The 57671-nt window shown below is 67.8% G+C and carries 50 protein-coding genes (2 of these 50 running past the window's edge); 26 read left to right on the top strand and 24 right to left on the bottom strand.

Annotation, left to right across the window (positions count from 1 at the left end):
- The 5 genes in view from CJ179_RS12860 to CJ179_RS12840 are tightly spaced (at most 9 nt apart) and all read right to left on the bottom strand, a layout consistent with a single transcriptional unit that may run on beyond the window.
- Positions 1-220: the 5' end (the start) of an acyl-CoA dehydrogenase family protein gene (locus CJ179_RS12860; RefSeq protein WP_095861779.1), read on the bottom strand. The gene continues 941 nt to the left of window position 1, outside the view; only the first 220 of its 1161 coding nucleotides appear in the window; the start codon lies at positions 218-220; its stop codon lies off the left edge, out of view.
- Between the two features lie 9 nt (positions 221-229).
- Positions 230-1018 (bottom strand): enoyl-CoA hydratase/isomerase family protein, encoded by a 789-nt coding sequence (locus CJ179_RS12855; RefSeq protein ID WP_095861778.1) that lies wholly within the window; start codon positions 1016-1018, stop codon positions 230-232.
- A complete protein-coding gene (locus tag CJ179_RS12850) occupies positions 1015-2682 on the bottom strand; it encodes a long-chain-fatty-acid--CoA ligase (protein ID WP_095861777.1) in 1668 nt (555 codons plus the stop codon). Before CJ179_RS12850 ends, CJ179_RS12855 begins: the two co-directional genes overlap by 4 nt.
- A 9-nt stretch (positions 2683-2691) precedes the next feature.
- Positions 2692-3867 (bottom strand): thiolase family protein, encoded by a 1176-nt coding sequence (locus tag CJ179_RS12845; protein WP_095861776.1) that lies wholly within the window; start codon positions 3865-3867, stop codon positions 2692-2694.
- Positions 3864-4718: a CoA transferase gene (locus tag CJ179_RS12840; RefSeq protein WP_095862651.1), complete on the bottom strand. Its 855-nt coding sequence runs from the start codon at positions 4716-4718 to the stop codon at positions 3864-3866. The genes CJ179_RS12845 and CJ179_RS12840 overlap by 4 nt, the downstream gene beginning before the upstream one ends.
- Positions 4719-4952: 234 nt before the next feature.
- Between CJ179_RS12840 and CJ179_RS12835 the strand changes: the two genes are divergently transcribed.
- Genes CJ179_RS12835 through CJ179_RS12825 form a run of 3 tightly spaced genes read left to right on the top strand, consistent with a single transcriptional unit; the run spans position 4953 to position 9201 of the window.
- Entirely contained in the window at positions 4953-5735 is a 783-nt protein-coding gene (locus tag CJ179_RS12835) for an SDR family NAD(P)-dependent oxidoreductase (protein ID WP_095861775.1), read from the top strand.
- On the top strand, positions 5732-6601 hold the full coding sequence (locus CJ179_RS12830; protein WP_095861774.1) for an alpha/beta fold hydrolase: 870 nt from the start codon (positions 5732-5734) through the stop codon (positions 6599-6601). The genes CJ179_RS12835 and CJ179_RS12830 overlap by 4 nt, the downstream gene beginning before the upstream one ends.
- The gene (locus tag CJ179_RS12825; RefSeq protein ID WP_095861773.1) at positions 6601-9201 is read left to right on the top strand and encodes an AMP-binding protein; all 2601 of its coding nucleotides are present in this window, start codon (positions 6601-6603) and stop codon (positions 9199-9201) included. Before CJ179_RS12830 ends, CJ179_RS12825 begins: the two co-directional genes overlap by 1 nt.
- A 127-nt stretch (positions 9202-9328) precedes the next feature.
- Here the strand turns inward: CJ179_RS12825 and CJ179_RS12820 are convergent, their stop codons facing one another.
- Positions 9329-9574 carry a sigma factor-like helix-turn-helix DNA-binding protein gene (locus CJ179_RS12820; RefSeq protein WP_095861772.1) on the bottom strand — a complete coding sequence of 82 codons (246 nt, stop codon included), beginning with the start codon at positions 9572-9574 and terminating at the stop codon, positions 9329-9331.
- A gap of 131 nt (positions 9575-9705) precedes the next feature.
- On the opposite strand from CJ179_RS12820, the gene CJ179_RS12815 reads away from it, so the two are divergent.
- Entirely contained in the window at positions 9706-10473 is a 768-nt protein-coding gene (locus CJ179_RS12815) for a hypothetical protein (RefSeq protein WP_095862650.1), read from the top strand.
- Between the two features lie 117 nt (positions 10474-10590).
- Here the strand turns inward: CJ179_RS12815 and CJ179_RS12810 are convergent, their stop codons facing one another.
- The 3 genes from CJ179_RS12810 to hppD all read right to left on the bottom strand — a co-directional run bounded on the left by CJ179_RS12810 (position 10591) and on the right by hppD (position 15802).
- On the bottom strand, positions 10591-12966 hold the full coding sequence (locus CJ179_RS12810; protein WP_095861771.1) for an FdhF/YdeP family oxidoreductase: 2376 nt from the start codon (positions 12964-12966) through the stop codon (positions 10591-10593).
- Between the two features lie 14 nt (positions 12967-12980).
- The gene (locus CJ179_RS12805; protein WP_095861770.1) at positions 12981-14528 is read right to left on the bottom strand and encodes an FAD-dependent oxidoreductase; all 1548 of its coding nucleotides are present in this window, start codon (positions 14526-14528) and stop codon (positions 12981-12983) included.
- Between the two features lie 68 nt (positions 14529-14596).
- A complete protein-coding gene (gene hppD / locus CJ179_RS12800; RefSeq protein ID WP_095861769.1) occupies positions 14597-15802 on the bottom strand; it encodes a 4-hydroxyphenylpyruvate dioxygenase in 1206 nt (401 codons plus the stop codon).
- Positions 15803-15983: 181 nt separating this feature from the next.
- Between hppD and CJ179_RS12795 the strand changes: the two genes are divergently transcribed.
- The 4 genes from CJ179_RS12795 to CJ179_RS12780 all read left to right on the top strand — a co-directional run bounded on the left by CJ179_RS12795 (position 15984) and on the right by CJ179_RS12780 (position 20688).
- Complete coding sequence (locus CJ179_RS12795) at positions 15984-16511, top strand: Lrp/AsnC family transcriptional regulator (protein WP_072944431.1); 528 nt, start codon at positions 15984-15986, stop codon at positions 16509-16511.
- Between the two features lie 207 nt (positions 16512-16718).
- Positions 16719-17945 carry a Glu/Leu/Phe/Val dehydrogenase dimerization domain-containing protein gene (locus CJ179_RS12790; protein WP_072944429.1) on the top strand — a complete coding sequence of 409 codons (1227 nt, stop codon included), beginning with the start codon at positions 16719-16721 and terminating at the stop codon, positions 17943-17945.
- Positions 17946-17961: 16 nt separating this feature from the next.
- Positions 17962-19383 carry an amino acid permease gene (locus CJ179_RS12785; protein ID WP_095861768.1) on the top strand — a complete coding sequence of 474 codons (1422 nt, stop codon included), beginning with the start codon at positions 17962-17964 and terminating at the stop codon, positions 19381-19383.
- 135 nt (positions 19384-19518) lie between these two features.
- Complete coding sequence (locus CJ179_RS12780) at positions 19519-20688, top strand: NADH:flavin oxidoreductase (RefSeq protein WP_095861767.1); 1170 nt, start codon at positions 19519-19521, stop codon at positions 20686-20688.
- Positions 20689-20709: 21 nt separating this feature from the next.
- Here the strand turns inward: CJ179_RS12780 and CJ179_RS12775 are convergent, their stop codons facing one another.
- The gene (locus CJ179_RS12775) at positions 20710-22251 is read right to left on the bottom strand and encodes a DASS family sodium-coupled anion symporter (RefSeq protein WP_257015462.1); all 1542 of its coding nucleotides are present in this window, start codon (positions 22249-22251) and stop codon (positions 20710-20712) included.
- Between the two features lies 1 nt (position 22252).
- Positions 22253-23653, bottom strand: a complete 1401-nt coding sequence (locus CJ179_RS12770) for an adenylosuccinate lyase family protein (protein ID WP_244163697.1) — start codon at positions 23651-23653, stop codon at positions 22253-22255.
- A 181-nt stretch (positions 23654-23834) separates the two neighbouring features.
- Between CJ179_RS12770 and CJ179_RS12765 the strand changes: the two genes are divergently transcribed.
- The gene (locus CJ179_RS12765) at positions 23835-24857 is read left to right on the top strand and encodes a LacI family DNA-binding transcriptional regulator (protein ID WP_072944421.1); all 1023 of its coding nucleotides are present in this window, start codon (positions 23835-23837) and stop codon (positions 24855-24857) included.
- 10 nt (positions 24858-24867) lie between these two features.
- Here CJ179_RS12765 and CJ179_RS12760 read toward each other — a convergent pair whose 3' ends face one another.
- Both CJ179_RS12760 and CJ179_RS12755 read right to left on the bottom strand, forming a co-directional pair.
- On the bottom strand, positions 24868-25356 hold the full coding sequence (locus CJ179_RS12760; RefSeq protein ID WP_095861766.1) for an SRPBCC family protein: 489 nt from the start codon (positions 25354-25356) through the stop codon (positions 24868-24870).
- On the bottom strand, positions 25353-25685 hold the full coding sequence (locus tag CJ179_RS12755) for a helix-turn-helix transcriptional regulator (RefSeq protein WP_095862648.1): 333 nt from the start codon (positions 25683-25685) through the stop codon (positions 25353-25355). Before CJ179_RS12755 ends, CJ179_RS12760 begins: the two co-directional genes overlap by 4 nt.
- Positions 25686-25785: 100 nt before the next feature.
- On the opposite strand from CJ179_RS12755, the gene CJ179_RS12750 reads away from it, so the two are divergent.
- From CJ179_RS12750 to CJ179_RS12720, 7 genes are all read left to right on the top strand, one after another.
- Positions 25786-26472 (top strand): TetR/AcrR family transcriptional regulator, encoded by a 687-nt coding sequence (locus CJ179_RS12750; RefSeq protein ID WP_072944418.1) that lies wholly within the window; start codon positions 25786-25788, stop codon positions 26470-26472.
- Between the two features lie 214 nt (positions 26473-26686).
- Entirely contained in the window at positions 26687-28018 is a 1332-nt protein-coding gene (locus CJ179_RS12745; protein WP_072944416.1) for an MFS transporter, read from the top strand.
- A 48-nt stretch (positions 28019-28066) separates the two neighbouring features.
- On the top strand, positions 28067-29158 hold the full coding sequence (locus tag CJ179_RS12740) for a Gfo/Idh/MocA family protein (protein ID WP_095861765.1): 1092 nt from the start codon (positions 28067-28069) through the stop codon (positions 29156-29158).
- Between the two features lie 43 nt (positions 29159-29201).
- Positions 29202-29669, top strand: coding sequence for a type II 3-dehydroquinate dehydratase (aroQ, locus tag CJ179_RS12735; protein WP_095861764.1), 468 nt, complete (start codon positions 29202-29204; stop codon positions 29667-29669).
- Positions 29666-30475, top strand: a complete 810-nt coding sequence (locus CJ179_RS12730; RefSeq protein WP_095861763.1) for a sugar phosphate isomerase/epimerase — start codon at positions 29666-29668, stop codon at positions 30473-30475. Before aroQ ends, CJ179_RS12730 begins: the two co-directional genes overlap by 4 nt.
- Positions 30476-30624: 149 nt before the next feature.
- A complete protein-coding gene (locus CJ179_RS12725; protein WP_095861762.1) occupies positions 30625-31899 on the top strand; it encodes a glycosyltransferase 87 family protein in 1275 nt (424 codons plus the stop codon).
- A gap of 102 nt (positions 31900-32001) precedes the next feature.
- Entirely contained in the window at positions 32002-34311 is a 2310-nt protein-coding gene (locus CJ179_RS12720) for a serine/threonine-protein kinase (protein ID WP_095861761.1), read from the top strand.
- A gap of 99 nt (positions 34312-34410) precedes the next feature.
- Here CJ179_RS12720 and CJ179_RS12715 read toward each other — a convergent pair whose 3' ends face one another.
- A complete protein-coding gene (locus tag CJ179_RS12715; protein WP_095861760.1) occupies positions 34411-35037 on the bottom strand; it encodes a TetR/AcrR family transcriptional regulator in 627 nt (208 codons plus the stop codon).
- A gap of 139 nt (positions 35038-35176) precedes the next feature.
- On the opposite strand from CJ179_RS12715, the gene CJ179_RS12710 reads away from it, so the two are divergent.
- Positions 35177-36409, top strand: a complete 1233-nt coding sequence (locus CJ179_RS12710; RefSeq protein WP_095861759.1) for an oxygenase MpaB family protein — start codon at positions 35177-35179, stop codon at positions 36407-36409.
- Here the strand turns inward: CJ179_RS12710 and CJ179_RS12705 are convergent.
- Positions 36394-36900: a DUF664 domain-containing protein gene (locus CJ179_RS12705; protein ID WP_095861758.1), complete on the bottom strand. Its 507-nt coding sequence runs from the start codon at positions 36898-36900 to the stop codon at positions 36394-36396. The genes CJ179_RS12710 and CJ179_RS12705 overlap by 16 nt on opposite strands.
- Positions 36901-36934: 34 nt before the next feature.
- Positions 36935-39076 carry an MMPL family transporter gene (locus CJ179_RS12700; RefSeq protein WP_095861757.1) on the bottom strand — a complete coding sequence of 714 codons (2142 nt, stop codon included), beginning with the start codon at positions 39074-39076 and terminating at the stop codon, positions 36935-36937.
- A 99-nt stretch (positions 39077-39175) separates the two neighbouring features.
- Here CJ179_RS12700 and CJ179_RS12695 point away from each other — a divergent pair, with 99 nt between their 5' ends.
- Positions 39176-39616, top strand: coding sequence for a MarR family winged helix-turn-helix transcriptional regulator (locus CJ179_RS12695; protein WP_095861756.1), 441 nt, complete (start codon positions 39176-39178; stop codon positions 39614-39616).
- Between the two features lie 16 nt (positions 39617-39632).
- On the opposite strand, the gene CJ179_RS12690 is transcribed toward CJ179_RS12695, so the two are convergent.
- Positions 39633-40436 carry a hypothetical protein gene (locus CJ179_RS12690; protein ID WP_095861755.1) on the bottom strand — a complete coding sequence of 268 codons (804 nt, stop codon included), beginning with the start codon at positions 40434-40436 and terminating at the stop codon, positions 39633-39635.
- Between the two features lie 89 nt (positions 40437-40525).
- Positions 40526-41050, bottom strand: a complete 525-nt coding sequence (locus CJ179_RS12685; protein WP_095861754.1) for a lipoprotein LpqH — start codon at positions 41048-41050, stop codon at positions 40526-40528.
- A gap of 207 nt (positions 41051-41257) precedes the next feature.
- Between CJ179_RS12685 and CJ179_RS12680 the strand changes: the two genes are divergently transcribed.
- The 7 genes from CJ179_RS12680 (at position 41258) to CJ179_RS12650 (ending at position 49597) form a co-directional block, all read left to right on the top strand.
- Entirely contained in the window at positions 41258-42583 is a 1326-nt protein-coding gene (locus CJ179_RS12680) for a hypothetical protein (RefSeq protein ID WP_095861753.1), read from the top strand.
- Positions 42580-43614 (top strand): hypothetical protein, encoded by a 1035-nt coding sequence (locus CJ179_RS12675; RefSeq protein ID WP_095861752.1) that lies wholly within the window; start codon positions 42580-42582, stop codon positions 43612-43614. Before CJ179_RS12680 ends, CJ179_RS12675 begins: the two co-directional genes overlap by 4 nt.
- A gap of 1 nt (position 43615) precedes the next feature.
- Positions 43616-45130 carry a tetratricopeptide repeat protein gene (locus CJ179_RS12670; RefSeq protein ID WP_095861751.1) on the top strand — a complete coding sequence of 505 codons (1515 nt, stop codon included), beginning with the start codon at positions 43616-43618 and terminating at the stop codon, positions 45128-45130.
- A gap of 243 nt (positions 45131-45373) precedes the next feature.
- Positions 45374-45937, top strand: coding sequence for an alkyl hydroperoxide reductase subunit C (gene ahpC, locus CJ179_RS12665; RefSeq protein WP_072944388.1), 564 nt, complete (start codon positions 45374-45376; stop codon positions 45935-45937).
- Positions 45938-46111: 174 nt separating this feature from the next.
- Positions 46112-47704: an alkyl hydroperoxide reductase subunit F gene (ahpF, locus tag CJ179_RS12660; protein ID WP_072944386.1), complete on the top strand. Its 1593-nt coding sequence runs from the start codon at positions 46112-46114 to the stop codon at positions 47702-47704.
- Positions 47705-47789: 85 nt separating this feature from the next.
- On the top strand, positions 47790-49082 hold the full coding sequence (locus CJ179_RS12655) for a hypothetical protein (protein ID WP_373560140.1): 1293 nt from the start codon (positions 47790-47792) through the stop codon (positions 49080-49082).
- Positions 49083-49183: 101 nt separating this feature from the next.
- Positions 49184-49597, top strand: a complete 414-nt coding sequence (locus CJ179_RS12650; RefSeq protein WP_072944383.1) for a VOC family protein — start codon at positions 49184-49186, stop codon at positions 49595-49597.
- Here CJ179_RS12650 and CJ179_RS12645 read toward each other — a convergent pair.
- Complete coding sequence (locus tag CJ179_RS12645) at positions 49562-50773, bottom strand: FAD-dependent monooxygenase (protein ID WP_095861750.1); 1212 nt, start codon at positions 50771-50773, stop codon at positions 49562-49564. The two genes, CJ179_RS12650 and CJ179_RS12645, sit on opposite strands and share 36 nt — an antisense overlap.
- Before the next feature lie 93 nt (positions 50774-50866).
- Between CJ179_RS12645 and CJ179_RS12640 the strand changes: the two genes are divergently transcribed.
- Positions 50867-51583 (top strand): TetR/AcrR family transcriptional regulator, encoded by a 717-nt coding sequence (locus CJ179_RS12640; protein WP_095861749.1) that lies wholly within the window; start codon positions 50867-50869, stop codon positions 51581-51583.
- A 15-nt stretch (positions 51584-51598) separates the two neighbouring features.
- On the opposite strand, the gene CJ179_RS12635 is transcribed toward CJ179_RS12640, so the two are convergent.
- The 5 genes from CJ179_RS12635 to CJ179_RS12615 form a co-directional block, all read right to left on the bottom strand.
- Entirely contained in the window at positions 51599-51871 is a 273-nt protein-coding gene (locus tag CJ179_RS12635; RefSeq protein ID WP_095861748.1) for a hypothetical protein, read from the bottom strand.
- Between the two features lie 200 nt (positions 51872-52071).
- Positions 52072-53766 carry a PucR family transcriptional regulator gene (locus CJ179_RS12630; RefSeq protein ID WP_095861747.1) on the bottom strand — a complete coding sequence of 565 codons (1695 nt, stop codon included), beginning with the start codon at positions 53764-53766 and terminating at the stop codon, positions 52072-52074.
- A 9-nt stretch (positions 53767-53775) separates the two neighbouring features.
- Entirely contained in the window at positions 53776-55281 is a 1506-nt protein-coding gene (locus tag CJ179_RS12625) for an amidase (protein ID WP_072944376.1), read from the bottom strand.
- Between the two features lie 100 nt (positions 55282-55381).
- A complete protein-coding gene (locus CJ179_RS12620) occupies positions 55382-56491 on the bottom strand; it encodes a ring-opening amidohydrolase (RefSeq protein ID WP_095861746.1) in 1110 nt (369 codons plus the stop codon).
- A 166-nt stretch (positions 56492-56657) separates the two neighbouring features.
- Positions 56658-57671 carry the 3' portion of a GTP-binding protein gene (locus CJ179_RS12615; RefSeq protein WP_095861745.1) on the bottom strand. Its footprint extends 213 nt past the window's final position, so 1014 of the gene's 1227 nt are visible here — the last part of the coding sequence; its start codon lies beyond the right edge, outside the window; it ends in the stop codon at positions 56658-56660.

Here is a 57671-nt window from a genome sequence, read left to right as displayed (position 1 = left end):
AGTTGCCGCCGCCACCACCGAATTCCTCCGGAAGGTCGAGGCACAGCAGTCCCGCGGCACCGGCCTTGTTCCAGAAGTCACGGTCGACCTGGTGTTGCGCGGCCCACCGTTCCTGATGGGGTGTGCATTCCTTGTGGAAGAACTCGGCGGCGTGCTTCCGCAGCACCTGCTGGTCGTCGTTCTCCCACGGGGAGCGGTAATCGGGAAATAGTTCAGACATGACGGGCTTCTACTTTCCGGTGAAGGCGGGGGCGCGTTTGGCGAGGAACGCGGACTGCCCCTCGTGACAATCCGCAGACCGTACGGCGATGTGGAAGTTGCGTTTTTCGTGTTCGAGGCCCTGGCTCAGTGACGTCTCGAGTGCGCGCAGAGCGGCGTCCTTGGCCAGCGCCACCGCCAGCGGGGAATTCTTCGCGATCCGCTGTGCGAGAGCAACGGCGTGCGCCCGTGCCTCACCGTCCGGGACCGTCTCGGCGATCAGGCCCGCGGCGCAGGCTTGGTCGGCGGTGCGGAAGTCACCGGACAGCAACATCGCCATGGCCTTTGACTTTCCGACCGCACCGACCAGACGCTGGGTGCCCCCGGCGCCGGGGATCACTCCCAGCTTGACTTCGGGCACTGCGAATTTCGCAGATTCACCCGCGATGGCGATGTCGCAGGCGAGGGCCAGTTCGCACCCGCCGCCCAGCGCCAACCCCTCGATGGCGGCGATGACGGGTTTGGGGAAGGTCGCCAGGTCGGACCAGAACGTGCCCCCGAACTCCTCCCGCGCGCCGAGCAGCGCGGCGTCACGAAGAGTGTCGAAGCCGGTGATGTCGGCTCCGGCGCAGAACGTTCCGCCTGCCCCGGTGATGATCACCGCGCGAATGTCGTCGTCGTGCCGGAGGGCGCGCAATTCTGCGGCCATCGCGGCGAGCAGATCGTTGCTCATGCTGTTCTTCGAGGCGGGGCGGTTGATCTCGAGGATGGCGATGCCGCCCTGCCGGGTGGTGACGAGAATTGCCGGTGTTTCAGTCACAGGGTGTCCTTGTAGATGTCGGCGTGCGCGGCGCGCATCACCTTCTTGTCGAGCTTGCCGACGCTGGTTCGGGGCAGTCGGTCGCAGAAGACGACCGTGTCCGGCAGCTGCCACTTGGCGAACGACCCGGCGAGGAGGGCGTGGATCTCCTCGATCGGCAGGTCGTCGCCGTCCGTGGTGACGACCAGCGCCACGGGGCGTTCCTGCCAGCGCGGGTGGTGGACGCCGACCACGGCGGCTTCGGCGACTTTCGGGTGGGCGGTGATCGCGTTCTCCATGTCGATGGACGAGATCCATTCGCCGCCGCTCTTGATGACGTCTTTGATGCGGTCGGTCAGTTTCAGGTAGCCGTGCGCGTCGATCTTGCCGACGTCTCCGCTGCGCCAGTACCCGTCCTGGAAGCGGTCGCCGTCGTCGTCGAGTTTGTGGTAGCGCTCGATGATCCAGGGTCCGCGGAGCAGGATCTCACCCTGCGCCTGTCCGTCGTGCGGCAGGTCGTTGCCGTCGGCGTCGACGATCCGGATGTCCACACCGTTGACCGGAAGACCCTGCGAGCGTTTGAGATCCCACTTCTGCTCGTCGGTGAGCGTGGTGCGCAGCGACGGCTTGATCGCACCGTTTGCGGTGACGAACGGCGTGGTCTCGGTGGCGCCGTAGCCGTGCAGGATGTCGGCGCCGGTCAGGTCGTGGAAACCGCGCATCATCGACAGTGGCGGCTCGGTGGCACCGGAGAGCAGTTTCGTCCGCCGGAAATCGGGTTTGACGTCCAGGGTCCTGATGTAGTCGAGCATCGGCTCGAAGATCGCCGGCGCGCCGTTGGCGACGGTGACCTCTTCGGCGATCATCTCGTCGACCAGCACCGAGGTGTCCTCGGCCATGTACCGGCCGGGAAGCACGATCTTCGCGGCGCTGTAGGTTCCGGTCTGCGGCAGCCCCCAGGACTGTCCGTGGAACATCGGGGTGATGAGCATGACGGCGTCGTCCGCGCTCATACTCAGCGCTGCCGCCTGACTCATGGTGTGCAGGTAGATTCCTCGGTGCGAGTAGTAGATCCCCTTGGGCCGCCCGGTGGTTCCGGTGGTGTAACACGCACTGTAGGTGGCGTGTTCGTCGATCATGGGCCAGTCGTACACCTCGCTCGCGTCGGCCATGAGGTCCTCGAAGTGGTGGACGTTCTCGAGCGTGGTGCTGATCTGCGACATCGGCTTGTCCGACATCAGCACCCAGCCCTTGACGTTCGGTGCGTGTGGGGCGAGGGCTTCGGCGACAGGGAGCAGGGACTCGTCGACGAAGATGAACCGTGCGTCACTGTGACCCACCACGTAGGCGAGGTCTTCGGGTGACAGCCGCAGGTTCATCTGCAGCATTGCCGCGGCGATACCCGGGATCGCCCAATACAGCTCGTAGTGCCGCTTACTGTTCCAATCCAGGATGCCGACCATGTCGGCCGGCCCGATCCCGAGCCACGTCAGGACGTTCGCCGCCCGCTGGACCCGCCGGTAGGCGTCGGCGTAGGTGTAGCGGTCCCAGCCGCCGTCCGCGGTGCGGAACACGATCTGCTGTTCGGGGTACGTGCGGGCCGAGTGCCGGATCAGGGTGGTGGTGTTCAACTGGTAGTGGTCGCCGTGCGTGGACGGTAGACCTTGGATGATCGCGCTCGTCATCACTGCTCCTCAGATCCGTTCGATGATGGTGGTGTTGGCGGTGCCGTTCGCCTCGCAGATGCTCTGCAGCCCAACCGATGCGCCGGAGCGCTCGAGCTCGCACAGCAGGTCGGTGAGCATCCGGGCGCCGGTCGATCCGAGGGGATGGCCGATGGCGACCGATCCGCCGTTGACGTTGAGCTTGTCGTCGGGGACCCCGAATTCCTGTGCGAACATCATCGGGACTCCGGCGAAGGCCTCGTTGACCTCGAAAAGGTCGATGTCGTCGACCCCGAGACCGGAGAACTCCAGAGCCTTGCGGGTGGCGTCGAGGACCGCGGTGAACTGGATGACCGGATCGGCGCCTGCCACCGACAGCGCGCGGAACCGTGCCCTGGGCGTCAGTCCGTGGCGTTCGGCGAACGCGCGGTCGGCGATCAGCAGGGCGGCGGCACCATCACTGAGCTGCGATGAGTTCGCGGCGGTGGTGCGCCCGTCGGCGGCGAACACCGTCTTCAACGATGCCATCTTGTCGCGGTCGAGGTGCTCGCGGATGCCCTCGTCACTCTCGACGAGCGTGCTGGCCGCATCGTCGGGATTTACCCGCATCGGTACCAACTGCTCGCGGAACTTCCCCGCCCGGGTCGCAGCGAGAGCGCGCCCATGGCTGCGGGCGCTGAAGGCGTCCAGGGCAGCCCGGCTCAGGTCGAATTTTTCGTTCATCAGCTCCGACGACGGGCCCTGCGCCACGAGGGCGCCGCCGTAACGGGCGAGTTCGCGCGGGCTGTAATGCGGTCCGAGCGGTGCCCCGGGCACCATCGCGGCCGGCATCGGCACCTGCGACATCGACTCGACACCGCAGGCGATCGCGAGATCGTAGGAGCCCGCGAGCACGCCCTGCGCGGCGAAGCTGACCGCCTGCTGACCCGAGCCGCACTGCCGGTCGACGGTCACCGCGGGCACCGACTCCGGAAATCCGGCGGCGAGCACGGCGTGCCGGCCGATGTTGCCCGCCTGTTGTTCCTGCTGCAGCACGCAACCGGTGATCACGTCGTCGATCTGGGCGGGATCGATGCCGGTGCGCTCGATCAACTCCCGCAGCGTCTGTCCGAGCAGGTCGACCGGGTGCCAGGCGCTCAGGGCGCCGCCCCGCCGCCCGACCGGGGTGCGGACTGCGCCGACGATGACGGCTTCGCGAACGGTCATGCTGGTACTCCTTGTCCAGGTTTCTGAATTCCGATGAGCGGTATGTCGAGCCGCTCGGCGAGTTCTTCCCAGTCCTTGCTGGTCCGGGTGGCGAAGATGCGCTCGAGTTCGTCGCGTTCCCCCGAGACGCCCAGGGCGCCGAGGGTGCGGGACCAGAAATGCGGTTCGAGCGCCGCAAGGGCGATGTGCCCGTCGGAAGTGGCGTAGATGCCGTATCCGGGAACGGCGCCACCGAGCGGTGTCGACGAATGCCCCATCAGTCCGTGGCGCACCGCGGCACCGGCATCGGCTGCCGCATCCGCGAGGACCACACGGTAGCTCTCCCCCCGACGGGGTTTCGACGATGCACCGAGAGCGAGGAGAGCTGCCGACACGGCACGTTCGGCGCCGAGCAGGTCGGCGACGGGAACGGTGGGCATGAGCGGCGGCTGCAGTGTGCCGTTCACCGCCTGGTAGGTCAGGTCGTGACCGGGCAGGTCCTCGAGTGCGCCGTCGTGGCCGACGATCTCCACGTGCGCGAGGCGTGGGTGCACCGACTGCAGTTCGGTGAGCCCGAGTCGGCGCAGCGCGGAGGGCCGCATGGCGGTCACCAGTAGGTCGGAGGCCGCCAACTCGGTATCCAACCGTTCGCGTCCCGCCGGATCCTTCAGATCCACTGTGAGAACCTGCTGGCCCTGTGTGAGTTCGCGATACCACTGCGGGCACGCGCTGCGGAGCGGATCACCCTCGGGCGGTTCGATCTTGGTGACCGCCGCTCCCATCACCTGCAGGCGGGCGACGGCGAGTGGTCCCGGCAGATTCACGGCAAGTGTGAGGACCCGTACGCCCTCGAGCGATTTGGATTCGAGCATCAACATTCCCTTCGTTGCTATACAACTGTATCGGAAAATATCTGTTTGTAAATAGAACTGGTCAGCGGTATCGCATCGCGCGCTCGTCGCGGGAGCTCGGGGTGCGCCGCGCTTCAGGCTTTACATATGAATGTTTTTCTATACAGTCGTATAGGAGAACGAAGTGCCGCGATCGTCACCGTTCAGCGAACTTCGTTGCGCCAGAACACAATTATCACAACTTAGGAATCAGTCATGAGCTATGCCCGCACAGCAGGTCCTCGGCCCGTCCTGGCCGACAAGTTCGGCCTTCGGGACAAGGTTGTCGTGATCACCGGGGCGTCGTCGGGGCTCGGGGTCGCGTTCGCCGCGGCATGTGCCGAGGCCGGTGCGGACGTGGTGGTCGCCGCACGGCGCGCACCCCTTCTGGAGGACACCCTCGCCACGGTGACCGGCACCGGTCGCAGCGGCCTCGCCGTGGCCGCGGACGTCACGGACGCCGACGACTGTCACAAGGTGGTCGGTGCGGCCGTGGAGCGGTTCGGGCGCGTCGATGTGCTGGTCAACAACGCCGGCATCGAAGACCACGCACCCGCGTCGCGGCTGTCGTTGGCCGAGTTCGAACGGGTCGTCGCGGTGAACCTCACGGCATGCTTCTCGATGGCTCAGGCCGTCGCCCCGGCGATGGCGCCTGGCTCGTCGATCGTGAACGTGGCCAGCGTCATGGCGCACACCACACTCGACGCCCCCACGACGGCGTACTCGGCGTCGAAGGCCGGGCTCCTCGGTCTCACCCGGTCACTCGCGCGACAGTGGTCGGGGCGCAAGGGAATTCGAGTCAACGCACTGCTCCCGGGGTTCTTCCCCTCGGAGATGACCGACGGCATGCCCACCGAACTCATCGGTCCCCGACTCGTCATGGGCCGCCTCGGTGACCCGGCCGAACTCGCCGCGGCGATGGTCTTCCTCGCCTCCGACGCCAGCAGCTACATGACCGGAAGCCAGCTCGTGGTGGACGGCGGGTTACTGCTCTCATGAGTTCCCCGATCAACGAGCGGCCGATCGTCGTCGCCGGCGTATCCACCCGAGTGCTCGAAGTCGACGGAGACGGGCCGCCGATCCTGCTGCTGCACGGCTTCACCGACTCGGCGGACTCGTGGCGCCCGCTCCTCCAGGAGTTCGCGAGCCGGGGCCGCCGCGCAGTGGCGGTCGATCTGCCCGGCAGCGGTCGCGCCGATCGGCTGGCCCACCCGGCGTTGCCCCACCACGACGCGTTCGTCGACGGATTCGTGCGTGCCTACGCCGAACGCGGCGATGGGGTTGTGGTGGGAAACTCGCTCGGCGGCCTGCTCGCGCTGCGCGCGGCCGCCCGCAGCGAGGTGCCCCTCGGCGCCGTGGTCGGCATCGGGCCGGCAGGCCTGGCCTACGGCTGGCGACTGCGGTATCTCACGACGGTCCTGCGTTGCCTGGATCCGATGCTGCAGTTCGTCGACCGAGCACCCGTGCCCGCGGCGCTGATCCGCCGCGGGGCAGCGCGGTTCTATGCGCGCGGCCTCGCCGCAGGCCGCGCCGAGTCCGGGCTCGCGCTGCGGTACGCGGAGCACGTCCACGGCATGCGTGATGTGGGCAGATTGCGCAGCGATCTGCTCGCGCTGAGTCGGGAGAGCGATCACGACCCCCTGCGAACCGACCGGATCCGCCTACCGGTCCTACTGATCTGGGGCCGCGAAGACAAGCTGGCCGATCCGAACAGCGCGCCGGCCTTCCTGGCCACGGTGCCCACGGCAACACTCGAGACTCTCGACAACTGCGGCCACTGCCCGCAACTCGAGGAACCGGGCCGCATCGCCGACCTGATCCTGTCCACCCCCTGCAACCAACCGACACCGAAAGCAGACAGCTAATGGGCTCGACCCCGACCGCGAGCAACATCGATCGCGTCATCGCCACCATCGTCAACGGCATCGAGGTCGCCAGGTACGGCGGCCTCAAGACCGAGGAGGAGCCCGCACCGCACGACGTCGTGGCACACGAACCGGTGTACCGCCTGCGGCACTACTACCCGGACTCGCCTGCCGGGCTTCCGCCGGTCGTCCTCGTGCCACCGCTGTCGCAGGTTGCCGTCGTGTGGGACATTTCGCCGCAGACCAGTGCGGTCGCGATGCTGCGCGAGCAGGGCCTCGACCCGTGGGTGGTCGACTTCGGAGATCCGGCGGTCGAGCCGGGCGGCAACGAGCGCACGTTCGGTGACCACGTACTCGCCGTCGCCGACGCGGTGCAACGGGTCCGGCAGGCCACCGGTCGGGACGTGCATCTCGTCGGGTACTGCCAGGGCGGCATCTTCTGCTACACGGCGACCGCGTATCTCGGCAATGCCGGCGTGGCGAGCGTGATCGCGCTGGGCAGCCCGCTCACGACCCTCGACATCGACCGCGTCGTTCCACAGGACCTGTTCTGGGGCATCGTCGGGCTCGAGAGCAAGATCATCGGCAAGACCGGCCTTCCCCGATGGTTCGTCACACAGCTGTTCAACTGGTCGAGCCCACACCGCAACATCCGCAACGACATCGAGTTCCTGCTCGCCCTGCACGACCGCGAGTCGCTGCTGCCACGCGAACCGCAACGCAAATTCCTCAAAACCGGTGCGTGGATCAGCTGGTCCGGTCCCGCACTCGTCGAACTGCTCGAATTGCTCGCGGACAACCGCCTGGTCGAGGGCGGCGTCGTGATCGGTGACCGCACCGTCGGATTCGCGGACATCACCTGCCCGATCCTCACCTTCGTCGGGGAGGCCGACTTCCTGGCGCCTCCGGCGACGGTGCGCGCGGTCCGGCGGGCGGCACCCAACGCCGACATCCACGAATGCACCCTGCCGGTCGGACACTTCGGGCTGCCGGTCAGCTCACATGCCAAGCAAAAAACCTGGCCCGGCATCGGTGCGTGGGTGCGCTGGACGAACGGCGAGGGTGACCTGCCCGACTTCATACACGAACTCGAGCCGTCCTCCGACATCGAGGCACCGGTCCCACGCGGAAGCATCGCCGGACTGACCTACGGCGCCGGTCTCGTCGCCGGAACCGGGTTCAACCTCCCCGCCGCTCTGTCGCGCGCCGGGAAGCACCTGGCCACCACGGTCGTCGAGCTGTCGAGGGAAGCGGCCGCTGCGGCGCCCCGCCTGGTGCGGCTCGAATCGATGGGTCCGCGCACCACGATCTCCTACGGTGCGCTGCTCGACGACCTGGCCCGCTCGCGCCCGGACAAGGTGGCCTTCCTGTTCGCCGATCGCGTGCACACCCACGCGGAAACCAAACAACGCATCGACAGCGTCGTCTGCGGGCTGGTGTCGGCGGGTGTCCGCAAGGGCGAGCGCGTCGGAGTGCTCATGCACACCCGCCCGAGCTCCCTCGTCGCGATCGCGGCCCTCAACCGCATCGGTGCGGTCACCGTGCTGCACCGTCCGGGGCACGACCTTGCCGAAGAGATACGGCTCGGGCACGTGACGAAGATCCTCGCCGACCCCGAGCACGCGGCGACCGCGGCAACGACCGCGCTGCCGGTGTTCGTTCTCGGCGCAGTCCACGAAGACCGCGACATTCCGTCCGGCGCAGTCGACCTCGAGCAGGTCGATCCCGACCGCGTGCGCCTGCCTGCCTGGTACCGGGCGAACCCGGGGTGCGCCGGCGACGTCGCGTTCGTCCTCTTCGGCGGCGCTGAGGAGCAGACCCGCGCCGATCTGATCACCAACGGCCGGTGGGCGACCTCCGCGTTGGCGGCCTCGACCGCGTGCGCGTTGACCCCGGGCGACACGATCTACTCCAGCAGCCCACTGCACCACCCGACCGGTCTGCTGCTGGCGACGGCCGCCGCAACCGCATCCGGTGCCCGCGTGGCACTGATCGACGAGTTCGACCCCGACACGTTCTGGTCCCAGGTACGCCGCAACCGGGCCACAGTGGTGACCTACACCCGCGACATGCTCGAACCGCTGGTCGACGCGCCGGAGCGAATCAGGAAGAACCATCCCATTCGGCTCTTCGTCGGCTCGGCGATGCCGGCCGACCTGTGGCGGCGGGTCAGCGACCGGTTCGGATCGGTCGGTGTCCTGGAGATGTACGCCTCGACGCGTTCGGACGCCATCCTCGGCAATGTCAGCGGTCGCAAGATCGGTTCGGTGGGCAAACCGCTGCCGGGAACGCCACGGGTGTGCGTCGTCGAGATGGAGGACGGCCGGATCCGCACCGACGAGGACGGCTACGCGGTGCCTGCTCGGCCGGGACAAGTCGGCCAACTGCTCGTCGACGCCTCGGGGAAGATCTTCGCCGGCAACGACATCGCGCTGCGCGGTGTGTTCGACCGGGATGACGAGTGGATGGCTACCGGCGACCTGTTTCGCGTCGACCGGGACGGTGACTTCTGGTTCGTGACCTCGATGCCCGGCGCCACCGAACAACCCGAAGCGTGCCTCCTCGAACTCCGGGCGGTCGAGACGGCGTCGGCACAGTGACTGCGCGATGGGGAACTGGCAGCGAAACACGGCCCAGGCTCGGCAAGTCCGGTAACCCGCCGACTCGACGCCGTGGCGGCAGCCGGACCTCTTCCCGCGGCAGCACCGCGGGATCTCGCAGCGTCGATCAGTCCCGCCCGTACGCCGGATTGTCGCCGTCGACCACCACCCCCGCCTCGAGTTGCCGCCGGAGGAGGTTGAGCGCCGCGTGCTGGAGGAGGAGTACGGCCTCGACGTTCGTCCCGAGGATGCGCGCGACCTCGACGGCTGGGAGGCGGTGCGCGAGCCGGAGTCGCAGCACGGTCTTGTGGTGGTCGGGGAGGGTGTCCATCAGGATCGCGGCCCCGGCTGCCTCCTCGTCGTCGATGGTCACGACAGGCCTTTCTCTCGGATCGCACCACTGTCGCCGACCCGATGTCCCAGGTGGAAGGGACCGGCGTCCCGTTCGTCCGGGATCTTGCCGACACGGCTCCGACGGCCGGCCCGACGCTTACGCTGAATGTCATGGCCGCTCTTCGTGCGGAGTGGATCAGAATCTGGCGCAACCCGGCAGACACGCTCGCGACCGTTGCGTTCAACGCCGTCCTGATGATCGGGGCCTGGTTCCTGCTGCCCCGGAGCTGGTTGTTCGAGTGGACCGGGCCGTCCGGCTTCGCCCTGGCCCTCGCCGGCTGGATGTACGCCGACGTCACCGCCACCAACGTGCTGGCGCCGGACAGTGAGCGGGTTCTCGCCGCACTCGACGACCGGGACGCGCTGGGTGCGATGCTCGGCGCCAAGGCGGTGGCGCTGTGGATGCTGATCGCCCCGATCTGCGCGACCATCGCGATCGTCGTCGGTTTCGCCGAGCAGGACTGGCTGTTCACTGCGGTGGTGGTGGTCGCGGTGGCGCTGTGCCCGTTCGGTGCGCTCGCCGGGTCGAGTCTGGTCGGGGTGTACTTCCCGTATCACCAGCGGCCGCTGCGGTGGCGATGGGAACAACGTGCCCGGTGGCGCACCGTCGTCGTCCGGTGGCTGATCCTGCTGGTGGTGCCGTACGGGGTGTTCCCTGCGTTCTCGGCGGCGATCGCGGTCGTCCCGGTCGTGCTGTGGAACCTCGTGCGTCCGGCCGACGTGCAGACGCGGATGGGCACCGCGGACTTCGCGCTGTGCGTCGTCCTCGCCGTCGCCATCTCCGCGCTGATGTGGGCGGCGGCGCGGCGAATCGCCCTGTCACGCATACAACGCCACGAACCGTTGGCCGTCTACCTGCGTGACCGAGACAGGGGCTGAGCCGGATCTGTCGCGGGTCCCTGCCTACGTGAGTGCCGATGCGTGCCGGGACACACTTTGCCACTCACCTGCGCAGGTGAGTGGGAAAGCGTGCCGGGGCACACTTTGCCACTCACGTCAGGAGAGGTGCTCGGGCTGGGGCTGCGACTTGTGGACCTGGTCCGATCCGACCGCGTCCTGGCTCGCCTCCGGTGGGCATTCGGCGCTGTACTTGCCGGCGTGTTCCAGGGAGACGACGACGGACTTCGACGTGGGACAGTTGCTGCCGGTCGCCGTGGAATCGAGCGGCACCAGCGGATTGGTCTCCGGATAGTAGGCGGCGGCCGACCCCCGGGGCGTGTCGTACTCGACGATCCGGAAGTCGTGGGCGCAGCGGACGCGGTCGTCACCGTCCCAATGCGTGAAGAGGTCCACCATGTCGCCGTCGTCGAACCCGAGGGCCGCGATGTCGTCGCGGTGCAGGAAGATCACGCGGCGCCCGCCCTCGATGCCGCGGTACCGATCGCTGAGCCCGTAGATCGTGGTGTTGAACTGGTCGTGGCTGCGGATCGTCTGCAGGATCACGTGCCGCGGGGGCACCTGCAGCACGTCGATCGGGGACACCGCGAATTCGGCGCGCCCCGAGTGGGTGGGGAACGTCCGGGAGTCGCGCGGCGGGTGCGGCAGAACGAAGCCGCCCGGCTTGCGGACGTTCACCTCGTACCCTTCGCATCCGGGCACCACCCGCGAGATGTGCAGGCGGATGTTCGCGTAGTCGTCCCGCATCTTCTTCCACTCGAGACCGTAGCGGTCGCCGATCGTGGCCTCGGCGATGCGGGTGACGATCCCCACCTCCGAATCGAGGTGCGGGCTGGCCGGTTTCAACGGACCCCGGGAGGCATGAACCGAGCACACCGAGTCCTCGACGGAAATGAACTGCGGCCCACCGGCCTGGACGTCCTGCTCGGTGCGTCCCCGCGTCGGCAGGATCAGGGCCGTGTCGCCGCACACGAGATGCGACCGGTTGATCTTCGTCGAGACGTGGACCGTCATCCGGGTCTTGCGCAGCGCGGCCGCGGTGACGTCGGTGTCCGGGGCGGCCTGGACGAAGTTGCCGCCGAGCCCGAGGAAAAAGTGGGCCTTGCCGTCGCGCATGGCCCGGATCGAATCGACGGTGTCGTAGCCGTTCTCGCGGGGCGGGTCGAAGTCGAACTCCTTCGCGAGCGCGTCCAGGAAATGCCGCGGCGGGCGCTCCCAGATCCCCATCGTGCGGTCGCCCTGCACGTTCGAGTGCCCGCGCACCGGCAGCAGCCCGGCGCCGGGCTTCCCGATGTTCCCCTGGGCAAGAGCGATATTGGTGACTTCCTTGATGATCGCCACCGAGTTGTGGTGCTGAGTGAGCCCCATCGCCCAGCAGAACACGGTGGCATCGGAATCCCGCAGCATCCGGGCCGCGTCGGTGATCTGTTCCCGCGACAGCCCGGTCGTCCGGGTGACGACGTCCCAGTCGAGGTCGGTGACGTGCTGCTTCCACAGCTCGAATCCGATCGTGTAACGGTCGATGAATTCGCGGTCGAGGGCGTCCCATTCGACGAGCAGTGAGCCGAACGCCTGGAGCAGGGCGAGGTCGCCGTTCAGCGCGATGGGCAGATGCAGGTCGGAGAGGTCGGTGCCGGGACCCACCATGCCGCGGGGCGTCTGCGGATTCTTGAAGTTGACGAGCCCGGCCTCGCGGAGCGGGTTGATCGACAGGATCTTCGCGCCGTTCTGCTTGGCCTTCTCCAGTGCCGACAGCATCCGCGGATGGTTGGTTCCCGGGTTTTGCCCCTGCAAGACAATGAGTTTCGCCTGATACACGTCGTCCATCGTGACGCTGGCCTTGCCGATGCCGATCGACTCCTGCAGCGCGATGCTGGTCGATTCGTGGCACATGTTGGAACAGTCGGGCAGATTGTTCGTCCCGAACGCGCGGACGAACAGCTGGTACGCGAACGCGGCCTCGTTCGACGCCCGGCCGGACGTGTAGAAGATCGCCTCGTCCGGGCTGTCCAAGGCGTTCAGCTGCTCGCCGATCAGCGTGAAGGCCTCGTCCCATTCGATGGGCTCGTAGTGCGTTCCGCCGGGCCGCTTCACCATCGGATGCGTGATCCGGCCCTGCTGCCCCAGCCAGTGCTCGCTGTGGCAGTCGAGTTCGGCGATACTGTGGCGGGCGAAGAATTCGGGGGTCGCCCGGACCCGCGTCGCCTCCTCCGCCACCGCCTTGGCGCCGTTCTCACAGAACTCCGCGGCGTGGCGGTGACCCGGGTCGGGGTCGGGCCAGGCGCAACTCATGCAGTCGAAGCCCTCGGCCTGGTTCAGCCGCAACAACGTCTCGGCGGTGCGGACCACACCCATCTGCTCGAGCGCGCGTTTCATCGACACCGCGACCGCGGTCGGCCCTGCCGCGTGGTCCTTCGGGTGCCCGACCTCGAGGTCGGCCTCGTCGTAGTCGAGTTCCTCGTCCTTGTGACGCATCGTTCAGCCTTTCGTCACGATCTCCCCACCAGGCAGCCGAGGTAGTCGATGACGTCGTCGGTCGCGGTGGCCGGGGCGGTGAGCGCGACGTAACCGTCGGGGCGCACCACCACCAGCGTGCCACCGTGTGCCCCGTAGGCGCTACGCGCGAAACCGCGGTCGTCGACGACGTCCACGCCGGGACCGCGGGAATCACCCACCACCACGTATTTCACGTCGTCGGGCGCGTCTTCGGCCAGGGTTTGCAGGGCGTGCCGGGGCCCGCCGTCGAACCCGAGAACCGTGAAGTGCGTCCCGCGGAAGACGTCGAACAGTCGCAGCGGGGAACCGTCCGGGCTCAGGCACGGCGCGTCGGGTGCGCGGTCACCCGCGCGGACGCCCGTCGTCACGTCCCCGTCCCGGGACAGCGAACTCCACGGGTAGCCCAGACCGAGTTGCTGGCCGTCCTCGGTCGCCGCGCCGGCGAACCCCGATGAGTCCTCGCGTCCGAGGTTGTCGGTCACCTTCTGCAGCCCCGCGCTGCTCACCCCGAGCGTCCAGCGGGCGAGCGGCAACCGCTCCTCCTGATACGTGTCGAGGAGCGACGGATCCGCGGAGCCGGCCAGGACGAGCGCGAGTTTCCAGCCGAGGTTGTAGGCGTCCTGGATCCCGGTGTTCATCCCGAGCCCACCGGCGGGCGGATGAACGTGCGCGGCGTCGCCGGCGAGGAACACCCGGCCGTCGCGGAAACGGTCCACCATGCGCACGTTCACATGCCACGTGGACAGCCACGTCGGTGCGGACAGTCGCACGCCGGGATCGCAGGCGATGTCGTCGAGCACTCGCTGGAAGTACTCCAGCGACGGTTCGGGCAGGTTCCCCTCCTCGTCGAAGTCCGCGAACGGCACTCCCTGGAACTGCCAGGAGTTGATCCCACGGAACGGGCACAGCGCGACGAATCCCTTCTCGGGGTGCGACCACTGGTACCAGCGGTCGGGGGTCAGGCCGTCGACGGACACGTCGCCGAGGAGCATGCCCTCGATGCCGCCCGTCCCCTCGAACGACACCCCGAGCGCCTTGCGCACCGTGCTGCGTCCGCCGTCGCAGCCGACGAGGTAACGCGCCATGACGGTCCCGCCCCCGGCGAGCCGGACGGTCACCTTGTCGGTGGTCTGCTCGAAACCCACCACCTCGACGCCGCGCTCCACGTCGATACCGAACTCGGAGAGACGCTCTCGCAGAATCTGCTCGGTCCGCCACTGCGGGATCATCAACCCGCTCTCGTAGGGCCGGTCGGGTGTGGGGCTCAGGTCTGCGTGGGGGTCGCTGTCGCCCACCACCCGGCCCCGCACCGCGACCCGGTTGGGAAGGTGCCGGAACCCGGCCTCGACGACCTCGTCGACGATACCGAGATCGTCCATCACTTCTTGGCTGCGCGCGGTCAATCCCTTTCCGCGCGAACCCGCGAACGGCTCGGGAGACTTGTCGAGGATCCGCACTTCGACGCCACGCCGCGCCAGTTCCAGAGCGAGCGTGAGACCGGTCGGCCCGGCCCCGGCCACCACTGCCTCGGTAGGGCTCATGGCGTCATCGTATTCGCGGCGGCACCGATCCCGCGGGAAAGTCGCCGCACCCGCTCATCGGCTCTCGCTCAGAAGTTTCCGCGGGCGGCTTGTTCGCGTTCGATGGCTTCGAAGAGGGCTTTGAAGTTGCCGATGCCGAAGCCGAGGGAGCCGTGGCGTTCGATGAGTTCGAAGAACACGGTGGGCCGGTCGACGAGGGGTTTGGTGAAGATCTGCAGCAGGTAGCCGTCCTCGTCGCGGTCGACGAGGATGCCGCGTTTCTGCAACTCCTCGATCGGGGCGCGGACGTTGCCGATCCGGGCCCGCAGTTCGGGATCCTCGTAGTAGGAGTCCGGGGTGGCCAGGAACTCCACCCCCTCGGCGGTGAGCCGGTCCACGGCGGTGAGAATGTCATTGGTGGCCAGCGCCAGGTGCTGGGCGCCGGGGCCGCCGTAGAAGTCGAGGTACTCGTCGATCTGCGACCGTTTCTTCGCGATGGCGGGCTCGTTGAGCGGGAACTTGACGCGGTGGTTGCCGTTGGAGACGACCTTGCTCATCAGTGCGGAGTAGTCGGTGGCGATGTCCTCGCCGACGAATTCGGCCATGTTCGTGAAGCCCATGACCCGGTTGTAGAAGTCGACCCAGTGGTCCATCCTGCCGAGTTCGACGTTGCCGACGACGTGGTCGAGGGCCTGGAACAGGCGTTTGGGGGCGCCGTCCCGTCGGGTGTGCGACGAGGTCCGGGCGAGGTAGCCGGGCAGGTAGGGGCCGGTGTAGTGGCTGCGGTCGACGAGGGTGTGGCGGGTGTCGCCGTAGGTGGCGATCGCGGCGATCCGGACGGTGCCGTGTTCGTCGGTGACATTGTGGGGTTCGTCGAGGACGGTGGCGCCCTGGGCGCGGGCGTGGGCGATGCATTTGTCGACGTCGGGGACGGCGAGGGCGATGTCGACGACGCCGTCGCCGTGGGTCCGGTGGTGCTCGATCAGCGGGCTGCCGGGGTCGACGGCGCCGTTGATGACGAAGCGGACGGCGCCGGATTCGAGGACGAAGCTGTGGTGGTCGCGGTTGCCGGTGGTCGGTCCGGAGTAGGCGACGAGGGTCATCCCGAACGCGGACTGGAAGTAGTGGGCGGTCTGGGTGGCGTTGCCGACCACCCAGACGACGGCGTCCCAGCCGCTGACCGGGAACGGGTCGCGGGTGCCGTCGTATTCGACGAGCCCGACCAGCTGCTCGAGCTGGCTGAGGTCGAGACCTGCCAGGCGTTCCTTGTCGGTGAGAGTCTGCTCGATCGTCATCGCTGTCTTCCTGTTTCGGGGACGGAGGGCTTGGCCTGTTGTGTGGGTCACTACGAAAACCCAGACCGGCCACATAGGCAACCGAGCCAGCAGAAGCTAGCCGCGGTGCCACCTTCGGGCGCCTCGCGGAGGGTTTTCTTATACAGTCGGACTAGTTGAATTCGTTCGGAGAGGTCTGGCCATGAAGGACGCAGTGCAGTTGGACGAGCTCGACTTCGCCCTCCTCGACGCCATGCACGACGACCCGAAGGCCGGCGTGCTGGAACTGTCGCGCCGGATCAAGGTGGCGCGGGCCACCGTTCAGGCGCGGGTGCGCAAACTCGAGGAGTCCGGCGTGATCGCCGGGTACGAGCCGCGCCTCGACATCGCCGCCGCGGGGTTCGACGTGCAGGCGTTCGTCACGCTGGAGACGGCGCAGGGCGCACTCGACTCCGTGACGTCGGAACTGGAGTCGATCCCCGGGGTGCTCGAGGCCTTCGCGACCACCGGTTCCGGCGACATCCTGTGCCGCATCGCCGCCGGCTCCCACCTCGGGCTGCAGCAGACGCTGATCGATCTGAACAAGTCGAGCGTCGTCGCCCGGTCCACCAGCGTGATGGTGCTGTCGGTGATCGTCCCGTACCGGTCGATGCCTCTGCTGCGAACCCTCGACCGACCGCGTCCGGCGAAGGCCCCGGCCTACCGCACCGCGCCCGCAGACGCGGATTAGCAACGCGTTCCCCGCTTCTGCTGCACAAATTGAATAGAAAATCGACGAACCTCTTTCTCGGTGATGTTCATCGTGGCTATCTGCTGCGCAGCCGGTTGCGGCGCACGAGTGGTGCCCACCACAGTGATCGCCGTAACAGTTCGGGCACGGCCGGGAACACCGGCCGGATCGCCCCGAGCCCCGGCCGTCCAGAAACCGAGAGAAGCCATGAAGAATCTGCTCACCCGATTCGAAGAGAAGGCCCCCGAGATCGTCTTCGAGTGGCACGACACGGAGACCTCCGCCCGCGGATGGACGGTGATCAACTCGCTGCGCGGCGGTGCTGCCGGCGGCGGAACCCGGATGCGCCGCGGTCTCGATCGGCGCGAGGTGGAATCGCTCGCCAAGACCATGGAGGTCAAGTTCACCGTCTCGGGTCCGGCCATCGGCGGCGCGAAGTCGGGCATCGACTTCGACCCGACCGACCCGCGCAAGGACGAGGTGCTGCGCCGCTGGTTCAAGGCCGTGACCCCGCTGCTGAAGTCGTACTACGGCACCGGCGGCGACCTGAACGTCGACGAGATGGCCGAGGTCGTGCCGATCACCGAGAGCTACGGGCTGTGGCATCCGCAGGAGGGCGTCGTCAACGGGCACTTCGCGGCGACCGATCGTGAGCGGGTGCAGCGGGTCGGGCAGCTGCGCCTGGGCGTCGCGAAGGTCGTCGAGGATGCGCGGTTCACGCCCGACCCGCAGGCGAAGTACACGGTGTCGGATCTGATCACCGGGTGGGGCGTCGCCGAATCGGTGCGGCACTACTACCGGGTCTACGGCGGCGAACTGGCCGGCAAGCGCGTGATCATGCAGGGCTGGGGCAACGTCGGCGCCGCCGCCGCGTACTACCTGGCGCAGTCCGGTGCCCGGATCGTCGGAATCCTCGACCGCAACGGTGGATTGACGAACACCGACGGCTACGACTTCGAGCAGATCCGCGCGCTGTTCCTGGCCAAGGAGGGCAACGAACTGCGCGCAGCCGGCATGGTGCCGTTCGAGGAGATCAACTCGACGATCTGGAGTTCCGGCGCCGAGATCTTCCTCCCCTGCGCCGCGTCCCGTCTCGTGACCCGCGACCAGGTGGACCGGTTGATCGCGGGCGGCCTCGAGGTGGTGGCGAGCGGCGCCAACGTGCCGTTCGCGGACGACGAGATCTTCTACGGCCCCACCTACGAATACGCCGACAAGAGCGTCGCCGTCGTCCCCGACTTCATCGCCAATTGCGGCATGGCCCGGGCGTTCGCGCTGCTGATGGAGGGCGACATCGAGGTGTCGGACGAGGCGATCTTCGGCGACGTCTCCGCCACCGTGGCGACGGCGCTCGAGCGCTGCTTCGCGCGTTCGTCGCAGCCGACCGGAATCGCCGGTACCGCGTTCGAGATCGCACTCGATCAGCTCGTCTGACGGCACGGGAGACCCCATGAACACAGTTCACGACCCACCGGCCTCCACCACGCGCCTGCAGCAGGCGATGAAACCGCGGCAGCTGGTGATGATGAGTCTGGGCGGCGCGATCGGTGCCGGACTATTCGTCGGCTCCGGCGCGGGCATCGCCGTCGCCGGGCCCGCCGTGCTCGTCTCCTTCCTCATCGCCGGGTTTCTCGTCGTCCTCGTCATGCGGATGATGGGCGAGATGGTGGCCGCCGACCCCGACAGCGGTGCGTTCTCCGTCCACGCCGAGAAGGCGATGGGCCCGATCGCCGGCCGGACCATCGGCTGGCTCTACTGGGTGCAGGTCGTCATCGTGGTCGCCGCGGAAGCGACCGCGGCGGCGGCGATCACCGCCGCCTCCCTACCCGGGGTGCCGCAATGGGTGGCCGCCCTGGCGTACATGAGTGTGCTGACCGCCGTGAACCTCGCGGGTGTCTCCCGCTTCGGTGAGTTCGAATTCTGGTTCGCCGCACTGAAGATCGTGGCGATCGTCGCGTTCCTGGCGGTCGGCTCCGCGATGATCTTCGGCTGGATCCCGAGTTTCGACGCGCCCGGTCTGTCGAACCTCACCGGCCACGGCGGATTCGCCCCCACCGGAGTCACCGGCATCGCCGCGGGCCTGCTGATCGTGGTCTTCGCGTTCGGCGGCACCGAGGTGATGGCCATCGCGGCCGCCGAGACGTCGGAGCCCCGGCGCAACGTGAGCCGGGCGGTGCGGTCCATCGTGTGGCGGATCCTGGTGTTCTACGTCGGTTCCGTCCTGATCATGGTGACGGTGCTGCCGTGGACGGCGGGGGAACTCGCGACGGGTCCGTTCGTCGCGGTCCTGAACGCCGCACACGTGCCGGGCGCCGGCGCCGTCATGACCGTCGTCGTGGTCATCGCGCTGCTGTCGTCGCTGAACGCCATGCTGTTCAGCGGTTCCCGGATGATCTACTCGCTGTCCGAGCGCGGGGCGGCCGCGAAGGTGTTCGGCCGGGTGTCGGGCAACGGCGTCCCCCGCCTGGCGGTGCTGGCGTCGGTGGCGTTCGGTTTCGTCACCGTCGTCCTCAACTACCTGGCACCGGATCGTGTTCTCCCGCTGCTGCTCAACGCGGTCGGTTCGACGATCCTGGTGTTGTGGACGTTCGTCACTGTCTCGCAGATCGTGCTGCGGCGGCGCGCCGAGAAGTCGGGCCGGACGGATCTGCCGCTGAAGATGTGGGGCTTCCCGTATCTGTCGTATGTCGCACTCGCGCTGCTGGCCGCGGTCGCGGTGCTCGCGTTGTTCGACGACGCGGCACGCAACCAGCTGTTCGCGACGCTCACGTTCACGTGTGCGATCACGCTCGCATGCTGGGCGCTCGGGCGCAGGCAACGCGGCGCGACCAGCGGTGAAGCACCGGAGAAGCTGCCCGAGACCGTCAGCTGAGAGGCCACCGCCGCACGCTCACGGACGTCGAGGGGTCGTCCGCGAGAGTGCGGTGGTGTCCCGCTCAGCGGACATGTCCCGCTCACCGAACATCCCCGCCGCCTACCGTCGACTGCACACGACGAAGGGGCGGGAATGACCACACCTCCAGACATTTTCGCCCCGGCCACGCTGGGCCCCATCACGTTACGCAACCGGATCATCAAATCGGCCACGTTCGAGGGCCGCACTCCCGACGCGCTGGTCACCGACGAATTGATCGAGTTCCATCGCCGCCCCGCCGCGGGTGGGGTCGGGATGTCGACGGTGGCCTACTGCGCCGTGGCACCGGAGGGCCGCACCGAACGCGGACAGTTGTGGATGCGCCCGGACGCCGTCCCCGGGCTGCGCCGACTCACCGATGCCATCCACGCCGAGGGTGCGGCCGCATCCGCCCAACTCGGGCACGCCGGACCCGTCGCGAACGAGAAGTCCACCGGACTGCCTGCGCTCGCACCGTCGCGCTCGTTCAATCCGCTGAGCATGCGGATGATCCGCAGCGCCACCACCGCCGACATCACCCGGATCACCGCGGCCCACGGCACCGCGGCGCGGCTCGCCGTGGAATCCGGATTCGACGCCGTCGAGATCCACTTCGGCCACAACTACTTCGCCAGTGCGTTTCTCAGCCCGAAGCTGAACCGTCGCACCGATTCCTACGGTGGATCGCTCGAGAACCGGGCCCGGGTGGTGCGGGACGTCGCCCGGACCGTGCGCGACGCCGTCGGCGGCCGGGTCGCGATCCTCGCCAAGCTCAACATGGACGACGGCGTCCCCGGCGGGTTCTGGCTCGACGAGGCCATCCAGGTCGCCCGGATTCTGGAGCTCGACGGCAGCGTCGACGCCCTCGAACTCACCATGGGCAGTTCACTTCTCAATCCCATGTACCTGTTCAAGGGTGACGCGCCGGTCCGCGAGTTCGCCGCGGCCATGCCGCAGCCCGTCCGCCTCGGCGTGCAACTGGCAGGCAAGTCGATGCTCCACGCCTACCCGTACCGCGACCTGTTCATGCTCGAGCACGCCCGCCAGATCCGTGCGGCGGTGGCGTTGCCGCTCGTCCTGCTCGGCGGAGTCACCGACCGGGCGGGGATGGACACCGCCATGGCCGAGGGGTTCGAATTCGTCGCCATGGCCCGCGCGTTGCTGCGCGAACCCGATCTGGTGAACCGTATCCGCGCCGAGTCGCGCACTCAATCGTTGTGCATCCACTGCAACAAGTGCATGCCCACCATCTTCAGCGGAGCGCGCTGCGTGCTCGTCGACTGATTCGAGGCACGGTCGGTGTGCTCACACGTGGAGCGCGATGAGGGATCCGATCCCGACGACGGCGCCGAAGATCAGTGGGATGCAGATGATGTCGATGAAGATGCCGGTGCTGATCATCTTGATCATCGGCACGTAGCCCGATCCGTAGACGATGGCGTTCGGTGGCGTCGAGACCGGGAGCATGGCGCCGGCATTCGCGCCGAACACGCCGGCCATGGCCGGGATGATCGGGTCGACGCCGATGGCGAGGGCGATCGGGATGATGATCGGGACGACGATGCCGACGCTGGCCGTGTTGCTGGTGGTCTCGGAGATGACCAACCCCATGACGATCGCGATCAGGGCGAGAACCCAGGAACTCTGCACACCCGTGGCCCGGGCGATGGTGGTGCCGAGGGTTTCCGCGAGTCCGGTGGCGTTCATCATGGTGCCGATCGTCAGGCCGGCGCCGACGAGGAGAACTGTGCCCCAGTCGATCTTGGCGGCCTCCGACCAGGTGAGGGTGGATTCGCCGCTCCCGTTCCCGCGGGGCAGGAAGAACAGCAGACCGGCGGTGAGGACGACGACGGATCCCTCGTTGAGGTGATCGGTGAAGGCGGTGACGATCGGGCTCGTGACACCGAAGGTGGTGACGAGGGACGGCAACACCCAGAGGACAACGGTGACGAGGAAGATCACCAGGACGTTGCGTTCGCCGCGGTTCATCGGGCCGAGGTCTGCGTAGTGGGCGCGGAAGTAGTCCTGCCCGCCGCGGATGTGCTTCACCTCGGGCCGGTTGACGAGGATCAGCGCGACCCACATGACCGCGCCCATCACGAGGAGGTACGGGGCCGACATGGAGATCCAGTCGAACAGTTCGACCTTGTAGCCGGTCATCCGCTCGATGGTGCCGCGGCCGATGACGTTGGCGATTCCGGTGATCGGGGTGAGGACCGAACCGATACTCGCGCCGTAGGCAATGGACAGCATCAGCAGGCAAGAGAATTTGGTGCGGTTGGTCCTGATGCCCGGGTTCTGCTCCTGAATGAGATCGCCGATCGTCTTGACCACGCCGATGCCGATGGGAAGCAGCATCGCGGCGGTGGCGGACGACGACACGAACATCGAGAGGATGCAGGCGACGACACCGAACGCCGCCGCGGTGCGGTACGTGCTGTTGCCGATGCCCGGGAACGAGAGCACCTTGAGGGCGAACCGCCGGTCCAGCCCGTGCACCGTCATTGCGCGGGCCAGGATGAAGGCGCCGATCACCAGGAACACCGTCGCGGAGCCGAAGGACCCGTACACCTCCTGGGGTGTGCCGACGCCGAGGACGACGAGTAGGGCGATGCCGATCAGCGCGGTCACCGGGATGGGGACGGGTTCGGTGATCCACAGCAGGACCACGACGGTCAGAACCGCGAGCATGGCCTGCTGGGAATTCGGCATGTCGATCGGCAGCACCAGGATGCCGATGAGCAGGGGCAGCGCGGCGATCAGGCCGAGACGTCCGCGGATGAAGTCGAAGCGTTCCTCTCCTGCGAGTTTCGGTGGCTGCTCCGTCGCGGGGGCGAGTGTGCGCATGTCAGATCCTTGCCAGCTGCGGAATGGAGGGCAGGTCTTCGTCGACTGCGGCACCGCTGTGCCATCCGCGGACAGCGCTCGCGGCGATGTCCTTCGCCTCACCGAGGTAATCGTCGGCGGTGACGAGTTGCGCGGGCAGCAGTTCGGCGACACCGGCCTCCGCCGCGACCTCGCGCAGGGTGTCGGCGAGCACGCGATGCGAGGTTCGGGCGCGGGTCGCGGCCGTGTAGAGCAGGTCGTGGGCGCGTTCGCGGCCCAGGGCTTCGGCGAGCTGGATCATCTGCGCCTCGGCCATGACCAGCCCGCCGTCGAGGTCGAGGTTCGCGCGCATCCTGTCGGCGTCGACCCGCATGCCCGTGACGATGACGAGCGCTTCGGACAGGGCACTGCCGGCCAGGACCCCGAGTTGTGGGATCACCTGCCATTCGATCTGCCACTCGCCGGCGCTGCGTTCGTGGCCCGCCTCCTGGATGCGGCTCAGCGACGACAGCAGCGCCCCGGCGGTCTGGGACAGTCCGATGATGGCCTCCGACGAGATCGGGTTGACCTTCTGCGGCATCGTCGACGACGCACCGCGGTGGCTGTTGTAGGGCTCGAAGACCTCGCCGATCTCCGTGCGGGAGAGATCGACGATGTTGCGGGCGAGCTTGGCGCACGTCGCCGCGACAGTGGCGCAGAGCCAGCCGTATTCGGCGATACCGTCGCGGTCGACATGCCACGGGATGTCAGTGTCGTGCAGGCCGAGCAGATCGGCGACGCGGGTCCGGACGTCCGCGGACTTCGCTCCGAGCGCTGCGGACGTGCCGCCCGCCCCGAACAGGGAGATCACGGCGATCCGCGGCACCGCCTGCTGGAGACGTTCGCGGTGTCGGGTGAACTGACCCAGCAGCGTCCCGAGGGTGGCGCCGAACGTGGTCGGCACCGCCTGCTGGGCGTGGGTCCGGCCGGGCATCACGGTGCCGGCGTGGGCCTCGACCTGGACCGCGAGCGCATCGCCGAGTTCGCCGAGCTGCCAGTCGAGCGCGGCCAGCGACCGCGCGAGCTGCAGGGCGAGCCCGGTATCCATGATGTCCTGCGTGGTCGCACCGTAGTGGACGCGACCGTTCGGTCCGTCCGGCAGCGCCCCGGAGATCTGCCGCACCAGCCCGAGGATCGGGTACCCGACATTCTTCGACGTCTCCCACAGGGAGTCGCGGTCGATGTTGTCGATGCGAGCCGCTGCCGCGATCGCCGCGGCGTCGTCTGCCGAGATGACCGCGTGCTCACCCTGAGCGATGGCGAGGGCCCGCTCGGTGGCCAGCCAGCTCTCGATGCAGCTGTCGGCGGAAAAGATGTCGAGTTGCGCCTCGTCCCCTGCCAGGTGAGTGAGGAGGGAGAACGGGTTTCTTGACTGAATGGACACGAAGGGCCTTTCGCCTGACGTAGTGGATCACCCACATCCGCGACTGTGACTCACGCCATGTGGAATCGGTTCCACATCACTGTGGCGTAAGCCACTCGTTCTGTCAAGAGAGGTCGTTTCCCCGACGTCCGCCGTCGTCCTCGACGCCTTTACCTGCGGTTACGTTGGGTATGGTGGGCTTGTGCCCAAACTTCAGGACGTCGCCGCGCTGGCCAAGGTGGGGGTGGGTACCGCCTCACGCGCGATGAGCGGGCGCGGCTACGTGGACCCCGATACGCGCAAGAGAATCCTCGAGGCGGCCGACGCATTGGGCTACCGGCCGAACAAGGTCGCCCAAGCACTGCGGGAGAACAAGACGCGCGTCGTCGGATTGCTACTCCCCGACATCTCGAACGAGTTCTACACCGACAGCGCCGCCGTGCTGCAGTCCGTTCTGTTCGAGGCCGGATTCCAGCTCGTGGTCAGCGCGAGCGGCAACGATCCGGAATCCGAGGAACGCGGACTGCGCTCCCTGCTCGATCACCGCGTCGACGGAATCATCCACGTCCCCGTCGACGCTCGGCGTACATTGCCGACCGGCGTGCCGATCGTGCAACTCAACCGTCACTCGGTCCCGCTACAGACCGACGCAGTCGTCAGCGACGACGAATTCGGCATCGAAGCGATCACCGACCTGGCCCTGCAGGCGGGACACACCGATCTCGCACTCGTCATCGGCGGGGCCGATCACAGCACCACCGCCGACCGCATGCGCGGGTTCCGCAACGCCGTCGACCGCGCGGGAATACCGGAGGCGCCCAAGGGAACTGCCGGGCGCCGCTTCCGCATCCTCGAGGGCGACTTCACCTCGGCATGGGGGCGGAACGCGATGCACGCGATCGCCGGCGACCTGCCTGACGTCGTCATCGCCGCCAGTAGCCGGATCGCGCTGGGCGTCCTGCACGCCTGCTCCGACCTCGGCCTGTCGGTGCCCAGCCACCTGTCCGTCGCCGCGCACGGAAACCCCGAATGGTACGAGGTGTTTCCGCCCGGAATCACGTCCTACGCCCCGCCCCTGGCCGAGATGGGGCAGGAGGCGGCGGTGCGGATCCTCGCCAAGATGAAGGCCGGCGCCGAGGACGGCGTCCCCATCACGACGAGACTGAGAGGAGAAGTCCACCACCGTCATTCGATCGGCGGCAGCCTCTCCGCGCCCACTTCGTGACGACTTCCGGTCACCAGCTCGTCTGCGCCAGCACCGCATCCAGCGCCGCGTAGCTCTCGTTCATGCCGCCCTCCATGCCGGACTGCAACATGCCGTCGCGCTCCTCGGGGGTGTGGAACTGACTGACGACAGACAGCTTGGTGCGCCCGTCACCGAGGTCGGTGTAGGTGTTGTTCTCGACGATGACGTGGCCCGGCATGCCGTCCCACTCGAACGTGTACACCAGGCGCTCCTCCGGGGTGATCTCCCTGAATCTGCCCTCGAAACCGTGGGTCTCGCCGTCCGAGTGTTCGACGAAGCGCCAGTGCCCGCCGCGTTCGAATTCCCAGCGTTCGACGTCGAGTTCGTTTCCGCGACCCCACCACTGGGCGAGGAGTTCCGGTCTCGTGAACGCGGCCCACACGCGTTCGCGGGGAGCGTTGAAGATGCGTTCGACGTGGATCTCCCGGTCCGTCGGCGTCGAGACGGTCGCGGTCGTGGGAGTCTGCGAAGTGCTCATGACGTGCCTTCCGTTCGATTGAGGAATTCGTCCAGACGGTCCAGGCGCCCTTCGAGCGACAGCTGGTAGTCGCGGATCCAGGCCACCTCACGCTCGAGGGCATTGGTCCCCAGCATGCAGTACCGCACCCGGCCACGTTTCTCGGTCACAACCATCCCGGCCTCTTCGAGCAGTCGAACGTGCTTCTTGATGCCGGTGAGGGTCATCTCGAAGAGTTCGGCGAGGTCGCTGATCGAGCAGGCGCCGTCACCGAGCCGGCGGAGAATCCGACGTCGCGTGGGGTCTGCCAGTGCGGCGAACGTAGCATCGAGAGCAGAATACTGAACCATCCAGTTCAGTGTTGCACCGACCCCCGCCCCGGTCAAGACCGGCGCCGAGGGACCCACGAGCGTTTCGGGCGCTCAGATAAGCTTGGGCCGTGGTCCACCGATGACAGCGTCGCCCGACGAACACGAAGAGGCGATCCGCGATCGCCCGCACAGTCGCGCCACGCCCGCGAGAGCGCGGCGCAATCCGGCACTCGTTCAGGCCGACATCCTCGAGGTCGCGACCGCGGAATTCGCCGAGAAGGGCCTGTCCGGCGCCAGCGTCAACGAGATCGCCGAGAAGACGCAGACCACCAAACGCATGATCTATTACTACTTCGGCGGCAAGGAAGGTCTGTACACCGCCGTCCTCGAGCGCAACTACAAACTCATCCGCGAACTCGAACACGAGGTGGACCTCGAACACGCCGAACCGGTCGATGCGCTGAGGTTGATCGCGCAGTTGACGTTCGACCACCACGACACGCATCGCGCCTACGTCCGCCTCGTCAGCGGAGAAAACATGATGAAAGGCAAGTACATTCGGCAGTCCGACGAGGTGGCCGGACTCGGCATGCCCGTGTTGGCGGTACTCGAGGACGTGCTGCGCCGCGGTCAGGAGGCCGGCGTGTTCCGCCGGGACGTCGAGGCCATCGACGTCCACATGCTCATCAACAGCGTGTCGCTGTTCCGCATCTCCAACCAGTACACGTTCGACGCGCTGTTCCAGCGCGATCTCGCCGCCGACGAGCTCAGGTCGCACCTGCGCACCGTCATCGGTGACGTCACGGTTCGCTACGTCTGCATCTGACGGCCCACAAGCTCCTCCACACACCCTTCGCGCCTGCTGAGAGCGGGTTTGTCGCGCCGTTTGTACCTACTGGACACTTTTTGGCCCGCGAGGTACAAAGCTATTGCGCCCATCACATCCGGTGCGCTAGATTCAGGACCTGCGCAGGACGAACTTCCGTTCGCCATACGAACGCCAGTCGGGCGGTGTCATGCACGCACAGAGGAGAGACCGAATGACGACGACTATCGATGCCACGGGCACCGGTCCTCGGACAGACCTGCAGAAGGTCAAACGAGCAGCCACCGCCGCATTTCTCGGCAGCATGCTCGAGTACTACGAGTTCTACATCTACGCCTCCGCAGCCGCCCTGGTCTTCGGCAAGGTCTTCTTCCCCTCGTCCAGCGCGGCCACCGGAACCCTGTTGTCGCTGGCAACGTTCGGCGTCGCGTACATCGCCCGGCCCATCGGAGCGGTCCTGCTGGGACATCTCGGAGACCGCGTCGGACGTAAGAAGATCATGCTGTTCACGCTCGGATTGATGGGCACGGCAACATTTCTCATCGGCTGCCTGCCCGAGTACAAGCACATCGGAATCTGGGCGCCGATCCTCCTCGTCTGCCTCCGCGTGTGTCAGGGAATCTCGGCAGCCGGCGAGCAGTCCGGAGCCAATTCACTGACCCTCGAGCACTCCCCGGAACACCGGCGGGCCTTCTTCACCAGCTGGACCCTCACCGGCACGCAGGCCGGCTTCATCCTTGCCACCCTGGTGTTCCTCTCCGTCGCCACCCTGCCCGAAGACCAGCTTCTCAGCTGGGGATGGCGGATCCCCTTCCTCGCCAGCGCCATCGTCGTCTTCGCCGCGTACATCGCGCGACGCAAGCTGGAGGAGCCGGAGGTCTTCACCGAGAATCGCGAGAACGGCGAACTCGAACGCTTTCCCGTCGCGACACTTCTGCGCACCCACTCGACCGACGTGCTGCGAGTGATTCTCTGCGCGTTCCAGTCGGTCGGCGGCACCATCTTCGCGGTCTTCGGACTCGCGTTCGCGACCAGCGCCGAGGTCGGCATCAGTCGCCCGACCATGCTCTGGGCGGCCGTCGTCGCCAACGTCGTCGCGTTGTTCATGCAGCCGTCGCTCGCCGTCCTCGCCGACCGCATCGGCCGCAAGCCGGTGTTCATCAGCGGCGTCGTCGGTCTCGCGCTGTCGATCTTCCTCTACTTCTGGGCGATCTCCACCGCGAACGTGGTACTCATCTTTGCCGGCGCGATCGTCTTCACCGGAATCTGCTACAGCGCACCGAATGCCATCTTCCCGTCGTTCTACGCGGAGATGTTCAACACGAAGGTGCGATTCTCCGGCATGGCGCTCGGCACCCAGATCGGTTTCGCCTTCGCCGGTTTCGCACCCACCATCGCATGGACCATCGTCGGCGACAGCCGAACGAACTGGATCCCGGTCGCGATCCTGGTGGCGGTCGCATGCCTGATCTCGGCAGCGGCGGCCTCCACCGCACGCGAGACCTACAAGACACCGCTCGCGCAGCTCGGCAAGCCCATCGCCTGACACGTCGCCACCAATCCTTCACACGTTTACGACGACAAGGAAGAACCCATGACCACCACACGCTTGAAAATCGGAATCGTCGGCTGCGGCAAGATCGCCATCAACCACGCCAAGGCTCTGCACGCCATGCCCGAGGTGGAACTGGTCGCCTGCAGTGACACCGACCAGGACAGAGCCAAATCCTTCGCTGCCGCACACGGAATAGCCCACGCCTACGACGACCTCGAGGCTCTGCTCGGCAGCGGCCTGGACGCCGTCACCATCTGCACTCCGCACCCGACCCACGAAGCGATCGTCCTCGCGGCCGCCGAACACGGACTGCACGTACTGTGCGAGAAGCCGATCGCGATCACGCTCGACGAGGCCGACCGCATGGTCGAGGCGACGGCCGCCGCGGGGGTGAAGTTCGGCGTACTGTTCCAGCGCCGATTCTGGCCTGCCGCTCAGCGCATCCGAGCCGCCATCGATGCCGGCGCGCTCGGCGGCGATCCCGTCGTCGCCACCTGCACCGTGCGGCTCGGCCGCGACCGCGAATACTACACCTCCGACCCGTGGCGCGGCCGCTGGGACACCGACGGTGGAGGTGTGTTGATGACTCAGGCCATTCATTACATCGACCTGCTGCAGTGGTTCATGGGCGACGCCGTCGAGGTGAGTGGTCATATCGACACCCTGGTGCACGGCGACTACATCGAGGTGGAGGACACGGTCGCAGCCACCGTGAAGTTCTCGTCCGGCGGACTCGCCACCATCACCGCCGGCACGACTTTCACACCCGGTCTGGGCACCCAGATCGTGGTCGGTGGACGCAACGGGCGCACCGTGAGCCTGACGGAATTCCCCGAGGGGATGCCGGCGGTCAACGACATCTGGACCGTCGAGCGCGAGGAGGAGTACCTGCAGATGCACTCGACGGACATCGAATCGGATCCGCCGCTCTCGCAGATCCATGTCGGTCTCGCGCCGTTCCATCAGATGCAGATCGAGGACTTCGTCCGCGCCATCGTCGAGGACCGCGCGCCCGCGGTCTCCGGACGCGACGCGCGTCGCGCGCTCGAGATCGTCCTCGCCATCTATGAATCCTCCCGGACCGGGCAACCCGTCGCACTCACCTCGGGCGCCCTCGCCGGACTGCAGTAACTGCACCGCAACCTTTTTCACTCCGTCAGGCGAGGACGACACGATGCATTCACCGACCTTCCTGGTCGTCAACGGACCGAACCTCAACATGCTCGGGACGAGGCAGCCCGAACATTACGGTCACCACACCCTCGACGACGTCCGCATACTGTGCGAGCGGACCGCCGAACCACTGAACGTCGAATTGACGTTCTTCCAGTCGAATCACGAAGGCGCGGTGATCGACCGCATCCATCAGGCCCGGGGATCCGCACACGCAATCGTGATCAACCCCGGCGCGTGGACCCACACGTCCGTGGCCGTTCGCGACGCGCTGGTGGTCCCGGAGATCCCGATCGTCGAGGTGCACATCAGCAACATTCACGCCCGCGAGGAGTTCCGTCATCGCTCCTTCGTCTCGCCGATCGCGAATGCCGTCATCGCCGGTGCCGGGATCACCGGGTACAAGTTCGCGATCGAACACCTCGCGGCCGTGCTGGCCGCGGCAGAAGGGGACGCGACCCGGCCATGACCGACAGACCACTGCTGTCACTCTCGCCGCTCACTGCCGTCGACGCCTCACCACCGGACCTGGTGGCCGCGGCCGCCGACGCCGGCTTCGACTGTGTGGGAATCCGGGCGAGAGCGGCCGCCACCGACACTCAATGGCCGATGCTCGACAACGGCCCGATGGTGCGGGAGACTCGCCGCCGTGCCGACGACCTGGGCATCGAGATCCTGGACGTCGAGGTCCTGCGAATCACCGACACAGACGACGTGGAGGCCGCTCTGCGGGTCCTCGACGCAGCGTCCGCACTGCGTGCGAGCTATGTGCTGGTGAACGGCAACGACCCGGAGCCCACCCGGCAAGCCGATACCTTCGCGCGCCTGTGCCGTGAGGCGGAACAACGAGGGGTGTCCCTTGCGCTGGAGTTCATGGCCTTCAGCCGGATCCGGACCCTCGGCGACGCCACCGCCGTTCTGACGCACGCTGCCAGTCCCGCCGCGGTGCTCGTCGTGGACGCGCTGCACCTGGCTCGGACCGGCAGCACAGTCGACGAGGTCCGGGCTGTTCCCGACCGCTGGCTGTCGTACGCTCAGCTGTGCGACGCCCCGAGCGCGGCGCCGGCCGATCACGCCGGACTGATCACCGAAGCGCGCACCGACCGGCTGCTGCCCGGCGAGGGTGAACTCCCGTTGCACGACTTGGTCGGTGCACTTCCCGCCGGCACCGTCTTCTCCGTGGAGGCCCCGGTCCTCGCTCACACTGGGTGGGCGGTCGGCGACCGCGCCGAGTATGCGTACCGGGCCCTGCGCGACACGGTGTCCGCGGCGTAGGCCCGGCCGGCGACGGCGCCCGCGGCATCTCGGCGCCGGTACGGATCGGTAACGAATCCGGACGACCCGCCTGTCGCCGCCCTGGGCATCTCGCGGGCGCCGTTAGCGTCAGAGCCTTCGGCACACGTCCGCACACCCAGGGGGCGCAGATGGAAACACGCGTCTTTCCTCGCCGCCCGGCGACCGTGGTGGCGCTCGCGGTGTGCGCGACGTTGGCCGTCGTCGCGGTGCTCGGCACCGTCGACCCGTGGACGCCGAAGATCGGACTGTTCACCGGCGGCGCCGATCTGCACGTCTACCGCGACGGTGGCTGGCGGGTTCTGCACGGCCTGCCGCTGTACAGCGGACCCGTCGCGCTGGGGTTGCTCTACACCTACACGCCGTTCTCCGCGATCGTGTTCGTGCCGCTCGAACGCATACCCGGCGCGTACGTCGACAACCTGTGGATGGCGTTCAACCTGGGTGTGCTGGCGGGCTGCATCCTCCTGTGCTGGCGCATCCTCGGGTACCGGATCACCCCGCACCTGCTGCTGGTCACCGCGCTGACGACGGTGACCTGCACCTTCGTCGAACCGGTGCGGACGACGCTGTTCTACGGCCAGGTCAATCTGGTGCTGATGCTGTGGGTGCTCTGGGACTTCTCCCGGCCGGAGCGCAGCGTGCTGCGCGGGGTGGGTATCGGGCTGGGCGCGGCCGTCAAACTGACCCCCAGCTTCTTCGTCGTCCAGCTCCTCGCCCTGCGCCAGTGGCGGGCGGCCGCGGCCGCGACGTCCGTCTTCGCGGGCACGGTGGCGTTCGCCTGGGTGATCGTGCCCGACGACTCCCGCCGGTACTGGACCAGCACGTTCTTCGACTCCACCCGCATCGCCGACGACGCGCACCCGTCCAACCAATCGTTGCGGGGAACACTGACCCGGCTCACGGACGGGCAGGCACCGCCGTGGCTGTGGCTGATCCTCGCGGGAGCCGTCGCCGTCGTCGGCCTCGTCGTGTCGGTGCGCCTGTACGGACGCGGCGAGCGGTTGCTGTCGGTGGTGCTCGGCGGGCTCACCGCGGCGGTGGTGTCGCCGTTTTCGTGGAGCCATCACTGGGTGTGGCTGGTGCCGCTGATGGTCTACCTGATGCAACGGGCGGTCACGGACACCGGGCGCTGGTGGTTCGCGTTCGCCGCACTGTTCGCGTCGACGGCGGCGTGGCAGTACTGGTGGAGCCCGGACTTCGCCGTCGTCGGACTGTTCCTGTTCCCTCCGTCGTGGCCGGTCGCGTTTCTGCTGCAGAACATCTACGTGCTCGTGTACGTCCCGGTCCTCGCCTCGGCGATCCGGATGGTCACCCGGCGCACCCGGCATCGGCCGATCCTCACCTCGGTCGTGACGTACCCGCAGGCGCCGGAACCGCCGGAGATGTCGCTGCGAAGCGCGTGACGGCACCGCCTTTCCGCACCCCTCGACGCACCGTCCGGAATACCCTGGCAAGTGCACGCACCGTGCACCGCCTGGACTCTGCACCCCCGGAATCGAACCGCCATGACCGAGCGCCCGCCGAGTGATTCGACGGTCGCGACTGGGCCGCCCACCGAACTGGGCGAGGAAACTCAGCTGCCGCCGTCGACGACGTCGGGCGCCGAACCGGTGTTCGTCGTCGACAGTGGCGTCGAACGACTCGTCGCGGATTGGGAGTCGTCGGGTTCGCCGGCCGAACTCACCGAGTACCTGCCCGACACCGCTGCGATCCGGCGGGCGGCGCTGATCGAGTTGATCAAGGTGGACCTCGAGTATCGGTGGCTGCGTTCGGGCTGCCCGAAACGCATCCCGGAGTACTGCCTCGAATTCCCGGAACTACTGGCCGAACCGTTGCCGCCGGAACTCGTCTACCTCGAGTACCGGGTCCGCAGTCGGAGCGGCGCCGACGTCGATCCCGAGGAGTACGTCGCCGAGTACCCGCAGCAGGCGGACCGGTTCGAGACCCTGCTCGAGGACGACCGGCGAATGGACCGGCGGTCGGCGAGCGCTGCACTCGGCCCGGACGACGACTTCGACGTCGGCGGGCGCCTCGACGATTTCGATCTGATGATGGAACTGGGCCACGGCGCGTTCGCGCGGGTGTTCCTCGCCCGGCAGCGGTCGATGCAGCGGTGGGTGGCGCTGAAGATCTCCCGCAACATCGGCAACGAGCCGCAGACCCTCGCGCAGCTCGACCACCCGTACATCGTTCGTGTCTACGACCAGCGGGTGCTGGAGGATCGCCGCCTGCGGGTGCTGTTCATGGAGTACGTCCCCGGTGGCACGCTCCTCGACGTGGTGCGGCTGGTCCGCAAGACCCCACCCGAGCGACGCTCCGGACAGTTGCTGCTCGATTCGGTGGACCGCGTCCTCGAGGCGCGGGGCGAGATCCGGCCCGAGTACTCGAGTGTGCGGGACGAGATCGCCGCGCTGTCGTGGCCGGAGACCGTCGCCTGGATCGGTCTGCGGCTCGCCGACGCACTCGACTACGCGCGGGCGCACGGCGTCCTGCACCGCGACATCAAACCCGCGAACGTGCTGCTGGGCCTGGAGGGCATCCCGAAGCTGGCCGATTTCAACGTCAGTTCGAGCGACAGCGTCGAGAATCGCGGCGCCGGCGGATTCATCGGCGGCTCCGTCGCCTACATGTCGCCCGAACAGTTGGAGGTGATCGACCCGGACACCCGCCGGACCGCCTCCGACCTCGACACCCGCAGCGACATCTTCGCGTTGGGGGTCATGCTGTGGGAACTGCTGACCGGGGCGCGGCCGTTCCCGGACGACGACGGAACCGCGTCGCCGCCGTCGCCGCAGGTACTTCTCGAGTCACGTCGCCGGGGCGTCGACCCGGAGCGGTCCGCGCTCCCCGAGGACTGTCCGGCCGCGATGCGGCGGATCCTGGTGAAATCCCTCGCGCCCGACCGGGACGACCGGTGGTCGAGTGGCCGGAAGCTGACGCGTCAGTTCGCGCTCTGCCTCGACCCGCACGCCCGCGATCTCGTCGACCCGGCGCCGGGCAGCGTCCGGTCGAGGATGTGGCGGTGGGCGCTGCCCATCGTGCTCGCCGCGGTCGGCATCCCGAATCTGCTGGCTGCGGGATACAACTACTACTACAACAAGGTGCTCATCATCGCGACGCTGCCCGCCGAGGCGCAGCAGGATCTGGAGTTCGTCCACCTCGTGATCGGCGGAATCGCGTTTCCGCTGGGCGCGGTTCTCATCGTCTACTGGTGTCGGCTGTCGCTGACGGTGCCGCGTGGTCTCCGCAACGGCCGAACCTACAGTTCCGAGGTGCTGGAGAAGGCACGGGCCACGACGCTGGCGCTCGGACATCGGGCGGTCGTGGTCAGCTTCGGGCTGTGGGTCGTCGCCGGGGTCGCCTACCCGATCGCCCTGGAACTCACGGCCGGCGGCATCCCGCTGCGCGCGTACACGCAACTCCTCGCGTCCCTCGCCGTGTGCGGGGCGGTCGCCCTCGCCTACCCGTTCTTCATCCTCACCTTCTACGCGGTGCGGTGCCTCTGCCCGATCCTGCTGTCGCACGGCGAGTTGCGCGGAAGCGACGGCCGCAACATCCGGGCCCTCGGCCGGGGCATGCCGCGGTACCTCGCCGTCGCCGCGGCCGTCCCGCTGATCGGGGTCGCCGGGCTCAGCTTCGTCGGCGGGAGCACTGGCGATGCCGTGAACGCGACGGTCCGCGCGCTGTGCCTGGGCGGGATCTTCGCCTTCATCGCCGTGTACCAGCTGTTCCGAAGGATCGAGAGCGATCTGCGCGCACTCGCGCGGGTCGTGTCGCTGGAGGTGCCGGGATCTCCGACCCATCGGCGTCGGTAGGAGCGGCCGGGTGGAAAAGAGAAGGCCCCTGGTGCTGCCGGGTCGGGGTCCGACAGCACCATGGGCTCAACAAGTATTTCTCCCGAAGCCCCCTCCGCGTTACACCCCGCGTGTCGCGGTCCCGGCGAGGCCGCCCATCGTCATGTCGTAGAGGGCAGTGGCCAGCTGGTTTCGCCGGTCACGCAGGTCCCGGCGAAGGTACTCGAGGCCCACCTCCCGATAGCTGACGGTGAGCACCAGGAGCAGCGCGTCGAGGTCGACACCCGGGCCGATCGCGGACGGATTCAGCGTCACATACGTACGCAACAGGTCGCGGCATCGTTCCTCGATCCGGACCGAACGGTGAGCCGCCAGCGACAGGTGCGGGGCATAGTTGAGCAGCGAACCGAGGACGTCGCGGTACTCGTCCAGGACGGCGAGGAATTGGGTCTGCAGGGCGGCGTCCTTCAGGAACGTGCCCTCCGCGACCGACTGCTCGAGCTGCGCCCCGAACGCTGCCGTGGTTTCCTCCATGATCCGGTCCATCAGGACGTCGACGATCTCGTCCTTGTTCGCGAAGTACTGATACACCGATCCCTTCGAGATGCCCGCCGCTTCCGCGATCGCATTCGTGCTGCAGCCGGTGTACCCCTTCGCCCGCAAAACCTGACCAGTTGCCGACAGGATGCGTGCGACCGTCGCCTGCGAACGCTGCTGGGAGGGGTCTTTCCGCTGTCCAGTGCCCATTCGCGCAGCCTTCCCGATCTGTCACACAATGCGACTTGTACCCGTCCGATTCGGTGGAGTGAACTGTAACTCACAGCAACTCGAGCGGGGCTGAGGCACCAGGACGCCCCTCTCGACGACCGAATCGAGTACCTCGAAAATGACAGAAACCCAGTCTCGGGAATCCGCCCCCGGCTTCTCCGAAGTCACGCCGCCGCGACGCTTCGACATGGACTCCGAGTGGGGTCGCCGCTCGATGCGGACGCTGTCGCGGTTCGTGCACGGCGATCCGACGCCCACCGCGGCGGAGCGGGAACTCCACGCCCGGGCGGTCGTCAGCCAGGACGAGATCGGTGCCGCGCTGGCGCGGGCGGTGCTCGTCGACAAGACCGTGACGATGGCCCAGTTCTCCCGGGCACTCTCCGACGGCATCGGCAGCGTGCCCGACCCCGCGCCGGCACTGGTCGCCTTCTTCGACGCGGTGGACCACCGGCCGTCGTGGGTCGACGACCGTCGCCTCGACCGCGGGGCCGCGGTCTGCCTGCGCAGCGGGATGACCGGACTCGACCTCCTCGCGACCGGTTCGCTGATGAACGGCTACCGCAGCGCCGCCACCTCCCGCCAACTCGTGGCCACCGGCAGGCTCGTCGGGGACGGCGCCGGTCAGCGGGTCGCCGAGACGGTGCGGTGGTGGTACGAGTGCGTCCTCCCGGGTGGCCTGGAGCGTGACCGCCGCGGCTGGCAACTGTCGGTCCACGTCCGGTTGATGCACGCGTTCGTCAATCTGACGCTGCTGCAGGACGAGGACTGGGACGTGTCCGACTGGGGCATGCCGATCAACCAGTCGGATCAGGCGGGGACGCTCGCGCTCTTCTCGACGACGTTCCTCGTCGGCCTCCGCTCGCTGGGGGTGTGGGTCTCCGCCGACGAGGGCGCGGACGTCATGCACCTGTGGCGGTACATCGGATGGCTGATGGGCATCGACGACCACTGGCTGGTCGACGACGAGAACACCGGACGCCGCACCATGTGCCAGATCGGGATGTTCGCTCCCGGCCCCGACGACAACTCCCGGGTGCTGGCCGACTCACTGCAGAAGTCGTGGGCCGGCTTCCACTACCCGCACGCGGAGGCCCTGCGACGCCGACTCAACCGCCAGCGCCTGCTCAGCATCCAGCGGATGTTCTCCGGCAAGAGGGGCATGCGGGAACTCGGACTGCCGGTCGTGCCTGCCTGGTTCGTTCCGCTGGCACTCGCCGGGAACGGGACGATGCACGGTGCGGCGCGGGTGAGTCCGGCCATCCGGGACCGCGTCGGCCGCCGCTCCCGGCGGCGAGTGGAGGCGTGGCTCGCCGCGAACGAGACGCCGTCGACGGCTCAGCGACGCTCGTAGATACCGCGCACGTACGCCGCCTGCCCGGCGTGCTGAAGATCGTCGGAGACGACGCTGACCAAGCGGACCCCGAGAGTGACCGGCGGATCCCAATTCTCGTCGACGATCCGGTCGAGGTCGTCCGAGCCGATCGTCTGGACGTAATCGACGGTGCGGTCGTGCACGGCGTCGTGGTACTCGCGCAGCAGTTCGGCCCCGGTGCGCACCTTCGCCACCTCGTCCGAGGACTGCCCGTAACCGATGTCGGTGACCCGGAACGGCAGATCGAAGCGTTCCACCCACCCGCCGGACGTCCACACCTGCTCGGTCCCCGCGACTCCGGCGACGTGATCGTCCTGCACCCGCGTGAGATGCCAGATCAGCCAGGCGATGGTGTTCGCGTCCGAGTCCACACGGAACGTGAGGGCGTCGGCCGGCAGATCGGCCAGCGTCGAATGCACGGCCTCCTGAATGCGATCGAAGGCGTCGGTCAACAGCGCGCTATGGTCCACGATCTTCCTTTCGTCGTGTTCACATCACGTTCCACTATGACCCCAGGCGGACCCGTTCGGCATGCCTCTGGACGTTCTCGTCCGGCTCCGGCGCCGACGCAAGCGTGCTCGGCCACCAGATCTTCTGCCCGATGTCGACGGTGAGGGCGGGCACCAGGAGCGACCGCACGAGGAGCGCGTCGAGGAGCACACCGAACGCGACGATGAAAGCGATCTGCGCGAGAAAGATCAGCGGAATGACGGCGAGCGCCGAGAAGGTCGCCGCCAGAACCACTCCCGCCGACGTGATCACGCCGCCGGTGACGGTCAGACCGCGCAGAGCTCCACGCCGGGTGCCGATGCGCCGGGCCTCTTCCCGGACCCGGGTCATGAGGAAGATGTTGTAGTCGATTCCGAGGGCGACTAGGAACACGAACGCGAACAGCGGGACGACGGGATCGGCGCCCGGGAATCCGAAGACGTGCTCGAAGACGAGGGACGAGATACCCAGTGTCGCAGCGAAGGACAGCACGACCGTCCCCATCAGCAGCAGCGGCGCGAGCAGTGAACGCAGCAGCAGGCACAGGATCGCGAACACCACGAGGATCACGACGGGGATGATCAGGGTGCGGTCCCGGGTCGACGTCGTCTTGGTATCGAGGTCCGTGGCGGTGGCGCCGCCGACGAGGGCGTCGGCACCGCCGATCGGGTGGACGGCGTCACGCAGGCGGACGATGGTGTCCTCGGCTGCGGCCGAATCGGCCGGATCGGTCAGGGTCGCTTCGATCGCCACGCGGCCGTCCACCACCAGTGGGTCCTGCGTGCCGGGGGCGGTCAGCACGGTGAGGTCGCCGACGCCGTCGACCCGGCCGGCGTCGAGTACCGCATCGAGTGCGCCCTCGTTCGCGATGATCACCGCCGGCGAACCGGAACCGGCGTCGAAGTGGTCGCCGAGGATCTGCTGGCCCGCAACGGAGTCGACGTCGAGCAGGAACGTCTCGGACTCCGCGACGCCGCTCGCCTTGAACTGAGGAAGCAGGAGCGCGAAGAGCACCAGCACCAAGCTGGACGCCACCCAGAATCGGCGCGGATGTGCGCCGATCCGCGCGGCGAGCGCGGCCCAGAACTTGTGGTCGGCGGCCTCGTCCTTCTCGGCATGATGCGCGTCGAAGGCGGGCCTGCTCGGCCAGTACGCCGCGCGGCCGAGGAGCACGAGCACCGCGGGGAGATACGTCATGGAGGCGACGAACGATGCCGCGATGCCGATGGCGGCGACCGGTCCGAGACCGCGGTTGGAGTTGAGATCGGACAGCAGCAGGCAGAGCACGCCGGCGATGACGGTGCCCGCGGAGGCGGCGACCGGTTCGAGTGTCGCCCGCCAGGCGGTCCGCATGGCGCGGTACTTGTCCTGCTCGATTCGCAGTTCCTCGCGGTAGCGGGACACGAGTAGCAGGGCGTAGTCGGTGGCGGCGCCGAACACCAGGATGAACAGGATCCCCTGGCTCTGACCGTTCAGCGCGATCACGCCGGCGTCGGCGAGCAGATAGACGAGCAGACTCGACAGTCCCAGCGCGAAGACGGCGGACGTGATCACCGCGAACGGGAGGATCGGGCTGCGGTAGACGACGATGAGGATGAGGATCACGACGACACCCGCCACCAGGAGCAGCAGTCCGTCGATTCCCGCGAACGCCGACGACAGATCCGCCACCTGACCGGCGGGCCCGGTGACGAGGACGGTGAGACCGTCCGGTGCGGCACCGAGCGCGTCCCGGAGTTCGGTGACACTGTCGCCGACCTCCCCTGTGCTGTCGATGGGCACGAACATCTCCAGCGCCCGACCGTCAGCGGACGGGATCGGCGGCGACACCTCCTCACCGAATCCCTCCGAACCGGCGAAGGCGGCCGCGGTGCCCGAGAGGAATTCGGTGTCGGCGGCGGTGATCCCCGACGTCCGTTCGGCGACGACGATCGCGGGCACGAACCGGGTGTCGGTGAAGCCCTTCTGCAGGGCGGACACCTCGGTGGCCTCGGCCGACGCGGGCAGGAACGACGTGCTGTCGTTCTGCTGAACCGTGGACAATTTGCCGGCGAACGGCCCACCGAACCCGCCGACGGCGAGCCAGACGATCACCAGCACGGCTGGCAGAATCCACCGCAGGCGACGAACCGGGCGTGGGCGGGCAGTTGTGGTCACGTGCTCTCCAATGCTGGACGGTTCGACGACCGGATGTCCGGATTGCGACGATCCTATTTTGTTCAGCCTGCTGAGCAAATTGCAAATGGAGGCGAAGAAATGACGAGCGACGGCATGGACGAATGGCCCACCGGACGGCTGTTGTCCACGGCTGCGCGCCTGGTCGAGCACTCGTGGGAGGACATTCTCCGGTCGCAGAACATGACCCACGCGGGACTGATCTGCCTGCACACGATCGCCGGCCGGCCGGCCTCGCAACGCGACATCGCGAAGGCCTCGCGGGTGACGGATCAGACCATCAGCCGCACCATCGACCGCCTCGAACGGGGCGGGTACGTGACCCGGGAGACCGATCCGAACGACGAGCGCCGCAAACGGGTCGCGATCACCGAGCCGGGACGCGCGATCTACCAGCACCTGCTGACCCTGGAGAAGGAGGACGCGGCCCTCACCGCCGCCGTCGGCGACGTGGGGCCGCTGCGCGAACAGCTCCTCCATCTCGTCCGGTCGCTGGGACTGCCGCCCCGGGACGAGGACTGATCCTGCCGCGGGCCCGTCACACATTCGCAGGCAGGGCGATGACGACCTCCTGCTCGTTCCCCGGCAGATAGTGGACCGTCACCACCCTGCCGACCTGGACGTGCCCGACGGTGCGCGGCGGCATGAACTTCTCGACGCGGGTGGTGAATGTCGTGCCGTCGGGCCGGGTGACCGCCAGCCCGAGTTTCACCTTCGAATTCCCGTTGCGGATCTCCCCGGGCACACTGAGCGACTGCACCACCGCCTGCGCGGGGATGCCGCGGGCCGCGATGTCGAGCTTGGCCGGGGTGGTGACACCCTGCCGAATCATGGATCGGTTCAACGCGTCCTGCGCCGATGCCACGTCACCCGAGCGGTCGATCTCGACCTTGTCGGTGCGGCCGGGAAGGTAGCGGACGGGGAGCACGACACCCGGACGGAGAAGCGCCAACTCGGTCAGCGGCACGATCATCCTGGCGTGTGACTCGAACATCGTGCCGTCGTCGCCCTCCACGGCGAGGTCGATCCGAACTTCCGGTTGGTCGTTGAGCCTCATTCCCGTCTGCTGCACCGACCGCACCGTTCCGATCCCGACGGCTCCGTTGCGGAACGCGGCACTGTTGCGCCCCGTGAACGCCGCCAGCACGCTGTCGCCGGTGACGGCGAAACACACCACGACCACGCTGACCGCGACGATCGGCCAGATCATCTGCGGGCCGACCCACGACAGCGCGTCGATTCCGTAGTTCGTCCGGCCGCGATCGCCGAGGCCGTGCCAGAGGTAGTAGCCGACCGAGCCGACGAGAAACACCAGGGCGGCCGTACGCACGATCTTCTTCACGAGGTGTCCTTTCCGTGCCTGAACTGGGGGGAGGTGGGACGCGCGCGAACTCGAGGTGGCTCCGCGCGCGTCCCGGGGTGGGCCGGGGCTCAGCCGCCCACGACGGTCGAGCATGCGAACGTGATGTCGAACTTCGCCGAACTCGGCGCGGTCGGGTTGCTCATATCGGGCGCCCCGACGCCCTCGCCGGTGACCGTGTAGGTGTCGCCGTCCTTGACGACCTTCGCGGAGCCGCCCGGCATGCCCTGCCCGAAGCCGAGTGCGTACGGGAGGCCGTTCGACCCGCCCTTGCTGCCGGCGATCCCGACCGCCTGCACGGTGTCGGTGCCGGTGATCGTCGCGGAGACCGCCAGGTCGCCGTACGTCGCGTTGCCGGTGTCCGCCAGCGCCAGCGCCAGGGTGTCACCCTGCTTGGCGCAGGTCGCGTCGAAGTTCGCGTCCAGCGCCTTGCCGTCGACCGCGGCCGCCGACGCACCCGCCGGGGTCTGCTCGGAGCTTCCCTCGCCGGAGCTGTCGCCGGTGTCGCTGCAGCCCGAGACGAGCAGGGCGACGGCGGCCGCCGCGACGATGCCTGCGGTGTAGACGCGTTTCTGAGTCCGAACGATCTTGTTCATGATCCGTCCTTCACGTTTCGTGAGGGCGCTCGGCGCCCGTCGTCGATTCCTTCGGCTCGCGGACTGGAGCCGATGTGAGAAAGGTAGGAACTTCTCGCGCCCTACCGATCCCAGATTTCTCGCTGCGTCGACGGGCCGCGCCTGCGGTAACCTGCTCGAATGCGGACGGGACCGAGGGGCTCAGCGGCTGCTCGGCGACCGCGCGCGATGGTCCTCGACGAGGTGTGGCGCGAACTGGACGGCGTCGAACCGCTCAGCGGGCCCGACGGCGGACCCCTGAGCCGCACGGTGAAACTGATCCTCGATCCACTGGTCGTCCGCCCGGTGCAGAACCCGCTGTGCGCCGGTCCGATCGTCACGGCCGACGGGGCGCAGCTGCTCGCCACCCGGGTGCACGCCTCCGCCGACGTACTGCGGGCCACCGCGGCCTGGTTCACGCTGCTCAAGCGGGTCCGCCGGGCGCTGCGCATCACGGACGGCAATCCGCAGGACCTGTACTTCCAGCGGTGTTTCGAACTCGCGACCGGTTCGGGCGCACCCGATCCGCTCCGCGACGAGTCCGTCGCCGAGGACACACTGCGCGACGTGCACGAGGTCGCCGCCGGCCGCACCACACAGGCGTTGAAGGCCCACGTCACCGACCCGGCGCGGGCACGGGAACTGAGCGCCCTCATCGACCTCGCATGGGGGCGGCGACCGCTGTCGGGCGCCGCGACGGGCGACCACGCCGGCGCGGTGTCCGCGGTTCTCGACGCCTGTCCCGGCACGCGTCTCGAGGAGGACGGTGACGACGGACGGCACGCCCTGGACGACCTGATCGCCGGTCGTGCGGGGACTCACCACGGGATTGCGTTGTGGACGACCGAGGTCTCGGCTCACCGGTTCGGCCTGACGGTGCATCCCGTCCCCGGACCGCCACGCCTCGGAACGTCGGCGTCCACCTCGGCGCTCGGGCTCCCCTTCGACCGTTCCGTCCACGAACGCGTCTTCACGGTGCTCCGCGCGTCGACCGACCGTGCGGAGCTACCGCCGATCCACGAACTGGTCACCACCGAGATCGCCCGAAGTTGCTCGCCCTGGGCACTTCTCGACGAGTCGTTGCGGGTCGCGGCGACGACGGGCGCGGCACTCGCGACTGGTCTCCACCCGATCGGGACGGCATCCTCTCCCGCGGCCACGGACACGACCGCCGTCCGGGTGATCAACGGTCGCTGGCAACGCGAGGCGTACGTCCTGCAGGCGCGCCGCCTCACCGTGAACGCCGACGCGGCGACGCTGCCCGACACGAATCCGCTGGCGGCCATCGCCGCCGAACTCCGCGAGCCGTGGCGACCCTACCTCCGCCGCCTGTGGGTCCGCCTGCACGGCCGCGACGTCCGCGAGTTCTCCGTCCACGAACCAGGCGAACTGTGGGATCTCCTGGACGGTGTGGCTCGGTCGGTCATCCTCGACCACCGCATGCGGGTCAAGCAGGCGCTCAGCGCAATTCCGCTCGCGGATGCGGCGGATGCTCCCGAATCGAGGGCGAGTTGACCACCGGCACCGTGCGGATCGACCGCGTCGCCGACGGGGTCTGGATCATCGCCCCAGAGAACGCACCGAGCGTCCTCGACGACGCAGCGGGCATCGACGTGACCGTGCTGGAGGTGCTCGGCGGGCACCTGTCGTGGAGTGTGTTCGCCGAATACACCGTCCCGGTCGCGGTGATCGACGACGTCGTCTCGGCGCAGAACTGGGTGTGGGCGGTGTTCGGCGAGGAGGTGGCACTCGCCGTGGCCGAGGGCGAGACCGGGAGCGAGGTCACGGTCGAACCGGCCCGGCCGCGGGTGGCCGTCGGCGCCCGACGCCTCGCGTTCGCGCACTGGGCGGCGCGGTGGTGGCCGACGTCGACGGTCGACGCCATCCCGGCGCTCGACGCGGGGCTGTTGAACCGCGAGATCGCGACACTCGTCGAGGACTGCGATCTGCTCGTCGACGGGGACGACGCGCTCGCGCCGGAAGGACCCACGCTCTCCGACCGTCCCGGGCGGGCCGACGACTACGCGCTCGCCGCAGGCGCCGCGACCGCGACGCGGCCGGGCACCCTCGTGCTGAAGCGAGGCATCACGGGATCCGACTGGCGCCGGTACCCTCCCGGTCTCGTCGACTGTTCCGAGCGCGCGGTGTCGTGGGAGGTGGTGCGCACCTCCGGGAACACCGCCGTGCGCGTCAGTATCGTTGCGGCACCGTATGTCTCCGAACCCGTGCCGGATCATGTCCGCCCCCGCGCCCTGATCGGCACCGCCTCCGGCGCCGTCGACGTCGCGCTGCGACTGTCGGGAGACGTCTGGTTCGGCGAGTCGGCCGCACCACCCGGTGCGGAAGCGGGAGTGTCTGTGGACGTGTATCTGCCCGGGTTCGGCGTGAACGGTGTCGCGGACGTCGGAGGTTCGGACGCCCGGGAGCGGGTTCGAGCCCTGGCCCGTCTGCGGCTGCGGCGGGCCGCGGAGCCGACTCCGGACGACGGACCGGACGCGCCGCTGCTCGCCGAGATAGACGCGGCCGCCTCGGATTCGGACTTCTGACGTGGACGACCAGACGGGCCGCGACCTTCTTGTCGCGGGAGCCGCGGCCTACTCACAGGGAGACGTCGCCGAGGCGCTCCGGACGTTCGAGCAGGTCGCCGCCGGGGCCACCGGCGATCTCCGGACGAGCGCGATCATCAATGCGGCCAGCATGTCCGACGAACTGGGCGAGCACGCGAAGGCCGTCGACCTGTACCGGGAGGCCCTCGCGGTGATGCCCGCCGACGCGATCCGGATGCGTCCGGCGGCGCTGGTCAACCTGTCGCAGGCACTGCAGCACGTCGGTGATCTCGACGGCGCGCAGGGCGCGCTCGAGCAGGCGCGGGAACTGCTCGCGGCCGGCGGCGAAGACCAGGGTGATCTGCGGGTCGCGTGTCTGTTGTCGCTCACCGCGGTCGCGATGCATCGGCAGCAGTGGGCGCACGCGGCCGACGTGGCCACCGAGTCCCTCGACGCGGCAGTCCGTTTCGCCCCGGGGCTCGCGGGCCATCCGTTGATGAACCTCGCTGCCATCCATTTCGAGACCGGGCGTTTCGACCTTTCCGACGACTTCGCCGGGCAGGCGCTCGCCACATTCGAGACGGCGTGCGACGTCAACGCGGTCGCCGAGACGCAGCAGAACCTGGGCATCATGCGTGTCCGCGCGGGTCGCCTCGACGATGCGGAACCGCTGCTGCAATCGAGCCAGACGTATTTCGAACGGGCCGGGATCGGCCACCGGGCGGGAATCGGATCGAAGGTGCTGGCCTTTCTCGCCGAGGGCCGCGGCGACACCGCACGCGCGACGGCGCTCTACCGCCGCAGCCTCGACTACTTCCGGGGGTCCGGAGCGGTGCTCGACGTCGCGGACGTCGAGACGCGCCTCGCCACCGTCGCCTTCGCCGAGGGCCGACCGGGTGAGGGCGAGAGACTGCTCGCCGCCGCGTTCGCCACGTACCGCGGGCTGGGGCTCGGACTGCACTGCGCGCAGGTCGACTTCTGGCACGCGACCCTCCTCGAATCCGCGCCGACCGCCGCCGGCACACCGGACGATGCGGCGCAGGCACAGGCCACCGCGCTCGCCGTGCCCGCGGCGATCGCCATCGACGCCGTGCGATACACACTTCCGAACGGCCGACAGCGCGAGCAGTGGAACCGCGAGATCGCCGATCCGGCGATGCAATTGGCGTTCCGCCTCGCCTACGCCTCCGGCGACGCCCGGTTGGTCGCCGACCTCGTCGAGGCGCAGTGCGCGGGGACGACGGTGGACATCGGCCGGGCCGGGCACGGCACCGCGGCGCGACTGCCCCTGCAGTTGCCCGACCCTCCGCCGGTCGGCGCCGCCGACACCGACGGCCCCTTCCTGCTCGGTGCCGCACTGGCCGGAGTCGCAGCCGGCGCCGGCCTGCCGGTGCCCCTCCCCCCGCGGCTCGCCGTGACGTCGGACGGACGGATCGTGCTGGGCTCCTCGATCGCGGCCGCCGAGGAACGCTATGGGCGCGAGGTCCGCGACCACCGCGTGGTGCCGGCCTGGTGATCCCACTTTCCCTTCCCTGCGAGGTGATTCAGGGCCGGAGGGTGTCACGGTGGTCACACCGCACGTCCGGTGACCGCCCCGGGACGTGTGGGTGAATGTCCACGCTGACCTGCGAAGTGTCCGATTCGACCGCCATTGATAGCCCCATCCAATCTATGGAATAGGTCTCATAGATTGGACCTATTCCAATCTGCTGGATAGCCTCGTCGCTGTCGGCTTCCAGTCTTACGAATAGAGGTTCCAATGGCCCTGATCAACACCCAGATCAAGCCCTTCGCGGCGTCCGCTTTCAAGGACGGCGCGTTCATCACCGTGTCCGCGGACGACATCAAGGACAAGTGGGCTGTCTTCTACTTCTACCCGGCCGACTTCACCTTCGTCTGCCCGACCGAGCTCGGCGACCTCGCCGATCACCACGAGGAGCTGCAGCGTCTCGGCGTCGAGGTCTTCTCGGTGTCCACCGACACCCACTTCACGCACAAGGCGTGGCACGGATCGTCCGACACCATCGGCAAGATCAAGTACGCCATGATCGGTGACCCGACGCAGGAGATCAGCAAGAACTTCGAGGTGCTGCGCGAGAACGAGGGACTGGCCGATCGCGGCACCTTCCTCGTCGACCCCGACGGCGTCATCCAGTTCACCGAGGTCACCGCAGAAGGCATCGGCCGCAACGCCGCCGAGCTGGTCCGCAAGGTCAAGGCCGCTCAGTACGTCCGGTCGCACCCGGGTGAGGTCTGCCCCGCCAAGTGGGAAGAGGGCGAAGAGACCCTCGCTCCGTCGCTCGACCTCGTCGGCAAGATCTGACGTAGCCCAGTCGACCGTAGGCACGGGCTCAGAACCTTCTGAGCCCGTGCGCGCGGTTCCCGGTGCTCCGCTCCCGTGGGGGGCAATCGGTGTCGCACCAACACTTTCCGGACCGCCCAGAGCTGGTTTCCGGTTTCCGATCCCTTTCCTCCCCGACCGATGGAGTAGATCCGCATGCTCGAAGCCTCGCTCGCCGGCCAATTGAAGTCCCTGCTCGAACGGCTGACCCTGCCGATCGAGCTCGTCTCCTCACTCGATGACGGCCCCAAGTCCACCGAACTCGCCGAACTGCTCACCGAGATCGCGGCGATGTCGGACAAGGTCACCTACGAACGCCGCGACGACGACGCGCGACGCCCGTCCTTCGCCGTCCGCCGCAGTGGCACCGACATCGAGGTCCGCTTCGCCGGGATCCCGCTCGGCCACGAATTCACCTCGCTCGCACTCGCTTTGCTCCAGGTCGGCGGTTACCCGTCGAAGGAGTCCCCCGAACTGCTCGAGCAGGTCCGCAACCTCGACGGCGACTTCCACTTCGAGACCTACTTCTCGCTGTCCTGCCAGAACTGCCCGGACGTGGTGCAGGCCCTGAACCTGATGTCCGTGCTCAATCCGCGCATCAGCCACGTCGCGATCGACGGCGCCCTGTTCCAGGACGAGGTCGACGGCCGCCAGATCATGGCCGTGCCGACGGTCTTCGTCAACGGCGAACTCTTCGGCTCCGGCCGGATGAGCCTCGAGGAGATCATCGGCAAGCTCGACGTCGGTGCCGCCGACCGCGCCGCCACCGCGATCGCGCAGAAGGACCCGTTCGACGTGCTCGTCGTCGGCGGTGGCCCGTCCGGAGCCGCGGCCGCGGTGTACGCCGCGCGCAAGGGAATTCGCACCGGTATCGCCGCCGAGCGCTTCGGCGGCCAGGTGCTCGACACCATGGCGATCGAGAACTTCATCTCCGTTCCCTACACGGAGGGCCCCCAGTTCGGGTCTGCGCTCGAGAATCACGTCCGCCAGTACGGCGTCGACATCATGAACACCCAGAAGGCCGCGAAGCTCGTGCCCGCCGCCACCGAGAACGGTCTCGTCGAGATCGAACTGGAAAGCGGTGCTTCCCTTCTCGCGCGGACCGTCATCCTGTCGACGGGTGCGCGGTGGCGCTCGATGAACGTGCCCGGCGAGGACCAGTACCGGAACAAGGGCGTCACCTACTGCCCGCACTGCGACGGACCGCTGTTCAAGGGCAAGCGCGTCGCCGTGATCGGTGGCGGCAACTCCGGGGTGGAGGCCGCGATCGATCTCGCCGGACTCGTCGAGCACGTCACGCTCATCGAGTTCGACTCCGTGCTCCGCGCCGACGAGGTGCTGCAGCGCAAACTGCGTAGCCTCCCCAACGCGGACATCCTCCTGAGCACGCTCACGACGGAGGTCGTCGGGGACGGCAACAAGGTCACCGGTCTGGCGTACCAGGACCGCACGACCGATACCGCTCACACGCTCGACGTCGAGGGGGTATTCGTCCAGATCGGTCTCCTGCCCAACACCGAGTGGCTGGCCGGAAGCATCGAGTTGTCCGATCGCGGCGAGATCGCGATCGACGACCGCGGCCAGACGTCGGTCCCCGGCGTGTTCGCTGCCGGCGACTGCACCACCGTGCCGTACAAGCAGATCGTGATCGCCGCCGGTGCCGGCGCGACGGCAGCGCTGAGCGCATTCGATCGGCTCATCCGAACGGGTGTGCCTGCCGAGGATTCCGCGGCCGCAACCGTCGGCTAGTTCGGTCACCCTCGGCTAGACCCCTGATCCACCCGGGTGCGTGGCACGCACGCCACCGCCCGGGTGGGTAGGGAATGCTGGGGCGGTGCCGACTCACCTGTCCCACCCGCCGACCTCGCACGAGCAGCCCACCGCGATCGTGCGGATGGCCGACGCCGGCGACCTGTACACGTCGTGGCGGTGGACCCACGACTCCCACCCCGGCGGTGTCGGCGTCGCCCCCGCCGCGCAGGTGGACGAGGCCGTCGCCGCGCTGGCCCTGGCCCTGCCCGACCTCACGGACCCGCAGGGGCTGCACCGTTCGCTGACCACGGGCGCGTTCTCCGGCTACGAGTCCGAACACGATCTGGCTCAACTCCTCTCGCGCACGTTTCTCCCGTTCGGCCTCGCCCGGCAGTTGCACGAGCTGTTCACGCGCGGCGTGCGCCCCCATCTCCGGATCCAGCCGTCACCCCGGGTCGCGCAGGTGCCGTGGGAACTGATCGCCCCCGACGCCGGGCTGCGTCTCGTCGACATCGCAGACGTCAGCCTGCTGGCCCCGCTCAGCATCGTGCACTCACCCGGTCGCCCGGTCCGAACCTGGGCGGACGGCCACCGGCTCCCCCTCGTCGCGGTCCTCGACCCCCGGGTTCCGGGGTTCCGCGCCGATTCGGTTCTCGGTTCCGTCCTGGGGCGGATGGCCGCGGACAGCCCGCTGTCGCAGCGGGTCGCGACGTACGCCGGCGAGGACCGGCTGCTCCCGGCCGTGGACCGACCACTGGACGTGTTCCGCCGCGAAGACGTCGACCGGGCATGGCTCGGTGCGGCGTTGTGCGAGGGCGCGGGCCGGCTGGTGTACGTCGGGCACGTCACCGCGGCGGCACCCGAATCCGGTCAGAGCGAGCACGCCGAACTGCACCTCGCCTGCTCCGCCGACGCCATCGGGTTCGCCCAGCCGACGCGCGCGCACCGGCCGTTGTCCGCGAAAGACCTCCTGCTGGGAACGCACACACTCACCGACGAACCGATCCGCGGCGCCGACCTGTGGCCGATCCCGAGCCGGGTTGCGCTCATCGCCTGCGAGAGCGGCGGCGACCTGCGGTTCAGCGAGGCCCTCGGACTGGTCTCCGCGATGATCGCCGGCGGGGCGGAACTCGTCACCGCCAGCCGCTGGGCACTTCCCACCGACCTCGCGTTCCAGCGCATCGCCGGCGCCACACCGCACGCGCGCCCGCTGCAGGACGCCATCTGTTCGATCGACGCGGCACACGAACTGCCCGACGCGGTCGGCGCGCTCTGCGCGTGGCAGCGCGACCGGGTCGCGACCTGGCGGGAGGAACGGACGATCGAGCATTCACCGGTGCTCTGGGCGGCGTTCGCGACCGTCGCGGTGCCCTGAAACACCTGGTGCAGTACCGAGCTTTGCGTTCCCCACATCGTGTCGGTCGGTCGTTGTACCGTCGTTGCTGTCGGTTCCGGCACCTAGAAGGAGCATGCCTCATGACCTCTCGTCTCAACCCCTACATCAGCTTCAACGGCAACGCTCGGCAGGCGATGGAGTTCTACAAGGACGTCTTCGGTGGCACCCTGGCGGTGAGCACATTCGGTGAGTTCGGCGCCCCGGACGCCGAGGGAGCCGACAAGATCATGCACGCCATGCTCGAATCCGACAACGGGTTCACCCTCATGGGGGCAGACACGCCGCCCGGCATGGAACACAACCCGGGCACCAACATCGCAGTGAGCCTGAGCGGTGACGACGGCGACCTGCTCCGCGGTTACTGGGCCAAGCTCTCGGACGCCGGCTCCGTGTCGGTGCCCCTCGAAAAGCAGATGTGGGGAGACGAATTCGGTGCCTGTACCGACCAATTCGGTATCTCATGGATGGTCAACATTGCCGGGACGCCCAGCTGATCGCAGCGCCGGGTAGTCCTGCAGGTCGATGTCGGTGGCGAAGGAGTCGGTCAGCTTCATCATCAGGCCGAACAGGGCCTTGGACTCGAACGTCCAATTCCGCAGCCTGATGCGAGTCGGCGACTTCGGCGCGAGAAACGGTCCGGCGCCGGCCTTGCGGGCGACCTTCGCATACCGGTGCATCTGCTCGTTGTAGCGTCCGAACGCCACGCGGTGGTCGCCACCGGTGGCGGCGAGTTCGCCCGCGAGCACATACGCACCGACGAGGGCGAGACCGGTTCCGAAGCCGCCCAGCGTGTTTCCGTACGCGGCATCGCCGAGTAGGGCGACGCGTCCGGCGGTGTAGGTATCGGTCTCGACCCTCGCGATCGAGTCGAGATAGAAGTCGGGCGCGTCGTCCAGGTGCGCGAGCAACCCGGGCACGCGCCAGCCTGCACCTGCGTACGCGGCGGCCAGCAGTCGCTTCTGCTCGGTGATGTCGCCACGGTCGTAGTCGATCGGGTCGGAGGCGAAGACGAACAATTCGGGAGCCCTCGGTCCACCGACGACGGCCATCCTTCCAGGTTCGTTGTACATCCATCCCGTCGCGCGTTCCCGGTCGGGCGACGCCGCAGTCACCGCGGCCGTGGTGCCGACGACGGCGTAGTAGTACCCGAGGAATCGGACGAAGTCCTCCTCCGGCCCGAACCGGTGTTTGCGCACGGCCGAGTGGATGCCGTCGGCGCCGAACACCAGGTCGAAACGGCGTGCGTGCGATTTCTCGAACATGACCTCGACACTGGACTCCGTGTCGGTGACCGCGGTGACGGAATCACCGAAGAGGTACTCGCACGAATCCGCGGTCCGTTCGTAGAGGATCTCGGTCAGGTCGCCCCGCAGGATCTCGACGTCCCCGCCGATGAACTCACCGGGCATCGTCGCCAGGTGCTTGTCGCGCTCGTCCACGATCCGGAGGTCCGTCTTTCCGGTCTGCCTGCGGCGCACCTCGTCGAGAATCCCCATCCTCTCCAGCACCTGCCGGTGCACCTCCCCTTTGAAGTCGACAGCCTGGCCGCCGACCCGAAGGGCCGGCGCCTTCTCGACGACGGTGACGGCGTAGCCGCTGCGAGCGAGCCAGAACGCCAGGGCGGGCCCGGCGATGCCGGCACCTGAGATCAGGACGGTTTCGTTCGGCATGGGAGCCCTCCGAGAATGAATTGTGTCTCACGGACACAATTCAGTGTATGGTAGACACTATTCCGGATCAAGAGTCGGCCGGAGGAGCGCAAGATGGTCACCCAGCCCCGTACCGCCGAGCTGCTCTGGGGATCACCGGACAGACCGAAGCGCGGCCCCAAGCCGGCGCTGAGCCTCGAGCGGATCGTCGCCACCGCCATCTCGATGGCCGATGCGGAGGGCCTCGCCACGCTGTCGATGCAGCGCCTCGCGGAGGACCTCGGGTTCACCAAGATGTCCCTCTACCGCTACACCCCGGGGAAGGCCGAGCTGACCGCCCTCATGCTCGATGCCGCTCTCGGACCCGCACCCGACCTGTCCGAGATCGACGGCGGCTGGCGCGCAGCGCTCCACGAGTGGGCACTGCGCATGTGGGCGGGTCTGCGACGGCATCCGTGGGTCGTGGACGTCGCCGTCGGCCCCCGCGTGATGGGACCGAACGAACTGGGCTGGCTCGAAACCGGCCTCTCGGCACTGAGCGGCACCGGGCTCACCGGCGGAGAACGACTGGATTCGGTCGTCCTGATCACCGGCCACGTCCGCAGCCTCGCTCAGCAGTCGACGGCCCCCGGCGCCGAAACCGACACACCCGAGAAGGCCCTGAACGCGCTCATGACGGGAATCCTCACCGACAACTCCGAACGCTATCCCGAGGCGGCGGCCGCCTTCGCCTCCGCCCGCTCCTCGTCCGGGCAGGACGACGCGCTCGAATTCGGCCTGGCCCGGATCTTCGACGGCCTCGCCGCACTCGTCGCGGAGCGCGCCGAATAGCGGGCCGCGGCCCGATCAGGTGGATCGAGGCCTGAGCAACACGGCGATTGTCACAGCCAGGACGCCGCCGCACAGAAGTCCGGCAAGCGCTGTGGCCCAACGCTGCCCCATCGATGCATCCGTGGAAGTCAACGCGCTCACCAGCATCGTCGCCGCACCTGTCACTGACAGGGTGACATTCCAGCTCAGAAGCTGACTGGTTCCGGTGTGGACACGCAGAAGGGACGGGGGGATCAGCACGTTGGAGACAATGAGAAGCACAATGCCTGGGTAGAGCAGAGCGTTCATTGCTGTCCTATCACAGAGCGGTGGACGGAGAGGACGAGTTCATCCGCGGGACTTTTGCATTGGCGCTGTTTCTGCACGCTGCGCTCAGCTTTCCACCGATGCGCGGGTGCGGGGATAGTAGCCATTTACCAAGATTTCCCACCGGTTGAGCAAATATCGCCGATGCTCTCGCCGCCGGGCCCGGATATCGTGGTGATCGGTCACAAGCCCTCCATCTCCACTACCCTCAATGCGAGCGCGACGTCCAGGCGCAGAATGGGATCCGTCGTGAACGGGCCGACGATGCTCTCCAACTTGCCGATTCGGTATCGCAGCGTGTTGTAGTGGAAATGCAGGACGCGTGCAGTCTCGGCGACGTTGCAGTTGGTGTCCAGGAGTGCCTGCATCGTCTGGCGGAGATCGATCGCCTCGTCTGCGTCGCCCGCCAGCGACCCGAGGATCTCGGTGGCGAACGATCGGAGCTCGGCGCTGTCGTCGACCAGGGAGAGCAGTCTGTGGACGCCCAGGCTGTCGAAGTGTGCGACAGAACCGTTCCCGCGCATGCGCCGCCCCACCGTCACGGCCTTACGTGCCTGGTCGTACGCCTGCGGAAGCTCGGCAGCCGAACCGATGACCCGGCTCACGCCGGTGCAGAAGGAATGCCTGCCGCCTCCACGGTCACCGGTGACGGCCGCAATCAGATCGTCCACGACAATTCTCGCGTCGTCGTCACCGACCGGCATCAACACCACCACCTCGTGGCTGAACCCGACCACCGGTGCGTACCGGTCCCTGCGCCGGACCACCTGTTTCCAGGCAGCAGTGAGTCTCTGTTGCGGCATCCGTCCGGCACCCGGCGGCCGTATCGCAGGGCCGGCGGTCGAGCGAGCGGGGTCCGGGTCGAGCTCCGCGACAACGACCACCATGGCGCGGTTCACGTCCCATTCGAGCTGCGCGCAGTGCTCCGTAATCTGTGCAACCGTACCGGCATTCCCGTTGAGTACGTCGCGCAGAAAGTCGCCGTGAAACCTTGATTCGACCGCCGACACGGCGAGTTGCTTGGTCACCGCCAGCGCGACAACGGTTGCGGCTCGCTCCAGCGCTTGCACGGCGACGGAGCCCAATCCGCCGTCGCCCACGAAGGCGACGATGACGCCGTGTTCGGTCCCGCCCGCGTGAACCGGTGCGACGCCGATCTGGCCGGCTTCCGTGCCCGGCGCCGGCTGCAGGCCGTGGCGCAGACGCTCGGTGCGAAGCCGGCCGGACGGGTCGAACAGCGGCAGCCCCTCCAACACCTGCAGATTGGCCGTCGTACCCGCTGACGCGTTGACCCGCCCGTCCGGTGTGCAGATCAGCACCGCAGCGTCGAACAGCGCGGCGACCTCGTCCGCAATCTGCGGCAGGTCGCCACCTTCGAGGACGATCTTCGTCAAGGCACGGTGCATGCGATCGGCAACGTCGAGGGCGAACGCCTGCCGATCGACGAGGTGTGTGAACACCTCGGACATCACCTCGTCGAAACCGATGTCGTGTGGGATGAGAAACAGCGGGATTTCGAGACGGTCCGATGCCTCGAGCATCGCGGCAGGGAGATCGCCGAGGTACCGGCCCTCCTTGACACCGAGTGCGGCTGCGCCGCACCGGGCGAGGCCCTCGACGAGTTCGACCAGCGCGAGGGGGTCGAACGGCTCGCCCGAATCTGCATGTCGCAGAGGGAACCCCGTGGTGATCAACAGTTCGTTGGGTTTAACCCACGGCAGGATGTCCGGCACCTCGATGACGTTGACCCGCTGAACGGTCTGCTCCAGTCCGCCCGCCCCCGCGATGAGCGTGGAGCCGGCCAAGCTGGGGAGGGTCAGCACCTCCCGAATCGTCAACGCGTATCCGGCAGGTGACGGCAGATCGACTGCGTCCACGGGTGCAGCTCAGTTCGAGAGGAGTGCCGGCGGAAGCACGCGCTGCGTCCACTTCGTCTTCTGCTCGTACGCGTGGGCGAGTTGGAGGACGGCTCGGTCAGCGCCGTGTCGGCCGATTATCTGAATTCCCATCGAGAGCCCGCGGCCATCGAAACCGACCGGCATCGCGGCAACCGGGAGGCTCGTCATCGTCCACGGTGCGACGGTCTCCATCCACCGGTGGTAGGTGTCCATGGGCCGGCCGGCGATCTCGGTGGGCCAGTGTGTGGACTTGTCGAAGGGGAACACCTGAGCACTGGGCGCGAGGATGTAGTCATACGTTTCGAACATCTTCGTGAGTGCGGCCTGCCAATCGTTGCGGGCCGCCGCGGCCTTGGTGACGTCGAGCGCGGACAGTGCGATTCCGTGTTCCATCTCCCACACGAATTCGGGCTTCATCTGCTCGCGTGTCTGCGGGGCGTCGTAGAGGTCGACCAAGCCGAGCTGTGCCCACCAGCGCCATCTCAGAAAGAGCTGCCAGATGTCTTCGGGCTTGTAATCGGGAAGCGCCGCCTCGACGTGGCAGCCGATGTTCCGGAATGCGTCGAACGAGGACTCGCACAGCTCGAGAACTCCGGGTTCCGTCGCCAGGTACCCGTCCCAGTCGCCCACCCATGCGATCCGCGTTCCGCGGAAGTCCCGCTCGAGGTTCCGCGTGAAGACCTCGGGATCCTCGCCGATGCCGAGCGGGGCGCCTGCGTCGGGCCCTGCCATCGTCGACAGGAGTTGCGCCACGTCGGCAACCGACCGACCCATCGGGCCGACCACCGCGCCCTGAGCGATGAAGCCTGCCTCGGGGATGCGTCCCCAGGAAGGACGAAATCCCACAACATTGTTGAAGGCCGGCGGATTTCGCAGCGACCCCATGTAGTCGCTGCCGTCGGCAACCGGGACCATCCGCAATGCCAGGGCCGCGGCGGCACCGCCGCTGCTTCCACCTGCGGTGCGTGACGTGTCGTACGGTGTCGCCGTCGTACCCCATACCGGGTTGTACGTCTGGGACCCGAGTCCGAATTCGGGGGTGTTCGTCTTGCCGATGACGATGGCACCCGCCGCCTTGATCCGCGCGACGAACAGATCGTCCGCGTCGGCGATCCGGTCGGCGAAAATGGGTGATCCGGACGTGAACGGAAGCCCCTTGGCCGCCGAGAGATCCTTGACGGCGTGCGGGAACCCGTGCATCCAGCCGAGGTAGTGCCCGTCGGCGAGCTGATGGTCCCGTTCGCGCGCCTCGGCCAGCAACTCGTCCCGGCCCCGCAGGGCAACGATGGCGTTGACACTGCCATTGTGCCGTTCGATGTGGTCGAGATAGGCAGTCATGACGTCGACGCACGACACCTCGCGGCTCTTGATCAAGCCGCTGAGCGTCAGCGCGTCGCACATGACGAGATCGTCGTATCCTCCTGGACCGCCGAAGGGTTCGACGTCAGTCCGGGGCGAATCGCCCGCGTCGACGGGATCGATGACGTGTGACACTTGTGAACCTCTCCACGGTTTCGGAAGCGATTGCTGGCGATCGAGGGTGCGCAGCGGCCCGGTGGCGGCCACGCACCCTCGTTCACGGTGCGACCAGGAACTACTGGCCGAGGTCGACGATGGCGGCGACGGGGCCGCCACCCTCCGGGCCCTGATGTGCGGCCGACACGGACACGAACACCGCCGGGTCACCGGTGACCGACGACGCGACACCGCCTACGCACGACTTGATCTGACGGTGCCAGTGCACGTCCGAGTCGTCGAGCATCGCGTTGCGGCGGCCGCGCACCGTCCCGTCTTGACTCGCCTCGCACTTGAGGAAGACATTGACGAGCCGGCCGCCCAGGTCGCTCGTGTGGGGCCGCTCGGGCAGCTCGAGTCCCGCATCCCGGATCGCCGACCAGATGCCGTCCTGATCGAGCGGATCCTTCATCACGCTGTGCCCGATCCGGTAGCGGCCGCCGACACCGCGCGCGTTGCCCACCACCACGATCTGAGCCCGGTCCAACTCGACACCCGAGGAGCAGGATGCGACCGACGAGTAGAGGTCCCGGCTGTGCATGACGTCGGCATCGCCCGGCATCTCGATCTCGCCGAGGGCGACGGCAATCCCCAGTGCCGTACCACCGTTCGACAGGTCCATCGACTCGTGCGTCTGCTCGGTCCACACCGTCTCGCCGCGGCTCTTGGCGTCCCGGATGGTGTGGATCGTCAGCAACGGCGTCTTCGTCTGCACGTAGTGCACGTCGGCGGGGTCGGTGATTCCGGCGTTGTCCATCGCCATCTTCACCGCTGCTGCCACCTTGGTGATCATCGCCGTGCGACCGATGTCTTCGGGGAGAAGTTGCTCACTCATCGCGACACCGACGGTCAGTCGCGGCTCTTCGGTCTTCACCGCCTTCTCCGCCGGCACGGTTGCGAAGATCGTTGCGTGCGGGCTGATCACACCGTCGGTACCGCCGGACCAGACGATGGGCACCCCGGCCACCTCGTCCGCGCTTCGGCTGCCCTTGGCGGAGAGGACCTCACGGAAGGCCCGGTCCGCGATGATGCGCGTGTAGTCGTTGACGCCGCCGTTGCCCTCGGTCTTGCCGATGACTGCGACGACGCGGTCCGCTTCGAACACACCGTCGTCGATGAGCTTCGCCAGCTCGCCGGCGTCGGACACGCTGTGCAGGGGAACCTTGCGGACCTCGATTGCTTCGGGCATTGACATCTCCTCTATACGTGGCTTGCGGGTAGTCGAGATCAGCCGGTGGCGATCGGAACTCCAACGCAGCCCACGCTATGAGGGCGAGCACCTTCGGACATTGGCAAAGTTTGCCCAAACCAGAACTCACATTGGGCAGAGTTGGCCAGTGCCGCTGGTGACAGGATCAGAGGGTGCTCGTCTGGGCTACCTGGCTGGTCACGTGATCGGAGTGACCGGCGCCGAGGGGGTCGGGCCACCCCGACCACGTGTCGGGACCAAAGTCGATTTCCGCGGTGGTGAGGAGACAGATGTCGAGCTGATGCCGAAGGGTGTCGGCGTCGATGCCTTGGCCGATGAAGACGAGTTCCTGTCGGCAGTCACCGACCGGTTCTTCCCATTTGTCGAGAATTCCCTGGCGGCGGTAGTCGTCTTCCGGCCAGTAGCTGTCGGGGAGGAACTTCCACCACCGTCCGACGTACCCGTGTCGGATCATGTGACCGGCTTGGGAGATGCTGCCGATCTCGGTGAACCGGCCGGCGTTCCAAAAGTACCCTTTGGCGCGGAGAAGTCTGCCGTTCGTCCAGTCGCCGGTGAGGAACCGGTGTAGCCGCCCCGGGTGGAAGGGGGCGCGTTCGCGGTAGACGACCGAACCGATTCCGTATTCCTCGGTCTCGGGGGTGTGCTCTCCCTGGAGTTCCTGCAGCCAGCCGGGCGCCTGGGCTGCCCTGTCGAAGGAGAACAGGCCGGTATCCATGATGGCGTCGAGTGGGACGTGTCCGTGAGATATCGCGTGGATGTCCGCGGTCTTGTTCAGCGATCGAATCAAGGCGGTCAGCTCGGCGAGGTGCTCGGCGGAGACGAGGTCGGCTTTGCTGATCAGGACCACGTCGGCGAACTCGATCTGATCGACCAGAAGATCGGAGATGTCGCGTTCGTCCTCGGGAGCGTCGGCCCCGACGGGACCGCCGGACCGGTAGTCCCGGAGAAAACTGTGGCCGTCGACGACGGTCACCATGGTGTCCAATCGCGCGATGTCGGCAAGCGCGTGCCCGTCGGTGTCGATGAACGTGAATGTCTCGGCGACGGGCAGGGGCTCGGAGATGCCGGACGATTCGATCAGGAGGTAGTCGAATCGTCCGTCGGCGGCCAGGGTTCTGATCTCGTCGAGGAGATCCTCCCGCAAAGTGCAGCAGATGCA

Origin of the sequence: Rhodococcus sp. ACS1 (assembly GCF_002300155.1) — a bacterium.
Taxonomy (GTDB): domain Bacteria; phylum Actinomycetota; class Actinomycetes; order Mycobacteriales; family Mycobacteriaceae; genus Rhodococcus_F; species Rhodococcus_F koreensis.
The sequence above is the reverse complement of the archived record's forward strand: the minus strand, read 5'-3'. Positions and strand labels throughout refer to the sequence as shown.

Excerpts from the sequence above, each read along its gene's own strand:
- CJ179_RS12785 (WP_095861768.1), top strand. The coding sequence starts at position 17,962 with ATGAACACAGTTCACGACCCACCGGCCTCCACCACGCGCCTGCAGCAG.
- CJ179_RS12650 (WP_072944383.1), top strand. The coding sequence starts at position 49,184 with ATGACCTCTCGTCTCAACCCCTACATCAGCTTCAACGGCAACGCTCGG.
- CJ179_RS12755 (WP_095862648.1), bottom strand. The coding sequence starts at position 25,685 with ATGGTTCAGTATTCTGCTCTCGATGCTACGTTCGCCGCACTGGCAGAC.
- CJ179_RS12775 (WP_257015462.1), bottom strand. The coding sequence starts at position 22,251 with ATGCGCACACTCGCCCCCGCGACGGAGCAGCCACCGAAACTCGCAGGA.
- CJ179_RS12640 (WP_095861749.1), top strand. The coding sequence starts at position 50,867 with ATGGTCACCCAGCCCCGTACCGCCGAGCTGCTCTGGGGATCACCGGAC.
- CJ179_RS12725 (WP_095861762.1), top strand. The coding sequence starts at position 30,625 with ATGGAAACACGCGTCTTTCCTCGCCGCCCGGCGACCGTGGTGGCGCTC.
- hppD (WP_095861769.1), bottom strand. The coding sequence starts at position 15,802 with ATGACGATCGAGCAGACTCTCACCGACAAGGAACGCCTGGCAGGTCTC.
- CJ179_RS12830 (WP_095861774.1), top strand. The coding sequence starts at position 5,732 with ATGAGTTCCCCGATCAACGAGCGGCCGATCGTCGTCGCCGGCGTATCC.
- CJ179_RS12680 (WP_095861753.1), top strand. The coding sequence starts at position 41,258 with ATGGTCCTCGACGAGGTGTGGCGCGAACTGGACGGCGTCGAACCGCTC.
- CJ179_RS12840 (WP_095862651.1), bottom strand. The coding sequence starts at position 4,718 with ATGCTCGAATCCAAATCGCTCGAGGGCGTACGGGTCCTCACACTTGCC.
- CJ179_RS12815 (WP_095862650.1), top strand. The coding sequence starts at position 9,706 with ATGGCCGCTCTTCGTGCGGAGTGGATCAGAATCTGGCGCAACCCGGCA.
- CJ179_RS12720 (WP_095861761.1), top strand. The coding sequence starts at position 32,002 with ATGACCGAGCGCCCGCCGAGTGATTCGACGGTCGCGACTGGGCCGCCC.
- CJ179_RS12710 (WP_095861759.1), top strand. The coding sequence starts at position 35,177 with ATGACAGAAACCCAGTCTCGGGAATCCGCCCCCGGCTTCTCCGAAGTC.
- CJ179_RS12740 (WP_095861765.1), top strand. The coding sequence starts at position 28,067 with ATGACCACCACACGCTTGAAAATCGGAATCGTCGGCTGCGGCAAGATC.
- CJ179_RS12795 (WP_072944431.1), top strand. The coding sequence starts at position 15,984 with ATGAAGGACGCAGTGCAGTTGGACGAGCTCGACTTCGCCCTCCTCGAC.
- CJ179_RS12685 (WP_095861754.1), bottom strand. The coding sequence starts at position 41,050 with ATGAACAAGATCGTTCGGACTCAGAAACGCGTCTACACCGCAGGCATC.
- CJ179_RS12845 (WP_095861776.1), bottom strand. The coding sequence starts at position 3,867 with ATGACCGTTCGCGAAGCCGTCATCGTCGGCGCAGTCCGCACCCCGGTC.
- CJ179_RS12620 (WP_095861746.1), bottom strand. The coding sequence starts at position 56,491 with ATGCCCGAAGCAATCGAGGTCCGCAAGGTTCCCCTGCACAGCGTGTCC.
- CJ179_RS12695 (WP_095861756.1), top strand. The coding sequence starts at position 39,176 with ATGACGAGCGACGGCATGGACGAATGGCCCACCGGACGGCTGTTGTCC.
- CJ179_RS12760 (WP_095861766.1), bottom strand. The coding sequence starts at position 25,356 with ATGAGCACTTCGCAGACTCCCACGACCGCGACCGTCTCGACGCCGACG.
- CJ179_RS12750 (WP_072944418.1), top strand. The coding sequence starts at position 25,786 with ATGACAGCGTCGCCCGACGAACACGAAGAGGCGATCCGCGATCGCCCG.
- CJ179_RS12715 (WP_095861760.1), bottom strand. The coding sequence starts at position 35,037 with ATGGGCACTGGACAGCGGAAAGACCCCTCCCAGCAGCGTTCGCAGGCG.
- CJ179_RS12730 (WP_095861763.1), top strand. The coding sequence starts at position 29,666 with ATGACCGACAGACCACTGCTGTCACTCTCGCCGCTCACTGCCGTCGAC.
- CJ179_RS12825 (WP_095861773.1), top strand. The coding sequence starts at position 6,601 with ATGGGCTCGACCCCGACCGCGAGCAACATCGATCGCGTCATCGCCACC.
- CJ179_RS12780 (WP_095861767.1), top strand. The coding sequence starts at position 19,519 with ATGACCACACCTCCAGACATTTTCGCCCCGGCCACGCTGGGCCCCATC.
- CJ179_RS12805 (WP_095861770.1), bottom strand. The coding sequence starts at position 14,528 with ATGAGCCCTACCGAGGCAGTGGTGGCCGGGGCCGGGCCGACCGGTCTC.
- CJ179_RS12745 (WP_072944416.1), top strand. The coding sequence starts at position 26,687 with ATGACGACGACTATCGATGCCACGGGCACCGGTCCTCGGACAGACCTG.
- CJ179_RS12850 (WP_095861777.1), bottom strand. The coding sequence starts at position 2,682 with ATGACGAGCGCGATCATCCAAGGTCTACCGTCCACGCACGGCGACCAC.
- aroQ (WP_095861764.1), top strand. The coding sequence starts at position 29,202 with ATGCATTCACCGACCTTCCTGGTCGTCAACGGACCGAACCTCAACATG.
- CJ179_RS12790 (WP_072944429.1), top strand. The coding sequence starts at position 16,719 with ATGAAGAATCTGCTCACCCGATTCGAAGAGAAGGCCCCCGAGATCGTC.
- CJ179_RS12810 (WP_095861771.1), bottom strand. The coding sequence starts at position 12,966 with ATGCGTCACAAGGACGAGGAACTCGACTACGACGAGGCCGACCTCGAG.
- CJ179_RS12645 (WP_095861750.1), bottom strand. The coding sequence starts at position 50,773 with ATGCCGAACGAAACCGTCCTGATCTCAGGTGCCGGCATCGCCGGGCCC.
- ahpF (WP_072944386.1), top strand. The coding sequence starts at position 46,112 with ATGCTCGAAGCCTCGCTCGCCGGCCAATTGAAGTCCCTGCTCGAACGG.
- ahpC (WP_072944388.1), top strand. The coding sequence starts at position 45,374 with ATGGCCCTGATCAACACCCAGATCAAGCCCTTCGCGGCGTCCGCTTTC.
- CJ179_RS12835 (WP_095861775.1), top strand. The coding sequence starts at position 4,953 with ATGAGCTATGCCCGCACAGCAGGTCCTCGGCCCGTCCTGGCCGACAAG.
- CJ179_RS12635 (WP_095861748.1), bottom strand. The coding sequence starts at position 51,871 with ATGAACGCTCTGCTCTACCCAGGCATTGTGCTTCTCATTGTCTCCAAC.